This is a genomic window from Lentzea sp. NPDC054927 (assembly GCF_053610285.1).
This window is the reverse complement of the sequence record NZ_JBSGXZ010000008.1, coordinates 184,038-240,714: the sequence shown is the minus strand read 5'-3', so window position 1 is coordinate 240,714 and position 56,677 is coordinate 184,038. Positions and strand designations below refer to the sequence as shown.

Below are 56,677 nucleotides of genomic sequence, written 5' to 3'. Positions count from 1 at the left end.
AGCAGAAGAACCTGCAGGACTCGCTTGCTCCCGGCGACAAGGTGATGACCACGTCAGGCCTGTACGGCACCGTCGCCGACGCGAGCCACGACACCACCATCGACATCGAGATCTCCGAAGGTGTCGTCACGCGCTGGCTGCGCGCCGCCATCCGCGAGAAGGTCGCCGAGACCGACGAGGCCGTGGTCGAGAAGACCGACGACGACGTTGAGGAAGAGGTGCCCGCGGCCACCGCACAGGTCGCTGAGCCCCTGGACCACAGCGCCAAGAAGTAATTGCATACGCTCGCACTCCTGGAGTTGGCAACTGTGAACCCCGCCAACTCCAGGTAGTGACGCGCAGCTCACGCGGCGCGCGTTACGCTGCGCGCTCGGAAACCATAGCTACTAGGAGACGGACGGATCGTGGCACCTCCGGCCGGGCAAATTCGCCCTGCGAAGTATTTGGCGGGTTTTGTCCTCATCGTGGTCGCGCTCTACGCCCTGGTGTTTCTCACCGGGAACGGTTCGGCCAAACCCAAGCTCGGAATCGACCTCCAGGGCGGCACTCTCGTCACCCTGACCGCGCGTCAGGAAGACGGCGCCCAACCGAGCGAGGAAGCGCTGAACCGGGCACGTGACCTCATCGAGGTGCGCGTCAACGGTCTCGGTGTCTCCGGTGCCGAGGTCGTGCGAGACGGCAACAACCTGGTGATCACCGTGCCGGGCGCGGACAGCGAAGGCGCGAAGGGCCTCGGCCAGACCGCCCGCCTCGCGTTCCGCAAGGTCATCGGTCAGCCGGTCCCGGCGGGCACGCCGACCGCTCCGCAGACCTCGTCGAGCGGCACGCCGTCGAGCAGCGCGAGCACGCCGCCGTCGACTCCGCCGAGCCAGAGCGCGGGCACCCCCTCGTCGAGCAACGCTCCGCAGGGCCGCCCCGCGCCGAACCTCGCCGCGCAGCCGTCCAGCACGCCGCCGAGCAGCAGCACCGCTCCGTCGAGCACCGCGCCGAGCACGCCGCCGGCCCCCTCCAACGTCGACCCGAAGGTCGCGAAGGAGATCCAGGAGGCCAAGGCGCTGCGCCAGGCCACGGACCCGCAGATCCTGCAGCAGGCCGCGATCATGCTCGACTGCACGCAGCCCGACCCGCTGCGCGGCAACGACGACCTCGACAAGCCGCTCGTCACCTGTGACGAGAAGGGCGAGTTCAAGTACACGCTGGCTCCGGTCAACCCTCCCAAGGAGGACACCCAGACCAAGCCGGACGACTACACGAACTACACCCGCCTCACCGGTGAGGACATCAACAACGCCGCGGCCAACAACAACCCGAACGGCACCGGCTACGTCGTCAACCTGGACTTCAAGTCCGACGGCGGCTCGAAGTGGGCCAAGTTCACCTCGGCCAACGTCCAGCAGGCCGTCGCGGTCGTGCTCGACGGCGAGGTCATGTCCGCGCCGAACATCCAGTCGGCGATCGAGGGCGGCTCGACCGAGATCAGCGGCAAGTTCACGCTGAAGGAAGCCCAGAACCTCGCGAACACGCTGAAGTACGGCGCGCTGCCGCTGTCCTTCGACTCGTCCGAGGCGCAGACGATCTCCCCGACGCTCGGCCTGCAGTCGCTCAAGGCGGGTCTGATCGCCGGCGGCATCGGCCTCGCGCTGGTGTTCGTCTACTGCATGTTCTACTACCGCCTGCTCGGCATCCTGACGATCCTGTCGCTGGGTCTGTCCGGCCTCATCATCTACGCCGTGCTGGTCCTGCTGGGCCGCATGATCGGGTTCACCCTCGACCTCGCCGGCATCGCAGGCTTCATCGTCGCCATCGGTATCACAGCCGACTCGTTCATCGTCTTCTTCGAACGACTGAAGGACGAAGTGCGTGAAGGCCGCACGTTCCGCTCGGCCGTGCCGCGCGCGTGGGTTCGCTCCCGCCGCACGATCCTGAGCGCCGACGCGGTCAGCTTCATCGCCGCCGCCGTGCTGTACATCATCGCGGTCGGCCAGGTGAAGGGCTTCGCGTTCACCCTGGGCATGTCGACGGTCCTCGACCTCGTGGTCGTGTTCCTCGTGACGCACCCGCTGGTCGCGATGGCCTCGAAGTCCAAGTTCCTGTCCAACCCGAAACTGTCCGGACTGGGCGGCGCCCTGCGCGAGGGTGCGTCTCACCGCGCGGGCACGTCCGGCAAGACCGCTGCCGTGAAGGAGGCCTGACATGAGCAACGTGTTCACGCGCCTCTATGTCGGCAACGGCGCTTTCGACATCGTCGGCAAGCGCATCCGCTGGTACATCACCTCGAGCATCATCCTGCTGGTGTGCATCGGTTCGATGGTGTTCAACGGCTTCAACCTGGGCATCGACTTCAAGGGCGGCACGAAGATCTCGATGCCGTCGGTGTCGGAGTCGAGCCAGACCATCACGCCGGCCTCCGTCGAGGACGCGTACGCGAAGGCACTGCCCGGCAAGAAGCCGAACGCCGTGCAGGCCGTCGGCTCCGGTGCCAGCGCGACGATCCAGATCAAGTCGCCCGCGCTGAACATCGGCGAGGTCGCGACCCTCAAGACGGCTCTGGCGCAGGACACCAAGCCGCAGGGCGGTCAGGGCGCCATCTCCGACAGCGCCGTGTCCGCGTCCTGGGGCGGTGAGATCAGCGGCAAGGCCCTGTGGGCCCTGTTCTGGTTCTTCGTCGCGGTGACCGCGTTCCTGGCGTTCTACTTCGAGTGGCGGATGGCCGTCGGCGCGCTCGTCGCCGTGTTCCACGACGTCATCATCACCGCGGGCGTGTACTCGCTCATCGGGTTCGAGGTGACGCCGGCGACGGTGGTCGGTCTGCTCACCATCCTTGGTTTCTCCCTGTACGACACGGTCGTCGTGTTCGACAAGGTCAAGGAGAACACCCGGGGCCTGCTGGGCCTGACCCGCCGCACCTACGGCGAGGCCGCCAACCTGGCGCTGAACCAGACCCTGATGCGCTCGATCAACACCTCGCTGATCGCGTTGCTGCCGGTCATCGGCCTGCTGGTCGTCGGCGTCGGCATCCTGGGCGTCGGCACGCTCCAGGACCTGGCGCTCGTGCAGCTCGTCGGTATGTTCATCGGCGCCCTGTCGTCGATCTTCATCGCGACGCCGGTGCTGGTCGACCTCAAGATGCGCGACCCGAAGTACATCTCGCAGGCCAAGCGCGTGGCCGCCCGCCGCGCCAAGGCCGCGGGTCCCCAGGTCGCCGAGGGCATCGAGTCGGTGGACGACGAAGCGCTGTCCTCCGACCTGCGCAAGGAAGAGGCGATGGCCGCCGCCGCGTCGGTGCCTCACCGCACCGCCAAGGCCGCGGACTCGCGCCGCCGCCCGACCGGGAAGCGTCAGCGTTGAAGTTGGATCGTGCTCTGGGACTGATGCGTGAGGTCCCCGACTTCCCCAAGCCCGGGGTCGTCTTCAGGGACCTCACGCCCGTCCTGGCCGACCCGGACGCCTTGCGCGCCATGGTCGACGCACTTCAGGACAAGATCGACGACAGCACCCAGGTGATCGCCGCCATCGAGTCGCGCGGCTTCCTCCTGGGTGCTGCCCTGGGCTACGGCTGGCGCTACGGCGTCGTGCCGCTGCGCAAACCGGGCAAGCTGCCGGTGGTCGCCGACTCCGAGTCCTACGACCTGGAGTACGGCAAGGCCTCGCTGGAGCTGCCCGCGGACGCGATCCATCCGGGACAACGCGTCGTCGTGGTCGACGACGTGCTGGCCACCGGTGGCACCGCGGAGGCCGCCTGCAAGCTCGTGGAGCGGGCGGGCGGCATCGTGACGGGTGTGTCGGTGGTGCTGGAGATCGCGGCTCTGGGCGGTCGCTCACGGCTCGCGGGCCGCGAGGTCAGCGCGCTGCTCGCGGTCTAGCCCGGCGACGTGATCAAGCCGATCACGATCGCCACCGCGATGTAGATCGGCACCGTGAACGGGATCAGCGTCCACGCCTTGAGGCGCCTCCTCAGCAGGATCAGCCACGTCACGGTCGTGGTCACCGCGAACAGGATCCCGCCGTCGACCAGCGCGGGCACCACACCGTCCCAGCCGGTCCGCGTGTTCAGCGCGCCGACGATGGACCGGGCGACGATCACGAGGTACCAGATTCCGGCACCCGCTGCGACGTGCAGAAATGGCGTGCCTTCTCGCACGGGTCGCGTTGTTGAACGTGGTGGCGATGCGGACGGATTCGGCTGCATTTGGTCCCCCCAGACCTGTCGTCGACTCACGACGAGTCACCAAGCATGTCAGAGGGGTGGCGCGGCCGTCACGAACCTGGCTGCGACGACGACCGTCAGCGCCCACAGGAAGTAGAAGATCGGCAGGCCCAGCAGGATCAGCCGCCACGCCTTCATGCCGCCGTGCGCGACTCGTAGCAGCGCCACCGAGGTGCCCAGCCATGGCACAACGCCGAGCAGCAGGGTGCTGAGCACGTTGTCGCCCCACACGTTGAGCAGGACGATCGCGGCGTACCAGATGCTTGCGAACGCCAGGCATTGCCAGTACGGGCGGTGAACGTGCGTGTGCTGCTCCATCGCTGCCGATCCTCTCAGGCCGGCGGTGGTGCGACGAAGGCGGCGCCGATGGTCACGAACACCAGCGTCACGAGCGACGCGGGCGCGGTCACCACGGCGATCTCCCACAGCTGCGGCGCTTTGGCCCGGCGCAGCACCAGCCAGCTCAGCGCGGTCGCGACCAGCCAGCCCACGGACGAGCCGATGATCGACCTCGGATCGATGTAGTCCGGGTCGTCGAGGGCCAGGTACGCCATCGTGCCGAGCCACACGAGCGTCATCGCGGCGCACCAGAGCAGTGTCCTCATGGTCGTGATTCTCTCAAGTGGATTCAATGGCGTCTTCGCCGACCTGGGTTTGCGCGTGTGTGCATTTTTGCCGTGTAGGTAGTTGTGTCCGTTGTGCACGTCTAGAGAGGTGCGCGATAACGCATCGCACAGTGCTTGATCAAGTAGATTCACTCGAACGTGAACCCGCTGACGTGCGTTTACGTCGTGATCCTGCGGTAATCTCGAACGCATGAGCGAACCGGACTTCCGCCTCCTGTCTACCGACGAGCTGCTCGATGCAGTCGTCGGAGACGTGGTGGAAATTCGCGTTCTCGAGCACGCGATGATGCAGAAGATCGCCGAACTGGAAAGGCGTGGCGCTGCGGCCGATTTGGGATACAAGAATGTGTCTCAGATCTTGCGGCACGCGGTGCGGTGGGACCTGAAGACCGCGCGGCAGTGGGTCGCGCGGGCCGAGGTGCTCGCTCGTGACATCACGCCGACCGGGTCGGTGCTGGAGCCGGAGTTGCCCGTCACCGCCGGCGCGGTGGCGGAGGGCGTGCTGTCAGGCGAGCACATCTCGGCGGTCGCCGAGGTGATGAAGGACCTTCCGCCCGAGGCGGAAGAGCACGTGGTCGGGTTCGCGCGGGAGCACGAGCCGAGTGCGGTGCGCTCGTTCGGCAAGGAGCTGGCGTACCGGCTCCACCAGCAAGACCCGGAGCCGCGCGAGTCCGAACCCCAACCGCCGGTCAACCGCCTGCGGATGCAGTGGAAGGGCGACCAGCTGGAGATCTCCGCCAAGCTGGACAAGGTCACGGGTGCCAAGTTCGAGGCGATGATCGACCCGCTGGCCAAGCCCCGCCCGACCACGCCGGAGGAAGGCCCGGATCCGCGCTCGCGTGCCGAGCGCGAGGGTGATGCCTTCGCCGACCTCGTGGACCTGATGCTGCGCGCCGATCGGCTGCCGGAGCACGGCGGTGAGCCGGTCACGCTCACCCTCACGATGGCCTACCAGGACCTGGTGCAGCAGATCGGGTTCGCGACCCTGGACAACCGCGAACGCATCCCGGCCACGCTGGTCCGCCGCCTCGCCTGCAACGCGGGAGTCATCCCAGTGGTCCTGGGCGGCAGGTCCGAGCAGACGAACATCGGCCGCAAAGCCCGCACCTTCACCGCCGCGATCCGCCGCCTCCTCGTAGCCAGAGACCAGGGCTGCGCCTTCCCCGGCTGCGACCGGCCGCCCAAACACTGCGACGCCCACCACATCAGACACTGGTCCCAGGGCGGCGAGACCTCAGTCGACAACGCGGTGCTGCTGTGCCGCCACCACCACACCTTGATCCACCAAAGCGATTGGGAGGTGAAGTTGCTCCATGGGATCCCCACCTTCATCCCACCCTCATGGCTCGACCCTGCCCGCACCCCCAGAACCAACACCGCTCACCGCGACAGCTGGCACCTCGCCGGCTAGCGCCCCCGAGACCAGTACTGCGACCAGCCGTTTCCACCCAAAGGAGAGAGTTCGTGGAGCAGGGCCAATCCCTACGGTCGTTCGCATGACTGCGATCACCTCCACCGCCTACAGCCGCGACCTGGGCGACGAGTTGCGGCGCCTCCGCGAGAAGTTCACGACGTTGACCGGCGCCGCCTTCGCCGAGGAACTCGGCTGGGACCCGAGCAAGGTGTCGAACATCGAGAAGGGCAAGGCGCGTGCGAGCGAGATCGACCTGGTGCAGTACCTGATGACGTGCGGCCGCGACAGCAACTACTTCGAGGCGTTCCGCGACCGCTACCGCTACGCCTTCGACGCGTACGTCGCGCTTGTGCCGGACAACCTGCGCACGCTGGCCCTAGCGGAGGCGCAGGCGAAGAAGATCACTTGCTACGACGTGCTGTCGGTCCCCGGCCTCATCCAGATCCCTGAGTACGCGCGAGCCTTGCTCACCACTGGTCGCAACACGCCGGAACAGCTGGAGAGGGGCTTCAAGTCCCGCATGGAGCGGCAGGCCGTCATGCGGCGGCCGAATCGGCCAGAGTGCATGTTCTACGTGCACGAACTGGCCCTTCAGCTCCAGGTGGGCGATGAGCGCATCATGGAGGAGCAGTACCTCCGCATGCTTTTCCACACTCACGGCCTTCGGATTGTGCCGATGTCCGCTGGTCCAGCAGTGATCAGGATGTCCGCGCGAATGCTCTTCAGCTTCGAGAAGCTGGTGCCCGTCGCATACAGCGAGACCGACTTGGCCAGGGTCTTCGCGCACGACGGCGCCGCCATCGCGGAGAGCCGGGAGTTCTTCAAGTGGTTGGATACCGTCGCCTTGGATGAGGGACAATCGCGGAGCTTGCTGGCGAGCTACGTCAGCAGACTCCGAAAGGACTCCGATGAGCCACGAGCGGAGCTGGCGTAAGGCCTCCTACAGCAGCGGCCAGCACGACAGCGCGTGTGTGGAGGTGTCCCTCGAGCGCGACGCGCTTGTGCGTGACTCGAAGGCCACTCGGGGTGACGTGCTGGCCTTCTCGATTCAGGCCTGGCGGGCGTTCGTGGTGAGCGTCGCCTGATCGGCCCAGCAAAAGTTTGGTCGGCGTTCACCGTGTGAGCTGTGCCGCTCAGCGCGCCATCGGAAGTTTCGTCAGCGTAAACGCGTTATCCTCGGTACTCGCGAGACCCGAGGAGCGTGGGGTTGAGTCAAGACACCGAACCCGCTGCGACGGTTGTTCAACCGTCGGCGACCCGGCGTGTGCGCGCCCGCCTTGCGCGGCGTATCACCGCCCAACGTGCGGCCCCGGTGAAGCAGGTCCTCGAACCTCTCGCCGCCGCGCACTACGACCTCCATCCCAAGGCCGATCTGGCGCTTCTGCAGCACGCATATGACGTTGCCGAGGAGAAGCACCGCCCGCAGCGCCGCAAGTCCGGCGACCCGTACATCACCCACCCGCTCGCCGTGGCGACGATCCTCGCCGAGCTGGGCATGGACACCACGACGCTGGTGGCAGCGCTGCTGCACGACACCGTTGAAGACACCGATTACTCACTGGGGCAGCTGAAGGACGACTTCGGCGAGGAAGTCGCTCGTCTCGTCGACGGCGTCACGAAGCTCGACAAGGTCAAGCTGGGGGCAGCGGCCGAGGCCGAGACCATCCGCAAGATGGTCATCGCGATGGCGAAGGACCCGCGGGTTCTGGTCATCAAGCTCGCCGACCGGCTGCACAACATGCGCACCATGCGGTTCCTGCCGCCCGAGAAGCAGGCCCGCAAGGCGCGCGAGACGCTCGAAGTGCTCGCGCCGCTGGCCCACCGCCTGGGCATGGCGACCGTGAAGTGGGAGCTGGAGGACCTCGCGTTCGCGATCCTGCAGCCGAAGAAGTACGACGAGATCGTCCGCCTGGTCGCGAAGCGCGCGCCGAGTCGCGACACGTACCTGCGGACCGTCGTCGACGAGCTGAACGGTCAGCTGGAGGCCGCGCGGATCGTCGCGAAGGTCGAAGGGCGGCCGAAGCACTACTACTCGATCAACCAGAAGATGATCGTCCGCGGCCGCGACTTCGACGACATCCACGACCTCGTGGGTGTGCGGATCCTGGTCGACGAGGTGCGCGACTGCTACGCCGCGATGGGTGTCGTCCACGCCGCCTGGCAGCCGATGCCCGGGCGGTTCAAGGACTACATCGCGCAGCCGCGGTTCGGCGTGTACCAGTCGCTGCACACGACCGTGATCGGTCCCGACGGCAAGCCTCTCGAGGTGCAGATCCGCACCTCGGAGATGCACCAGCGGGCCGAGTACGGCATCGCGGCGCACTGGCGCTACAAGGAGACCAAGGGCACGCACAACGGCAAGTCCGTCGAGATCGACGAGATGGCGTGGATGCGTCAGCTCCTCGACTGGCAGCGGGAAGCCGCGGACCCCGGTGAGTTCCTGGAGGGCCTGCGCTGGGACCTCGCCGCGCGCGAGATCTTCGTGTTCACGCCCAAGGGTGACGTCGAGACGTTGCCGACGGGCTCCACGCCGGTCGACTTCGCCTATTCCGTCCACACCGAGGTCGGTCACCGGTGCATCGGTGCCCGCGTGAACGGTCGCCTGGTCGCTCTGGAGCGCAAGCTCGAGAACGGCGAGGTCGTCGAGATCTTCACCTCCAAGGCGGAGGGTGCCGGTCCGTCTCGTGACTGGCTGTCGTTCGTCGCTTCCCCGCGCGCCAAGGCGAAGATCAAGCAGTGGTTCGCCAAGGAGCGCAAGGAAGAGGCGATCGAGCAGGGCAAGGACGCGATCACCAAGGAGGTCCGCAGGGTCGGTCTGCCGATCCAGCGCCTCGTGTCGGTCGACTCCATGCAGGCCCTCGCGAAGGAACTGCACTACCCGGACATGAGCGCGCTGTACGCGGCGGTCGGCGAGGGTCACACCTCGGCCCGGCACGTCGTGCAACGCCTCGTGGCCCAGCTCGGCGGTGTGGACCACGCCGAGGAGGAGCTGGCCGACCGCGCCACCCCGTCCACGGTCACCCGGCGCCGCCCCACCGGCGACGCGGGCGTGATCGTCAAGGACGCGGGCGACGTGTGGGTGAAGCTCGCCCGTTGCTGCACTCCGGTGCCGGGCGACGACATCCTGGGCTTCGTGACGCGTGGTGGCGGCGTGTCCGTGCACCGCACCGACTGCACGAACGCGGACGAGCTGCTGAAGTCGCCGGAGCGGTTGCTGGACGTCGAGTGGGCCCCGTCGGCCTCCTCGGTGTTCCTGGTGGCCATCCAGGTGGAGGCGCTCGACCGGCACCGGCTGCTCTCGGACGTCACGAAGGTCCTGGCCGACGAGCGGGTGAACATCCTGTCGGCGTCGGTGACGACGTCGAGGGACCGTGTGGCCGTCTCGCGCTTCTCGTTCGAGATGGGTGATCCGAAGCACCTGGGACACGTTCTGAAGGCTGTGCGGAGCGTTGAGGGCGTCTACGACGTCTACCGCGTGACCTCAGCCTCGTAACCGGCAGACGGAACCAGCAGACGGAAAAGGCCCCCGGATCGCTCCGGGGGCCTTTTCTCGGTGTGCTGTGTTCGCGGGGCTAGCTCGCGGCCACTTAGTTGGCGACCGTGTTAGTTGGCCACTGCCGCCGACTTGATGTCGACCGGCGTCTTCGGCTTGCCGTCACCCTGACCCGGCTGCTGCGAGATCGTGCCGGTCTTCGCGACCTCGTCGATCTTCTTCAGCGACTCCTCGTCGACCGTGCCGAACACGGTGTACGCGGGCTTCAGGTTCGCGCCGTCGCCGTAGACGATGAAGAACTGCGAGCCGTTGGTGTCCGGGCCCGAGTTCGCCATGGCGAGCACGCCGCGGCCGTAGGTGAGCTCCGGGTAGACCTCGTCCTTGAACGAGTAGCCGGGGCCGCCCATGCCGTTGCCGCCGGGGTCGCCGCACTGCAGGACCTGGATGCCGGTCACCACGAGGCGGTGGCAGGTGGTGTTGTCGAAGTACTTCTGCTTCGCCAGGCTCACGAAGTTGTTCACCGTGCACGGCGCGAGCGCGCGGTCCAGGTTGAACTTCAGGTCACCGATGGAGGTGCCGAGCGTGAGCGCCACGGTTCCGGTGGCGGGCTGCTCGCCGTTCGCGGGCGGCGTGTTCTCCTTGGCCGCCGGCTCCTGGCCCTTCGTGTATTCACAGTTCACTTTTTCCGGCAGCGCGGTCGGGCGCTTCGGAATCTGGTGCAACGCGGTCGGAATGTTCTCCGCCTTGTCCACCGACTCCTGCTGGGGAGTCTCCGACGCGGCGGCGTCGCCGTTACCGAAGTCGTGGGTCGCGAGCCACCACACACCACTTCCGACGAGCGCAACAACGACGACCGTCGAGACGACGGCGATGATGCGACGCTTCTTGGCCCGCTCCTGGCGGTAGACCATCTGACGCTCAAGCTTGCGCTTGGCTGCCGCGCGTCGCTGCTCGTTGGTGGGCACGTGCTCCCTCCCCAGGGACTCATGCGAATAGGGCGGTCGGCTCGGCAGTCTAGGGCCTGGGCATATGAGCTTTGTGTGGTGGTTAGGCTGTGGTTGAACAGGGAGGTCATTTTCGTGCTCGTGATCGGGTTCCCCACTGGTGCGCTCCAGGCGAACTGCTTCGTCCTGGCGGCCGGTGAGGGCGAGCCCTGCGTGATCATCGACCCCGGTCAGGACGCGGTCGAGCCGATCGAACAGGCGCTGCGGGAGTACAAGCTCGCCCCTGTCGCCGTGCTGCTCACGCACGGGCACTTCGACCACACGTTCTCCGTCACCCCGGTCTGCGACGGCAACGACATCCCCGCCTACATCCACCCGGATGACGTAGCGATGCTCTCCGACCCCCTGAAGGGCGTCAGCCGCGAGTCGGCCGCGTTCTTCGGCGGCAACCTGGAGATGCGCGAGCCGTCCGAGGTCCGCGAGCTGACCGACGGGGTCGAGCTCGACCTCGCCGGGTTGCAGATCACCGTCGACCACACGCCGGGCCATACCGGCGGGTCGGTGATGTTCCGCTCCGGCGTGCAGGAAGGGGGTCGCCTGGTGATCTCGGGTGACACGCTCTTCGCCGGTTCCATCGGACGCACCGACCTGCCCGGCGGTGACCACTCGCGCATGTTGTCGTCTCTGCAGAGCAAGGTCTTGACCTTGCCCGACGACACGGTGGTGCTGCCCGGCCACGGACCTTCGACGACCATTGGCCGCGAACGTGGGACGAACCCCTACCTGCTCCAGCTGCAGGACGCTGTTCGCACCGAGGGCGCGGCCGCCCCGCACCGAGGACTTTGAGAGACGTGTTTTCCGCACCCAAAGGCGTTCCTGACTACATCCCGCCGACGTCCGCCGCTTTTGTGCACGTTCGGTCAACCCTGACCCGTGCCGCCGAGCTCGCGGGCTACGGCTACGTCGAGCTGCCGGTCTTCGAGGACACGGCGCTGTTCTCGCGCGGTGTCGGCGAGTCGACCGACGTCGTGACGAAGGAGATGTACACCTTCCTCGACCGCGGCGACCGGTCCATCACGCTGCGCCCCGAGGGCACCGCCGGCGTGATGCGGGCGGTGATCGAGCACAGCCTCGACCGCGGCTCGCTGCCGGTGAAGCTCTACTACGCGGGCCAGTTCTTCCGCGCCGAGGCCCCGCAGGCCGGCCGGTACCGGCAGTTCCACCAGGTCGGCATCGAGGCGATCGGCATCGACGACCCGGCGCTGGACGCCGAGGTCATCGCCGTCGGTGACGCCGGGTTCCGCGCGATCGGGCTGACCGGGTACCGGCTGGAACTCACCTCGCTGGGTGACGCCAACTGCCGTCCCGCGTACCGCGAGAAGCTGCAGGCGTTCCTGAGCGACCTGCCGCTGGACGAGGCGACTCGTCAGCGCGCCGAGCTGAACCCGCTGCGGGTGCTCGACGACAAGCGGCCGGAGGTGCGTGCGCTGGTCGCCGACGCGCCGCTGATGGTGGACAACCTGTGCGACGCCTGCCGTGAGCACTACGAGTCGGTCAAGGGCTACCTGACCGAGCTGGGCGTGAAGTTCGTCGAGAACCCGCGCATGGTCCGCGGCCTCGACTACTACACCAAGACGACGTTCGAGTTCGTCCACGACGGTCTGGGCGCGCAGTCGGGCATCGGCGGCGGCGGTCGCTACGACGGCCTGATGGCGCAGCTCGGCGGCCAGGAGCTGTCCGGCGTGGGCTTCGGCCTCGGCGTCGACCGCGCGTTGCTGGCTGCCGAGGCCGAGGGCGTGCTGCCGTCGTTCAGCCGGGTCGACGTGATCGGCGTGCCGCTGGGCGAGGCCGCTCGGGCCCGCCTGGTCGCGATCGCCGGTGAGCTGCGTGCCGCGGGCGTGCGGACGGACCTGGTCTACGGCGGCCGGTCGATGAAGGCGGGCTTCAAGGCCGCGGACAAGTCCGGTGCGCGGCTGGCGCTGGTGCTCGGTGAGCGCGACCTGGAGGCCGGGAACATCGGCATCAAGACGCTCGCCACGGGCGACCAGGTGACGGTGCCGCTGGCCGACGTGATCTCGTCGGTGCAGGACGCGTTGCGGCCTGGCGATCTCCTCGCCGGTGTGCCCGGCGGTGTCGAGGCGCTGGCGTCGGACGCGGGCGGCGCGGTGGCCGAGGCGGTGCGAGAGACCCCGTGAGCGACTCCGACGACAAGCTCGTTCTCGACCTGCTGGACAAGACGACGGTTCGCAAGCGCGCGCGGATGGTGGCGATCGGCGGCCTCATGGTCGCCCTCGCCTTCGGCGCGATCGTCGGGTTCATCGGTGGCCGCTGGTCCGGTGTGATCGCCGGGTTGATCGTGTCGGTGCCGGTGATCCTGCTGGCGATGTCCGAGGCGCGTCGCACGGTGTGGCTCGAGGGCACGACGGTGTACGTGCGGGCGTTCGGCACGCGCAAGGTCGACCTCGCGGTGGCCGATGCGCTGGACCTGCTCGTCACGGATCTGCGTGGGGCTCGGACGGTCGGGCTGTTCGTGCGGGGTGGCAAGAAGGCGATCAACATCGCCCTGTCGATGTACGCGGGCACCGGTGGGCGTGAGCTGGGGATTTACCAGCTGCGCCGGCTGGCCGACGCGCTGGCGGCCCGTGGGGACACGCCTGGGTTGGTGTTCTCGGAGCTGCTCGTCGCTCAGTTGCGGGCGGAGGCTCGCGGACTGGCTGCGGCTGACCGGCCGTTGTACCGGCTCGGGTCGCTGGCACCGGCTGGGCGGATGGCGCAGAAGCTCCATCCGGAGGCCGTGTCGAAGTTCGTGACCTCGCTGGACTGAGCTGGATCCCGCGTGGGTTCCAACCTGGACCCAGCTGGAACCAGTTGGGCTCAGGTGCCCCAGAGGCCCGAAGGCGGCGCGGGGGACAGGGTCGCGGTCGCATCGGTGGTGACTGGTGCGCCACCGATGAACTTCGTCAGGCCTGTGCCGTGTTCGACCCGGCCTGGGAACGGATCGCCGGCCGTCGCGCGCATCAGCTGTTGCATCGGCAGGCCGGTGTGCGAGGCGAAGATCACGAAGTTGCCGAACCTCCGGCCGCGGAACACGCCCGGTTCGGCCAGCACGCAGACGTGTTCGAACACCGCGCGCACGGTGGCGCATTGGGCGCGGGCGAACTGCAGGCCGTTGCCGTCGCCGATGTTCGCCGCGTAGACCCCGTCCTCGACGAGCGCCGCGGACGCCTGCCGCACGAACTCGACCGAGGTCAGGTGCGCGGGCGTGCGGGCTCCGGCGAAGCAGTCCGAGACCACCAGGTCGAACGAGCCGGGGCGGGTGCGGGCGAGCACGGCGCGCGCGTCGCCTGTGGTGATCTTCACTCGAGGGGGTGGCGGGAGCTCGCGGCGGATGAACGCGATCAGGCCCGCGTCGATCTCGGCGACCTGTTGAGACGCCCGTGGAAGCGATTCCGCGATGTACCGCGCTAGCGTGAGCGCGCCACCACCCAGGTGCAGAACACGCGAGGGCGCCGTGAAATCGACGATGTGACCCAGGCGGCGGACGTACTCGAACTCCAGGTACGTCGGATCGTCCTGGTCCACATGCGACTGTGGGGTTCCGTTGACCCGCAACGTCCACGAACGACGGCCACCGATGTCGGGAACCAGTTCGGCGACGCCGGAGTCGATCGACTCGGTGATCGCCTCTGTGCCGGGCCGCTGTCTTCCCACTGCTCTATTGTCTCATCGGGCGTATCAGTCCAGAGGAGGACCTTCACGTGCAGGTTGTTGCGAACGTACTGATCGCCCTGGTGGCGTTGATCCACATCTACATCGTGGTGCTGGAGATGTTCCTCTGGACGACACCGCGTGGCCAGAAGGCGTTCGGCATCACGCCGGAGTTCGCGCTGGCGTCCAAGGCGCTCGCCGCGAACCAGGGCCTCTACAACGGCTTCCTCGCCGCCGGCCTGATCTACGCGCTGATCCGGCAGGACTTCGGCGCGTCGGTGCTGTTCACGGTGTTCGTGATCGTCGCGGGCATCTACGGCACGTTCACGGCGAGCCGGAAGATCTTCTTCGTGCAGGTGGTGCCTGGCGTGCTGGCGCTGCTCTTCGTGCTGCTCGCGGGCTAGCACCCGGTCGCTCCCACGGCCCCTTGTCGGGGTCGTAGCCGATGTAGAGGTCGCCCTCGATCCGCTGCCGCCGCGGCGGTTCGGGCTTCGCGCGCTTCACGGTCTTGGTCTTGGGTTCCGGCTCCGAGTCACGCTCGGAGTCGGACTCGGCGTCGGGCTCAGGCTTGGGCTTGGACACGGCCGTGGGGGCGACCTCTTGGCGCACGGCGACCAGTGCGGCCAGTGCGGTGGTGACCGGGATGGCCGCCACCAGGCCGATGCTGCCGACGAGCGTGCGCACGATCTCCTGCGCGATCTGCTGCGCGGTCAGGATCTCGCCCATCGACCGTCCGGCCAGTGAGATCGCCAGCAGCAACGGCAGCGCGGCACCGGCATACGCCATCACGAGCGTGTTCACCACGGACGACATGTGGTCGCGGCCGATCCGCGACCCGGCCGCGAACAGTTCGCGCCACGTCAGCTTGTCGTTGGCCCGGCGCAGCTCCCACACCGCACTGGTCTGCGTGACCGTCACGTCGTCGAGCACGCCCAGCGCGCCGATCAACGTGCCCGCCAGCAGCAGTCCTCGGGTGTCGATGTCGGTGCCGAGCACGGTGACGAGGTTGATCGTGTCCTCGTCGAGCCCGGTCAGCGACGCCACCGCCGAGAACAACGCGCCCAGCACGCCGATCAGCGCGAGGCTGACCAGTGTTCCGAGCACGGCTGTCGATGTTCGGGCGCTGATGCCGTGGGTCAGGTAGAGCACCACGAACATGATCAGCCCGGCACCGACCACCGCCACCATCAGCGGGCTCTTGCCGGCCAGGATCGACGGCATCACGAACAGCACGAGCACCACGAAGCTCAGCAGCAACGCACCCAGCGCCGCGAGTCCCTGCCATCGTCCGAGCAACAGCACGGCCGCGGCGAAGAGCAGTGCCAGCACCACGAGCGACCAGCCGCGCTGGAAGTCCACGATCTGGTACGACTCGGCGGCCTGCGGCTGGCTGCCCGAATAGGACAGAACGACCTCGTCACCGACCTTGAAGCGCGGTGCTCCCGGGCCGTTCACGCTCGGGATCGTGATGCTCTGCCCGCTCGCGTCGCCGTCGGTCATCCGCACGGTGATCGCGATGCACTTCTCACCGCAGTTCGCCTGCTCGCCGGTGACGACCGCGTTGACGGGCTTCTGGTGCAGACCGATCTCCGCGCCGGTCTTCTGCTCGTGCCCGAACGGATAGAGCAGCGCCGCGCCGACGATCGTGGCCAGCGCCAACGGCACCAGGAGCCACATCAGCAACGTGCGTACGCGCTCCGACGCGGGTTCCTCGTCCTTCAGCGCATGGCTATGCCCGTGACCGTGACCCACGCGCGACATCCTGCCTCATGAGTTGTTCGACGGCCGTTACGGCGGTCGCGAACCTGTCCTCGGTCAGCTTGAGCCACGGCACCCCGCGCCGGGTCAGCTCCTGTTCGAACAGTCCGGTCATCCACTCCCGCATGTGCTCGCCGTCGCGCCAGCCGTCCTGTTCGAACGGAACGCCGGCGTGATCGGTCAGCAGGTAGAGGTCGGGTTCGGTGCCGAGGAAGATCTCCGGCCGGAAACCGAGGTAGCGCTCTCCCCAGACGGTGGCGGCGAACGCGTCGTTGTCCGCGATGACCAGCGGCGCGGTTTCGGCCTGGATGCGGCGTTCCTGTTCGCGTGCCACGTCTTCGAAATCGCCCAAGGTCCACACCAGACCGTCCACAGTGGTGTTCTCCGCAAACGCTCGCGCGGCGGCCAGTTTGTGCTCGGTGTGTTCGCGGCCGTACTCGGCGATCCACGGCGCCGCGAAGTGGTCCGTGAGCTGCCGCGACAGCGTCGTCGTGCCGGTGCTCTCGGCGCCGAGGACCACGACCTTCCGCCCCAGGCCACGTTGCGTGGCGGGCGCGAGGTGGTGCCAGTTCGCGATCGGATCATCGCGAACGGCCGTTCCGGAGATCTGATGCGTGAGGCGGTCCACGTCGACGAGGACGTGCTGCGCGCCGAGCCGCCTGGCCAGCTCGTCGCCGTACTTCTCGCTGGAGAACACGACGTCCACCGGCGCCTTCGACGGGTCGCCGTCCGCGATCGCACGCCGGGCCAGCACCGCGCGTGTCAGTTGGACGTGCAGGTCCCAGATCTCGTCGGCGTCGAAGTCCATCGGGTGGTCGTCGAGGTCGCCGATGATCCGCACACCCGGCGTCGCGCGGTGGGTGTCGGAAAGCCAGCGCACGCGGTGTTCGAGAGGGATGGTCTCTGCAGAGGCCGCGAGCACGGTGACCGTCGTGCGTGCGCTGCGGGAGGCCGCCGTCTCGATGAGGTGGTGGTGTCCGTTGTGCGGTGGGTAGAACTTGCCGAGCACCAACGCGTGTTCGAACTCCGTCACACCCGCACCTCGTCCTTGGTCCAGTTACGCAGCCCGATCACGCACAGCACCATGAACCCCACGTACAACACAGCCGTCAGGTACAGCTCCTTGTACGCGTAGAGCGGCACGTAGATCACGTCCGCGGCGATCCACAGCCACCAGCACTCGATCTTCTTGCGCGCCTGTCCCCAGGTCGCGAGCAGCGACAACACCGTCGTGATCGCGTCCCAGAACGGCACGGTCGACTCGGTGAACGTCACCAGCACCCAGTGCAGCAGCCCTGTCCCGAGCACGCCGGCGACCGCGATCCAGATCCACTGCTGCCGCGTGGTGCGGCTGACGTGCAGCGTCGTGTGCTGCTCGCCGCCGCGCAGCCACGCCCACCAGCCGTAGACCGCGAGCACGACGTAGACGACCTGCAACCCGGAGTCCGCATACAGTCCGCTGCCCCAGAACAGCACGAAGAACGCGATGTTGTTGGCGATGCCGATGGGCCAGTTCCAGGCGTTTTGCCTGGCCACAAGCCACACGCACAGGGCTCCGGTGACGAAGCCGGCGATCTCGACAACCTTTTCGGGTGACACGCGCTCTCCTTGACCGCTGTTCGAACATGTGTTCGAATCGAAGGTGTGCGATGGGACGGACAGAAACTCGAGGCAGAGCCGCAGCAGGCACTACCGGGGCTACCGGGACTGGTGCGCAGCGTACGAACTCCTGAGTTCGCGGACGTGGTGTTCCACGAGGTCCGCGCCAAATCCGTGCTCAACGGGGTACCGGGTTCGTCGCTGCCCTTCTCGTGGACCGTGAACCCGTATCGAGGCTGCTCACACGCCTGCACCTACTGCATGGCGGGCGACACCCCGATCCTCATGGGCGACGGCCGTACCAAGCCGTTGGCCGACCTCCGGGAGGGCGATGAGATCTACGGCACTGAGCTCGTCGGCAACTATCGGCGCTACAAGCTGACGACCGTTCGTGCGCACTGGGAGACGCGCAAGGTCGCGTACCGGCTGACGCTCGAGGACGGCACGTCGGTGGTGGCGTCCGGTGATCACCGCTTCCTGACCGACCGCGGCTGGAAGCACGTGACCGGCGAGACCGCGGGCACCGGCCGCCGTCCGCACCTCACGACCGGCAACAAGCTGATGGGCACGGGGGCGTTCGTCGAGCAGCCCTCCGTGACCGACGACTACCGCCGCGGCTACCTGCGCGGCATGGTGGACGACGAGCACGAGTTCAAGATCCCCCTGGCCGACATCGAGGCCATGGACCGCACCCAGGAGTATCTCGACTACTTCGGTGTGCGAGAAGGGAGGGGATTTCTGCACCAAGTGCGCGAGCTCGCGCACTGGCAGATAGCCCCGAACCCCGACTGGCTCAAGGGATTCCTGGCCGGTGCGTTCGACTACCTCGGGACCTGCTCGCGCAGCATCCTGCGCATGTCGACGCGCAACGCCACTGTTCTGGAAGCGATCTGCATCGCTCTGAAGCACTTCGACTTCGACTTCGCGATCGAGGAACTGCGCCGCCGTCGTGGCGTGCGCGTCGTGCGGCTGCGCGGCGGGTTGCGGGAGAATCTGCGGTTCTTCCACACCGTCGACCCGGCGATCACGCGCAAGCGGGACATCGACGGCGTGGCGATCAAGTCGCAGCAGCCGTTGGGCGTCGTGTCGGTGGAACCGCTGGGAGAGATGACGCTTTACGACATCTCGACCGGCACCGCTGACTTCATCGCCAACGGAGTGGTGTCGCACAACTGTTTCGCCCGCAAGACCCACACCTACCTGGATCTGGACTCCGGCAAGGACTTCGACAACCAGCTGATCGTCAAGGTCAACGCGGGGGAGGTGCTGTCGCGGCAACTGCGGTCCGCCAAATGGAAGCAGGAACACGTCGCGCTCGGCACCAACACCGATCCGTACCAGCGGGCGGAGGGGCGGTACGCCTTGATGCCAGGGATCATCGAGGCGTTGACCGCCTCTCGCACCCCCTTCTCGATCCTGACGAAGGGAACCTTGCTGGCGCGTGATCTGCCGTTGCTCTCCGCCGCGGCGGAGGTCGTGCCGGTGGGGATCGCTGTCTCGCTGGCGTTGATGGATCGGGATCTGCACAAGTCGCTGGAACCCGGTACTCCTACGCCGGCCGCGCGACTGGATCTGGTGCGGAAGGTGCGGGACGCGGGGTTGCCCTGCGGCGTGTTCGTGGCTCCGGTGTTACCTGAGCTGACGGATTCCGTTGAGCAGCTGGACTTCCTGCTGGAGCAGATCGCGGCTGCTGGGGCCACTGGTGTGACGGTGCTGCCGTTGCATCTGCGTCCTGGCGCGAAGGAGTGGTTCGCTGCCTGGCTTCGTCGTGAGCATCCGGATCTCGTCGAGACCTACCGGTACCTCTACGGAACCGGGTCCTATGTGGACAAGCGGTATCGCGCCCGGCTGGCTGCGCGCGTCGTGCCGTTGATCGAGAAGCACGGGCTGGCGCCACGGGGTCGTTCCACCGACGCCGTCACCGGTGTACCCGGTGACGACGACGGCGTATGGCCCGATGGCAGTCTGCCGGTGGGTGTTCCGGCTCCGCGCGTGGACCAGGAACAGCTCACCCTGCTGTGATCTGCCCGAGTTCCGGCTCGGAAAAGTGGAGGACTTCGTAGACACCCTCTTCCCCGGGGTGTTCCTCCCACAGTTCGAAGCGCACGACTTCCCACGTGCGCGGATCCACGCCGACGGCCGCTGAGTGCAGGCCGGGCGTCTTTTCGAGTTCTACCGCCTGGACGACGTCCATCGGGTTCGCCTCGGGTGCGAGCCTGGTGATGTGACGCGTCGCGAACTTCGCTGTGGCCGCGTCTCCGCGCAGGAACGCCACACCCGGCCAGTGCTGGACCACAGGTCGTCCGAAGTCGGCGAGAATGCCCTGGAAGCCGCCGCCGCGGTAGAGGAAGTTCGCCATGCCGGCCGAGGTGTTCCACACGTAGAACGGCGCGTATTGCGTGCCGCGCGTCAGGTACGCCTTGAAACCCAGGCCCTCGAAGTCGTCGAGGAAGTGGCCGCGGGTGCGGACCCGTTCACGGATGATCTCCATGTCGTAGTTCGACGGCAGGGTGATCTCGTACTGCATCGCGATCATGCTTCCGTTCTACGCCATCGGCCGCAGTTCAGCGTTCATGTGCTCCGATGTCGTACCCGTTGCCCTGCGGCCTGGACCGCCCTTCGAGGTCGAACGCCGGCGCGCCCTCCGCTGATCCCGCGTCAATCGCCCGCGGTCCCGGCTCTCCGACGAGGTTGTGGTCGCTGTTGAACGCCTCGTGGCTCGTCGGCCGCTCGAAGATGTTGTTGCGCAGGACGTTCGTGCCGGCGTACTTGTCGCCGTCGAAGGCGATCGAGCCCTTCTTGTTGCCGTAGAACGTGTTGTTGATGATCTGCACGTTGCTGACGACCCCGGTGGACTCCACCCAGATGCTCAGCCCGGCCTGCGCGTTGCCGTACGAGACGTTGTTGTAGATCTTGACGTGGTCCAGCACGCGGTTCTCGGCCCAGTCCTCGACCGCGAGCGCGATGCCCGCCTTGGTCTCGTTCTTCGTGCTGCTGCTGATGTTGTTGTAGACCTCGACGTGCGTGGCCGAGTCGACGTAGATGTTGGGGCCGCGGTTGTTGCGCACCACGTTGTCGTGGATCTTCACGCGGGCGTTCTCGGTGTACTTGACGTCGATGCCCTCTTCGCCGTTGTCGTGCACGTTGCAGTGCTTGAGCTCGACGTCGCGGGAGCCGTGGCCGATGCTCATGGCTTCGTGGTCGGCTTTGGTGCCGCGGGCGTTCGTGCCGCGGATCTCGCAGCCGTCGATCAGCACGTTCGACGTGTTCAGCAGCACCAGGCCGCCGTCCTGCGAGCCGTTGATGCCGAAGTCGCGGAACGTCAGGTTGCGCGCGCCGTCCGCGTGCGCGCCGAACCTGCTGGAGCCCTGGAAGGTCAGGTTCTCGAACGTCAGGTCGCTGTTGTTCTTGATGGTGAGCGCGGACTTGATGGTCACGTTGCCGGTGCCGCGGAACGTGATGCCGCCGCGTTTGACCGTCAGGCCGCCGGAGTAGGTGCCCTGGGCGATCTTGACGGTGTCGCCGGGGCGGGCCGCGTCGGCTGCTGCCTGCGGTGTCGCGTACTGGCCGCCTGGCCCGACCGTCAGCGTGGTGCCTTGAGGTGCCGGCAGGGTCGCGGCGACGAGGGCGAGGGTTACTGCGAACACGGGTCCTCCCTGGGTGTCGGCCTCGATCTTGAGGCCGGCACCCAGGGACCGGTCCCGCTAGGCCCAGCCGCCCTGGACCATCGTCTGGAACTTCCACTCGTCGCCGACCTTCACCAGCAGGTCGCCGTAGCGGACGGTCATCCCGTTGATCGTTCCGTCGGTGATGACGAAGACCAGGTTGTCGTTGATGAAGTGCGGCGTGCGCACCGACTCCATCTTCACCTCACCGCCTCCGCCCAGTTGTGCCCCCATCTCCGTCAGGAACCGCTCCCGGTCCCACGACGTCGCCGAGCCGTCGGTGACGGTGTTGATCGGGAACAGGGCCATGTCGGCCATCTTCTCGACCTCACCCGCGACCGCCAGCTCGTCCCAGCGCGCGAACCACTGCGTGACCTCGTCGTACGACATACCGTACATTGTACGCTACAAGACGGGAGTGCGGCCGACGACCGCGGTGGCGTCCTCTCCGGTGATCAGTTCGGCGTCGAGTCCGGCGGTGGTGAAGGCGTCCAGGGCTGCTGGTGCCTGGCGAGTGCTGGTCTCGCTCATCACGTGGCCCCCGGGGCGCAGCCAGGACTTCGCCTGTGCCGCCACCCGGCGCATGACCTCGAGTCCGTCCGTGCCGCCGTCGAGGGCGACGCGGGCCTCGTGCTCGCGTGCTTCGGGCGGCATGAACTGGATGTCGCCGGTCGGCACGTACGGCACGTTGGCGACCACGACGTCGATGTGTCCGCGCAGGTGTGAGGGCAGTGCGTCGAACAGGTCGCCCTCGAACACGTTGGTCAGGTTCTGGCGTGCGCACTCGACCGCCGCGGGGTCGATGTCGGCCGCGTACACCGTGGCGTTCGGCAGCCTGCGTTGCAGCACCGCGCCCACCGCGCCGGATCCGCAGCACAGGTCGACGATCAGGCCGGGCTTCAGGTCGGTGGCCAGGTCGACGAGCAGTTCGGTGCGGTGGCGGGGCACGAAGACGTTCTTGGTCACCACGATCCGTTGCCCGCAGAACTCGGCCCAGCCCACGACGTGTTCGAGGGGTAGCCCTCCGATCCGCTGGGCGACCAGTTGTTCGAGGTGCTCAGGGGAGGTGGCGGCTGCTTCGAGCAGGGCGGCTTCGTCCTCGGCGAACACACAGCCGGCGGCCCTGAGTTGATCAACGATGCTCATCGGTTTCGGACGCTAGCACCGGCGCCCGTTCGGAGCATTTACAAGCAGGCTTGACTGTTTGTTTGTGGGCCGGAACACTCGGGGCCGTGGAGACGAGGCAACGCCAGGCCGATCGCAGCCGCGGCACCAAGCGGAAGCTGATGGAGGCGACCGTCGAGTGCCTGGTGGAACGCGGCTGGTCAGGCACCACGACGACCGAGGTGGCCGAACGGGCCGGGGTGTCGCGTGGCGCGCAGCTGCACCACTTCCGGACGCGCGGCGAGCTGGTCGCGGCGGCCGTGGAGCACGTGGGCGCGGAGAGCGTCGAGGTGCTCAAGCGGCGGGCGCAGATCGCGGACAAGACCACGCACGCCGTGGTGGAGCTGATCGCGGACTTCCACGCCAGCGACCTGTTCACCGCGGCCCTGGAGCTCTGGGTGGCCGCGCGGACCGATCCGGAGCTGCGCGAGCAGGTGCTGGAGCTGCAGGCGCGGCTGGGGCGTGAGGTGTACGGGCTGGCGTTGGAGCTGCTCGACGTCGATGACACCAAACCGGGCGTGAAGGACGCCGTGCAGGCAACCCTGGATCTTGTGCGCGGGCTGGCTCTCGCGAACCAGCTCGCCGATGACGCCAAACGCCGTGCGCACGTCGTGCGCTACTGGGCGAGGATGCTGGAGGAGCAGCTGTGATCACGGAACTGCTGGCCGACCTCGACGCCGAGTCGCAGGCGCTGGACGACATCGTGGCCGGCGCGCAGGACTGGTCGGTGCCGACGCCCGCCGAGGGCTGGACGGTCGCGCACCAGATCGGCCATCTCATGTGGACGGACAGGGCGGCGATCCTCGCGATCACGGATCCCGAGGCCTTCCAGGCACAGCCGTTGACGGGGGACATCGTCGACCGGACCGCGGCCGAGGGCGCTGTGTTGCCGGACCTGTTGGAGCAGTGGCGTTCCGGCCGCGTCGCGCTGCGGGAGCACCTGGCCGCGGCGTCCGGGAAGATCCTGTGGTTCGGGCCGCCGATGAGCCCGGCGTCGATGGCGACCGCGCGGATCATGGAGACGTGGGCGCACGGGCAGGACGTCGCCGATGCGCTCGGGGTCGTGCGGGAACCGACTTCGCGTCTCAGGCACGTGTGTCACATCGGGGTGCGGACGATGGGGTTCGCGTTCCTGCTCAACGGGTTGGCGGCGCCGGAGGCCGAGGTGCGGGTCGAGCTGACCGGGCCGGGCGGGGAGCTCTGGACGTGGGGTCCTGAGGGTGCCGAGAACCGGGTTTCCGGGCCGGCGCTGGACTTCGCCTGGCTGGTGACGCAGCGGCGCAACCGCAAGGAGCTGGCGGTGGAGGCGGCCGGGCCGGTGGCCGAGGAGTGGCTGCCGATCGCGCAGGCCTTCGCGGGGCCGCCCGGAGGTGGCCGGTGATCAGGATCGGCAACGCGTCCGGGTTCTACGGGGATCGGTTGTCCGCCATGCGGGAGCAGCTGGAGGGCGGCCATCTCGACGTTCTGACCGGTGACTACCTGGCCGAGTTGACCATGCTGATTCTCGGCCGCGACCGGATGAAGGACTCGGGTCTCGGGTACGCCAAGACGTTCTTGCGGCAGATGGAGGACTGTCTGGTGCTGGCGCTGGACAAGGGCGTCAAGATCGTCGTGAACGCCGGCGGGCTCAACCCCGAGGGGCTGGCGCGCAAGCTCGACGCCAAGGTCGGGTACGTCACCGGGGACGATCTCAAGGCGCGGTTCCCGGAGGCGTTGACCGCCAACGCCTATCTGGGTGCGTGGGAGATCGCGGAGTGCCTGAACCAGGGTGCGCAGGTCGTGGTCACCGGGCGCGTCACGGATGCGAGCCTCGTGGTCGGGCCCGCCGCGGCGCACTTCGGGTGGGCGCGCGACGACTGGGACCGGCTGGCCGGCGCGACGGTCGCGGGGCACGTGCTGGAGTGCGGGACGCAGGCGACCGGTGGGAACTACTCGTTCTTCACCGAGATCGACGCGACCAGGCCCGGGTTTCCGATCGCGGAGATCGACGAGGACGGGTCGTGCCTGATCACCAAGCACGCCGGCACGGGTGGCGCGGTCACGGTCGACACCGTTACGGCGCAACTGCTCTACGAGATCGGGGCGCCGGAGTACCTGGGGCCGGACGTCACCACGCACTTCGACACGATCCGGCTCGCGTCGGACGAGCGCGGCGTGCGGATCAGCGGTACCAGGGGGAGTCCGCCACCGGACACGTTGAAGGTGTGCCTGAACACGCTGGGCGGCTTCCGGAACTCCACGACGTTCGTCCTCACCGGACTCGACGTCGACGCGAAGGCCGATCTGGTCAAGCGGCAGCTGCACGACGCCATCGGTGAGGACGACCTGACCTGGACGCTGGCGCGCACCGATCACTCCGACGCGGACACCGAGGAGCGGGCCAGCGCGTTGTTGCACGTGACGATCAAGACGGCGGATCCGAAGCGGGCCAAGGGGTTCAGCCGGGCCGCGATCGAGCTGGCGCTGGCGAGCTATCCCGGGTTCCACGTGACGGCGCCGCCCAGCGACGGGACGCCGTTCGGGGTCTACAAGGCGGCCTACGTCCACCGCGACGAGGTCAGTGCGAAGGCGGTGTTGTTGTGAGCGGGGCTGCGGTGAAGACGGCGCTGGGAACGATCGCCGGTGCGCGCAGCGGCGACAAGGGCGGCGACGCGAACCTCGGTGTGTGGGTTCGCTCGCAGGAAGCCTACGAGTGGCTCAACGGGTTTCTGACCACCGAGAAGCTCAAGGAACTGCTGCCGGAGGCCGGAGAGGTCAGCCGGTACGAGCTGCCCAATCTCAAGGCGCTCAACTTCGTGCTGCACGGGCTGCTCGGTGACGGCGTGGCCAGCAGCACGAGGTTCGATCCGCAGGCGAAGGCGCTGGGCGAGTGGTTGCGCAGCAGGGAAGTCGAGATCCCGGAGGAGCTGCTGTGATCACGAAGGCTGTGCTTACGAAGGACCTGTTCGAGCGGAAAGAGCTCAGGGAGCTCGTCCGCGACTTCACGCGCAAGGAGATCGCGCCGCACCTCGGCGAGTGGGAGAAGCAAGGCGAGGTTCCGCGTGAGCTGCACGAGAAGGCGGCGGAACTGGATCTGCTCGGCATCGGGTTCGAGCACGGCGACCTGCTCGACTCGGTCGCGCTGACCGAGGAGATCATCCAGAACGGCGGGTCGTCGGGGCTGATGGCGGCGTTGTTCACGCTCGGCATCGCGATCCCGCACATCTGGCAGACCGGGAACGACGACCTGATCGACCGGTTCGCGAAGCCCGCCATCCGGGGCGAGAAGATCGGCAGCCTGGCCGTCACCGAACCCGGCGCCGGATCCGACGTCGCGGCGATCAGGACCAGGGCGGTCAGGGACGGCGATCACTACGTCGTCAACGGCGAGAAGACGTTCATCACCTCGGGATGCCGGGCGGACTTCGTCACCACCGCGGTGCGGACCGGCGGCGAGGGCTACCAGGGCATCTCGCTGCTGGTGATCGAGGACGGGTTCACCCGGCGCAAGCTCGACAAGATGGGCTGGCACTGCAGCGACACCGCCGAACTGCACTTCGACGACGTGCGCGTGCCGGTGGAGAACCTGGTGGGCGAGGAGAACCAGGGCTTCGCGCTGATCATGCAGCAGTTCCAGGTAGAGCGCGTCACGATGGCCGTCGAGGCGTATGCGACGGCACAACGGGCGCTGGACCTGACCGTCGAGTGGACCCGCAACCGGGAGACGTTCGGCAAACCGCTGATCAAGAACCAGGTGGTGCGCCACAAGCTCGCCGGGATGGCGCAGAAGATCGACCTGGCGCGGACCTACACGCGGGAGGTCGCGGCGCGGATCAACCGCGGCGACGACTGCGTCACCGAGGTCTGCTTCGCGAAGAACGCGGCCGTTCAGGCGTGCGACGAGGTGGTCGACGCGGCGGTGCAGTTGCACGGCGGCATGGGATACATGCGGGAGTCCGAAGTGGAGCGTCACTACCGGGACGCCCGCATCCTCGGCATCGGGGGCGGGGCGAGTGAAGTGATGACCGAGCTCGCGGCACGACGATTGGGGTTCGCCTGATGGGCAACAGGGAGGCGCTGCTCGCGAAGATCGCGGGGCTGGACGCCGAGCACGCCAAGGCGCTCGCGGGAGGTGGGCCGAAGTACGTCGAACGGCACCACAAGCGCGGCAAGCTCCTCGCCCGCGAACGGGTGGAGCTGCTCATCGACGAGGACAGCCCGTTCCTGGAGCTGTCACCGCTGGCCGCGTGGGGCACGGACTTCCCCGTCGGCGCGTCGGTCGTCACGGGTATTGGACGGATCGAGGGCGTCGAGTGCGTGATCGTCGCGAACGACCCGACGGTGCGTGGCGGGTCGTCGAACCCGTACACGCTGCGGAAGTCCTTGCGGGCCAACGACATCGCGTTGCAGAACCGGTTGCCGCTGGTCAGCCTGGTCGAGTCCGGTGGCGCTGATCTGCCGACACAGAGCGAGATCTTCATCCCGGGCGGGCGGGCTTTCCGCGACCTGACCCGGCTGTCCGCGGCGGGCATTCCGACGATCACGGCGGTGTTCGGCAACGCCACGGCCGGTGGCGCGTACGTGCCGGGCATGTCGGACTACGTGATCATGATCAAGGACCGGTCGAAGGTGTTCCTGGGTGGTCCGCCGCTGGTGAAGATGGCGACCGGGGAGGACTCCGACGACGAGTCGCTGGGCGGCGCGTCCATGCACGGCGCCACGTCCGGGCTCGCGGACTTCGTGGCGGAGGACGAGACCGACGCGATCCGGTTGGCGCGCCGGGTGGTCGCCCGGTTGAACTGGCGGAAGCTCGGGCCGGAGCCGGCACCGGTGGAAGAGCCGCTGTTCGACGCCGAGAGCATCCTCGACGTCGTCTCCGAGGACCAGCGGGTGCCGTTCGACCCGCGGGACGTCATCGCGCGGCTGGTCGACGGGTCGCAGTTCGACGAGTTCAAGCCGTTGTACGGCAACAGTCTCGTCACCGGGTGGGCCAGGATCCACGGCTATCCGGTCGGCATCCTCGCCAACGCGCGCGGGGTGTTGTTCAGCGAGGAGTCGCAGAAGGCCACGCAGTTCATCCAGCTCGCGAACCAGAGCGACACCCCGCTGGTCTTCCTGCAGAACACCACGGGCTACATGGTCGGCGCCCAGTACGAGCAGGGCGGCATCGTCAAGCACGGTTCGATGATGATCAACGCGGTGTCCAACAGCCGGGTGCCGCACCTGACGATCACGATGGGTGCCTCGTACGGTGCCGGCAACTACGGCATGTGCGGCCGGGCGTACGACCCGCGGTTCCTGTTCACCTGGCCCAACGCCAAGTCCGCGGTGATGGGACCCGCGCAGCTCGCGGGTGTGCTGTCGATCGTCGGGCGGCAGGCCGCCATGGCGAAGGGGCAGGAGTACAACGAGGAGCACGACGCCGCCATGCGCAAGATGGTGGAGGCGCAGATCGAGGAGCAGTCGCTGGCGCCGTTCCTGTCCGGGAAGCTCTACGACGACGGCGTGATCGACCCTCGCGACACCAGGACCGTGCTCGCCCTCTGCCTCTCCGCTGTCCACAGCGGACCGATCAAGGGCGCCGACGGCTTCGGCGTCTTCCGGATGTGATGACCCCAGTGATCAAGGCCCGATTGATCAAGACGCTGCTGATCGCCAACCGCGGCGAGATCGCCCGCCGGATCATCCGCACGTGCCAGGCGAACGGAATCCGCACTGTCGCGGTGTTCTCCGACCCGGACGCCGATGCGCCGCACGTGCGGGAAGCCGACCTCGCGGTTCGGCTGCCCGGTGCGTCGCCGACCGAGACCTACCTGCGTGCCGACCTGCTCGTCGAAGCCGCTGTCAAAGCCGGAGCGGACGCCGTCCACCCCGGCTACGGGTTTCTCAGCGAGAACGCGGACTTCGCCCGTGCCGTGGGTGCCGCCGGGCTGATGTGGGTCGGTCCCGCGCCGGACGCCATCGAGGCGATGGGGTCCAAGGTCGCCGCGAAGAAGCGGATGGCGGCCGCGGGCGTGCCGACGCTGCCCGAGCTCGACCCGGAGACCGTCACCGAGTTCCCCGTGCTGATCAAGGCATCGGCGGGCGGCGGCGGGCGCGGCATGCGGATCGTCCGGGAGAAGGGCGAGTTCGCGGACGCGCTGGCCAGCGCACGGCGAGAAGCCGAGTCGGCGTTCGGTGACCCGACGGTGTTCTGCGAGCCGTTGCTGGAGCACGCGCGGCACGTCGAGGTGCAGATCCTCGCGGACATGCACGGCACGGTGTGGGCGTTGGGGGAGCGCGAGTGCTCGATCCAGCGCCGGCACCAGAAGATCGTCGAGGAGTCGCCCAGCCCGGCGGTCGACGACGACGTCCGCAAGCGTTTGTTCGCCGCCGCGGTGGCCGCCGCCGAGTCGATCAACTACGTCGGCGCGGGCACCGTCGAGTTCATGCTGAAGGGCGAGGACTTCCACTTCCTGGAGGTCAACACCCGGCTGCAGGTCGAGCACCCGGTGACCGAGCTGGTCCACGGCGTCGACCTGGTCGAGTGGCAGCTGCGGATCGCTGAGGGCGCCCGGCTTCCGGTGGAGGCGCCGGAACCACGCGGGCACGCCATCGAGGTCCGGCTCTACGCCGAGGATCCGGCGAACGACTGGCGCCCGGCGAGCGGCACGCTGCACCGGTTCCACGTTCCCGGTGACGTCAGGCTCGACAGCGGGGTGGAGGACGGCTCGGTAGTCTCCGTGCACTACGACCCGATGCTGGCCAAGGTGATCGCGTACGCACCGACGCGCAGGGCCGCCGCCCGCAAGCTCGCGACGGCGCTGGAAAGCGCGCGGATCCACGGCCTGATCACGAACCGCCAGTTGCTGGTGGACATCCTCGAACACGAGGCGTTTCTCAACGGCGACACGCACACCGGGTTCCTGGCCGAGCACGACTTCACCCGGACCGTGGACCCGCAACCGTTTGCGCTCGCCGCAGCCCTCGCGCAGGCGGCTGCTCGCAAGATCGGGCACCTGCCGCTGGGCTGGCGCAACGTGCGGTCGCAGCGGCCGAAGGCGAAGTTCCTGTTCGGCGAGGAGCTGGTGGAGGTCGAGTACGACCCCGCGATGGCCACTCCCGACGTGGTCACCCTGGACCTCGACGGCGTGCGCACGCCGTTCCACGTTGCCCGGTACGGAGATCTGGTCGAGGTCGACTCGCCGCGCGGCTCGGTGACGTTGAAGGTCGTGCCGCGCTTCCCCGAGCCGGAGACCAAACTCGCGCCAGGGGCGACCATCGCGCCGATGCCCGGCACGGTCGTCCGGGTCAGCGTTGGGCAGGGCGACCAGGTCGAGGCCGGCGCCGAACTGCTGGTGCTGGAAGCGATGAAGATGGAACACCGGGTGCTTGCCACCAGCGCGGGCACCGTCACCGAACTGCTCGTCGAGAAGGCCCAGCAGGTCAACGCGGGCGACGTCCTGGCCGTAGTGGCCGAGAAGAGTGGAGACGAACAGTGAGCTTCGTCGAGTCCGAAGAGCGGATCGCGCTGCGCAAGGCCGTCGCCGAGTTCGGTGCCAAGTACGGCCACGACTACTTCATCGCCAAGTCCAGGGCGGGCGAGAAGACCACCGAACTGTGGGAGGAGGCCGGCAAGCTCGGCTACCTCGGCGTTGCCGTGCCCGAGGAGTACGGCGGCGGTGGCGGCGGCATCGGTGACCTCGCGGCGGTGTGCGAGGAACTGGCGGCGGCGGGATGTCCGTTGCTGCTCATGGTGGTGTCGCCGGCGATCTGCGCGACGGTGATCGCCAGGTTCGGCACCGACGAGCAGAAGTCCAAGTGGCTGCCCGGATTCGCGGACGGCACGCTGAAGATGGCGTTCGCGATCACCGAACCGGACGCGGGCTCCAACTCGCACAAGCTGAAGACCAGCGTCCGGCGGGACGGCGACGACTGGGTCCTCAACGGCAGCAAGACCTACATCTCCGGCATCGACGAGGTCGACGCCGTGCTCGTGGTCGCGATCCAGAAGACCGGGCCGGTGCTCGTGGTCGTCCCGACGACCGCGGAGGGCTTCACCTGGCACGAGATCGAGATGGAGCTGGTGGCGCCGGAGAAGCAGTTCACGCTGTTCTTCGACGACGTGCGGCTCCCCGCCGACGCCGTGGTCGGCTCGCCGGACCAGGGGCTGCTGCAGGTGTTCGCGGGCCTCAACCCCGAACGGATCATGGGTGCGAGCATGGCGACCGGTTCGGCCCGGCTGGCGATCGGCAAGGCCGTCGCCTACGCCCAGCAGCGCACGGTCTGGGACAGCCCGATCGGCGCGCACCAGGGCCTCGCGCACCCGCTGGCGAAGATCCACGTCGAGATCGAACTCGCCAGGCTGATGACGCAGAAGGCGGCCGCGCTGTACGACTCGGGCCGGGACAAAGACGCTGGTGAGGCCGCGAACATGGCCAAGTATGCGGCGGGCGAGGCCATTGCCGCGGCTGTTGACCAGGCGATTCAGACCCACGGCGGCAACGGGCTGACCGTTGAGTTCGGACTGGCGTCGATGCTCGGCATGTCCCGTCTGTCCCGCATCGCGCCCGTCTCGCGGGAGATGGTGCTCAACTTCGTCGCGCAGAACAGCCTGAAACTGCCTCGCTCCTACTGACACCTGCGGGCACACTGCGGGGCATGGGGACCTTCAGAACTTCAGACGGCGTCAGCCTCGCCTACCACGGCCCGTCCGGCCCGGATCCGTTGATCTGCCTGCCGGGCGGGCCGATGCAGGCCTCGTCGTACATGGGCGGCCTGCCGCTCGAACACGTGCTCCGGCTCGATCTGCGCGGCACCGGTGACTCCGAGGGAGCACCGAAAGAGTCCTACCGGGCGGATCGTCAGGTCGACGACGTGGAAGCGCTCCGTCAGCATCTGGGCCTCGACCAGCTCAGGCTGCTGGGTCACTCGGCCGGTGGCACTCTCGCGATCCTCTACGCGGCGCGTTTTCCGCAGCACGTCAAGGAACTCGTGCTCGTCGCACCCAGCCCGCGCCCGGTCGGCATCGACGTCACCGACGAGGACCGCCGGGAGCTCGCGCTGCAACGCGACGGTGAACCCTGGTACGCCGAGGCCATCCAGGGGTTCGAGGAGATCTGGGCCGGCAACATGACGGCCGAGGCGTTCGCGAAGATCAGCCCGTTCTGGCACGGCCGCTGGGACGACGCGGCGCGGGCTCTCGACGATCATCCGCGCAACGGCGAGGCCGCCCAGGAGTACTACGCGGAGGGTGCGTTCGACCCGGAGCAGGTTCGGGCGGCGCTCAAGACCCTTGACGTGCCAACGCTTCTGCTCGCCGGCGAAGTCGATGTGGCGCTACCGCCCAAGCGCGCGCAGGAGTACGCGGACCTGTTCCCGCGCGCGCAGTTCGTCGTGCAGCCCGGCGCCGGTCACTTCCCCTGGGTCGACGACCCCGAGGCGTTCGCGGCCGCCGTCCAGCGCATTCCGTAAAGGCCCGGCCCGAAGTCGAGCGCGGCGGCGTGCGCGTAGCCCCACGAGTCCACCGGGGCAGGGCGGGCGCCGCCGAACATTTCCGTTCCCGCCGGACCGGACGCGAATTGCTCGCACGAAGCGGGCGGGGACTCGGCCGGGAATTTGATCTCCAGCACGTAGTCGTGCACGCGTTCGCCGAACCGCCGGAAATGCGTGTGCTCGACCGTCGGATGTGGATAGATCAATTCGTACTCGATCGCGATCGAGCCGCCGGGAGAGATCGGTTCGTCGAACAACAGCTCCGCGACGAGCACGCCGTTCGTGCGTTCCCTGGCGATCCGGCCGACCCGGCACGACCGCACGGCGGTCAGCGCGGGCTGCGCCGATCCCGTTTCCTGGCACAGGATCCAGCGGTCCACCCCGGCCGAGGTCGCCTGCATGACCTGGCGGGACCGGACACCGCGCACCCCACCGCAGGACGCGACGTCGACCCGGTCGTGCTGAGCGGTCAGGACCAGCCCGGAGCCGTCCCACGGCGCTCGTGCCGACAGCTCCCGCCTGCGGGAACGCCCACGCGGCCGAGGCGGGCCGAGCAGCCGCGACAGGGCGGTCTCCGGCAGTCCCAGCACGTCTTCGAGGTGGGCCAGCGCCATCAGCGACTCGGGTCTCTCCGGTCTGCGCCGGCCTGACTGCCAGTAACTCAGCGCGGTCACGCTGATGGGTGCGCCGCGCACCTTGAGACGGTGCTGCAGCCGTTCCAGGCTGAGCCCCCGCACCTGGATCGCGACCCGCAACGCGTCCGCGAACGGACCCGTCACCAAGAGGTCGGCGAGCTCCTCGCGCGGTGGGTAAATCGTCAGCATCCACCCCTCCGTTTCCCGGGGTCAAGCTGGGAAGGCTATCGGCAGCAAAGGGAACGCGGTACAGCCGATCGGCGGTTTCGGGCCGCTGGGAAACCCGGAAAGTTCAGATCTCGGGTCTATTACGCCGCCAATAGTCTCGATTGGGTTCCTGAGCATCCCTGCGACGAACAGGACTACACAATGCGCAAGACAGCGACCCTGCTGGGCTCGGCGGTCATGATCGCGGCCTTCGCGGCGCCCGCTCAGGCCGCGGTGGGGGAGATCCTCACCTTCCAGGGCGTCCAGAACATCCCCGGCAGCTTCGTCGTGAAGTTGAAGGACAACGGCGTCACCGCGAGTGCCGCGACTCTCGGTGCACGCTTCGGCGGTCAGATCGGGTACGTGTACGACGCCGCCTTCAAGGGCTTCTCGGTCAAGATGTCCGACGCCCAGGCACGCAGACTGGCAGCTGACCCCTCGGTCGAGTTCGTGGAACGCGACCAGGTGCTCAGCATCCAGGCCACCCAGGTCAACCCTCCGTCGTGGGGCCTGGACCGGATCGACCAGCGCAACCTGCCGCTCGACCAGCGCTACACCTACAACTCCACCGGCTCCGGCGTGAACGCCTACGTCATCGACACCGGCGTCCGGATCAGCCACCAGACGTTCGGCGGCCGCGCGAAGAACGGCCGCGACTTCGTCGACAACGACGCCGTCGCGCAGGACGGCAACGGCCACGGCACGCACGTCGCGGGAACCATCGCGGGCTCTCAGTACGGCGTGGCGAAGGCCGCGAACATCATCGCGGTGCGCGTGCTGAACAACTCCGGTTCCGGCACGCTCGCCGGTGTCAACGCGGGCATCAACTGGGTGGCCGCGAACCACGTCAAGCCCGCGGTGGCCAACATGTCGCTCGGTGGCGGCGCGAACGCCTCGCTCGACAGCGCGGTGCAGGGCGCGATCACGCGGGGCGTGACGTTCGCCGTGGCGGCCGGCAACGCGAACACCAACGCCGCCAACACCTCGCCCGCACGGGTGGCGGCGGCGATCACCGTGGGGTCGACCGACCGCACCGACGCGCGGTCGTCGTTCTCCAACTTCGGCCCGGTCGTCGACGTGTTCGCACCCGGCCGCGACATCACCTCCGCGTGGAACACCAGTGACACGGCCACGAACACCATCTCCGGCACCTCGATGGCGACGCCGCACGTCGCCGGCGTGGTGGCCCGGTACCTGCAGGGCAACTTCAACGTGACGCCCGCGCAGGTCTCGGCGGCGATCACCTCCAACGCCACCAACGGCAAGGTGACCAACCCCGGTGCCGGTACGACGACCAGGCTCCTGTACTGGCCGCCGACCAGCTGATCCCGGTGAGATGTGCGGCCCCGGCTCCCTGCGAGCCGGGGCCGTTTTCCCTGCAAACGAAAGGAAGTTCCCTGTGAGAGCCCTGCTGGGAGTCGCCGCCCTGGCGGCCGCGGTCGTGGTCGCTCCGGCGTCCGCGGCCACGTCTTCGTACATCGTCGTGCTTCGTGATGGAACCGTCTCCTCTTTCAGTGGCACGGTGGAGCACACGTACTCCAGTGTTTTCAACGGTTTCAGCGCTCGGATGACAGCCGCGCAGGTCCGTTCGCTCAAGGCCGATCCGAACGTGTCCTCTGTGGAGCGTGACGGGATCGTGCACGCGAACAGCGTTCAACTCAACCCGCCGTGGGGGCTGGACCGGATCGACCAGCGCGCGTTGCCGCTGGACCAGCGCTACGAGTACACGAGCACCGGCCGTGGCGTGAACATCTACGTGATCGACACAGGTTTGCGGGTGACGCACGCGGACTTCGGTGGCCGTGCTCGCAACGGGTGGGACACCGTCGACAACGACGCGATCGCGCAGGACGACAACGGTCACGGCACGCACGTCGCCGGCATCGCCGCGGGCACCAAGTACGGCGTGGCCAAGCAGGCGACGGTGTGGGGTGTGCGCGTGCTGAACGGCTCCGGTTCCGGCACGATCTCCGGTGTCATCGCGGGCGTGGACTGGGTGACGCGCAACGCGGTGAAGCCCGCGGTGGCCAACATGTCGTTGGGCGGCAGTGCTTCCCTGGCTCTGGACACGGCGGTCAAGAAGTCGATCGACTCGGGCGTCTCCTACACGGTCGCCGCCGGTGGCAGCAACACCGACCCGGGAAACTCGTCGCCACAACGGGTTTCACAGGCGATCTGCGTGGGTGGGTTGACGCAGACCGACACCAAGTCGTCGTCGTCGAACTACGGGCCGCTGGTGGACATCTGGGCGGCGGGCGTCAACATTCCCTCCGCCTGGAACACGAGCGACACCGCGACCGCGACGCTGAGCGGATCGTCCATGGCCGCACCGCACGCGGCCGGTGTCGCGGCCCGATACCTGCAGTTCAACCGTGCGGCCACGCCCGCGCAGGTGGAGCGCGCGCTGGTTACCACGGGCACTCCTGGCACACCACCCGTCACTCGTATCCTTTACTGGCCGCCTTCGCTGTGAAAGGTCAATTGTTCGATAATGCAGGCGCGTCTTAACCTTTAGGACACCCTTGGCAGGAACCGGATCACTCCATAGCGTCGAAAGCGTTCGTTCCCCTGCAAAGAACGGAATGCACATCATGACGCGAAAGATCCGGTTCCTGGCCGGTGCCGGCGTGGCGAGCCTCGCCCTGTCGGTTCTGATGGTCCCCTCTGCCTCCGCCGCGGAAGGCGAGGTGCTCTCCCTCGGCTCGCCCGAGAAGATCGCCGGCAGCTTCATCGTGAAGTTGAAGGAGGGCAAGGGCAACTCGCACGCCCTCGCTTCCCGGTTCGGCGCGAAGGTCGAGCGCGACTACACCAGCTTCGGCGGCTTCAACGTGAAGCTGACGGAGAAGCAGGCCAAGCGCCTCGCCGCCGACCCGTCGGTGGAGTTCGTCGAGGCCGACCAGGTCGTGCACACGCAGGCGACGCAGACGAACCCGCCGTCGTGGGGTCTCGACCGCATCGACCAGCGCAACCTGCCGCTCAACCAGTCGTACAGCTACACCTCGACCGGTTCGGGCGTGACCGCGTACGTCATCGACACCGGCGTGCGCATCAGCCACTCCACGTTCGGTGGTCGCGCTTCCAACGGCCGTGACTTCGTGGACAACGACAACGTTGCCCAGGACGGCAACGGCCACGGCACGCACGTCGCCGGCACCATCGCGGGCTCGCAGTACGGCGTCGCGAAGGCCGCGAAGGTCGTCGCCGTCCGCGTGCTCGACAACAACGGCTCCGGCACCCTCGCCGGTGTCGCCGCGGGCATCGACTGGGTGGGTGCCAACGCCGTCAAGCCGGCTGTCGCCAACCTGTCGCTCGGTGGTGGCGCCAACGCCACTCTCGACACGGCCGTGCGCAACGCGATCGCCAAGGGCGTGACCTTCGCGGTGGCGGCGGGCAACTCCAACGCCAACGCGAACACGTTCTCCCCGGCCCGCGTGACCGAGGCGATCACCGTCGGCGCCACCGAGCGCACCGACGCCCGTGCGTCGTACTCGAACTACGGTGCGGTGCTGGACATCTTCGCGCCGGGTTCGGCCATCACGTCGGCCTGGAACACCTCCGACTCGGCCACCAACAGCATCTCGGGCACGTCGATGGCCACCCCGCACGTCGCGGGTGCCATCGCTCGCTACCTCTCGACGAACAAGACGGCCACGCCGGCTCAGGTCGCCTCGTACCTGATCGCGCAGTCGACGCCGTCGAAGGTGACGAACCCGGGTTCCGGTTCGCCGAACCGCCTGCTGTACCTCGCGCCCACCGCGTGAGCTAGTTCCGTGTGAAGGGCCGCGACCCCGGTCGCGGCCTTTTCCTATCCTTGGGTCCATGGTGGAGGGTCTGAAGGGCATCGACTGGTACCGGTTGCGCAGCCACAACGGGTACGCCGACGACCTTCCCAGGTTGCTGAAGCAGGCCCGGACGTCCGTCGAGGCGCACGAGGAGCTGGTGCGCCACCTGTGCGGGAACGAGTTCGACGTCAGTGAGGCGACCGCCGCGGCCTGGCCGTTCCTGCTGGACCTGGTCGCCCACGACAGCACTCCCGACCGCCAGTGGCTCCTCGACCAGGTGTGCGGCAGCATCGCGGCAGCCGGTGGCAGCCGTTCCGACGGTGTCCACCCGAGCTGGCCACCCGCCTGGGAGGCCGCGAAGCCCGCCTTGCTGGCGCTGCTCGACCACGGCTCGGCGACGGTGCGGCGGGGCACGTTGTTCGTGCTCGGGGAGGGGCGCGGGGACAGCGCACCGGTGCTGCCCGCCCTGACGCGGCGGTGGGAGCTCGAAACCGATCCGGCCACGCGGTTGTGCATCGTGCTCGTCGCGACGGAGTTCGCCGGGCGGGGCGACGAGGCCGCGGTCTCGTGGCTGCGAGAGCTGGAGGTAGCGGACGACGAGCCGCAGGCGCGGATGCTCGTGTCCGCGGCGACGAGTCCGGACGCCGGCGTGATCCTGCGCGGGCTGACCGGGGACCTGGGGTTGTTCCTGGCGGCGGGGTCCTTCGAGATGGGCTACGACGAGGTGCTGGGGCACGTGCTCTGGCTGGTGAGGCCCAAGGAGTTCGAGGGCATGGACCTCGTGCTGGCGCTGGTGGACGTGCTGCCGTGGCGGACGGAGGCACTCGACCACCTGCGCAGGCTCTTCGAGCGCGACACCACGGACGTGGGTCTGGTCGTGCCGTTCGTGCCGGTGTGGGCGGCCGACCCGGACGTCCGGCTGCGCGCGTTCGCGGTGTGGCTGGTCGGCGTCGCGCGGGCCCGGGAGTACAAGGACCTCGTGGCCGAGGCGGTGCACGACCACGCTGTGACGTCGTTGGGGCAGCGGGTCTCCACACTGGCCACGTCGGTGCTGCGGGAGCTGGGATGAGGCCTGTGCTGGAGGGGTTGGACCAGGTCGAGTGGCACTCGATCGACCACGCCTACGGGCCCGCGCTGGACGCGCCGGGTCATGTCAGGGCGTTGCTGTCCGGCGATCCCGAGGTCGTCGCGCGGGCCATCACGGACCTGGACCGGACCGTGCGTGAGGAAGGCGGCTTCGTGTGCCCGGCCGCCACCGCCGTTCTGCCGTTCCTCGTCGAGGTCATGCCCTTGCTCGCTGCGGAGCACCGGGCACGACTGCTGGACATGATCGAACTGATCGTGGACGACGGCGAGAACGCCGAGCAGGTCGACCCCGGCTGGCACGCCGCGTGGGCGAAGGCGGGGCCCGCGATCCGCCCTGCCTGAAAATCTGTCGGTGGGCCCGGCTAGCCTTGACGGCAAAGCTGACTTCGTCTACAAGGAGCCACCACCGTGTTGCGCACGCACGAGGCCGGATCACTCCGGGCCGAGCACGCCGGGCAGTCCGTCACCCTCACCGGGTGGGTCGCTCGCCGGCGTGATCACGGCGGTGTCATCTTCATCGACCTCCGCGACGCCTCTGGTGTCGCCCAGGTCGTCTTCCGCGAGGGTGAGATGGCCGAGCGCGCGCACCGGTTGCGCAGCGAGTACGTCATCAAGGTCACCGGCGACGTGAGCAAGCGTCCGGAGGGCAGCGAGAACCCCGACCTCGCCACCGGCGCCATCGAGGTCTACGTGACCGACCTCGAGGTGCTCAACGAGGCGGCGCCGCTGCCGTTCCAGGTCGAGAGCGACGTGGAGCCCGGCGAGGACGCCCGCCTCAAGCACCGCTACCTCGACCTGCGTCGCAGCGGCCCGGCCAAGGCCATCCGGCTGCGCAGCGAGGTCAGCCGGATCGCGCGTGAGGTGCTGCACGGCGAGAAGTTCGTCGAGATCGAGACGCCGACGCTGACCCGCTCCACGCCCGAGGGCGCGCGTGACTTCCTGGTGCCGGCGCGACTGCGTCCCGGCTCCTGGTACGCGCTGCCGCAGTCGCCGCAGCTGTTCAAGCAGCTGCTGATGGTCGGTGGCCTGGAGCGCTACTACCAGATCGCGCGCTGCTACCGGGACGAGGACTTCCGCGCCGACCGCCAGCCGGAGTTCACCCAGCTCGACATCGAGATGAGCTTCGTCGAGCAGGACGACGTCATCGGCCTGACCGAGAAGCTGCTCGCCGCGATCTGGAAGGAGACGAAGGACGTCGAGCTGCCGCTGCCGTTCCGTCGCATCTCCTACGCCGACGCGATGGCGAAGTACGGCTCGGACAAGCCGGACCTGCGCTTCGAGCTGGAGCTCACCGAGCTCACCGAGTACTTCAAGGACACGACGTTCCGGGTGTTCCAGGCGCCGTACGTCGGTGCCGTGGTCATGCCGGGTGGTGCTTCCCAGCCGCGTCGCACGCTGGACGCGTGGCAGGAGTTCGCCAAGCAGCGCGGCCACAAGGGTCTCGCGTACGTGCTGGTCCAGGAGGACGGCACGCTGGGCGGCCCGGTCGCCAAGAACCTCACCGACACCGAGCGCGAGGGTCTCGCGAAGGCCGTCGGCGCCAACGCCGGCGACTGCATCTTCTTCGGTGCGGGCGAGGCCAGGGACGCGCGCGCTCTGCTGGGCGCGGCCCGTGTCGAGATCGCGCACCGCGTCGGCCTGATCGACGAGAACGCCTGGGCGTTCGCGTGGGTCGTCGACTTCCCGATGTTCGAGTCCGTCGACAAGCTCGAGGCCGGCGACGTCGCCGTCGGTGGCGGCAACTGGACGGCGCTGCACCACGCGTTCACCTCGCCGACCCCGGAGTGGATCGACAACTTCGAGACCGACCCGGGCAACGCGCTGGCCTACGCCTACGACGTGATCCTCAACGGCAACGAGCTCGGCGGTGGCTCGATTCGTATCCACCGCGCGGACGTGCAGCAGCGCGCGTTCGGCGTGATGGGCATCGGTGCCGAGGAGGCGCAGGAGAAGTTCGGCTTCCTGCTCGACGCGTTCAAGTTCGGCGCGCCGCCCCACGGCGGCATCGCGCTCGGCTGGGACCGCCTCTGCATGCTGCTCGCGGGTGCCGACTCGATCCGCGAGGTCATCGCGTTCCCGAAGAGCGGCGGCGGCTTCGACCCGCTGACCGCGGCTCCGGCGCCGATCACCGCGCTGCAGCGCAAGGAGGCCGGCGTCGACGCCAAGCCGCAGGAGAAGGCCGAGAAGGCGTAGTGCTCAGGCTGCGGGTGGTCTGCCCGGCAGACCAGACCGAGGCCGCACTGGAGATCCTCCACGACCACGCGGGAGCCACCCATCTGGTGGTCCTGCGTGGCGCGGCGGTCGCTCCCGAAGGCGACCTGATCACGGCGGACGTGGCGCGCGAGGCGGTCGACGAGATCGTCGTCGCGCTCTGCGACCTGCACATCGACCACACCGGCGGCGTGACGATCGAAACGATCGACACGTCGCTGTCCGACAGCGCCGACCGCGCCGAGGAGAACGCGCCGGGCGAGGGCTCGGACGTGATCGTGTGGGAGGAGCTGATCGCGAAGTCCGGCGAGGAGTCCCGGCCCAGCGTCACCTTCCAGGCGTTCCTCACCATCGCCTGCCTGCTGGCGGCGGTGGGCGTCGCGACGAACTCGCCGGTCACGATCGTCGGCGCGATGGTCGTCGGCCCGGAGTTCGGGCCGCTCGCCGCGATCGCCGTCGGCCTCGTCGCGAAGCGGTGGGACCTGGTCAAACGGGCGACGATCGCGCTGGGTGTCGGGTTCCCGCTGGCCATGGTGATCACGTCGGTGCTGACCTGGTTCGGCGAGCTCGGCGGACTGTTCGACAAGACGGCGCTGATCGACGGTCACCAGGTCGACTTCGTCTACCAGTTCGGGCCGTTCTCACTGATCGTGGCACTGCTGGCGGGCGCGGCGGGCATGCTCTCGATGACGTCGGCGAAGTCGGCGGCGTTGGTCGGCGTGTTCATCTCGGTCACCACGGTTCCGGCGGCCGGGTACGCCGCGCTGGCCGCGGTTCTCGGAGTGTGGGACAGAGTCGGGCCCGCAGTTGCCCAGCTGGGTATCAACTTGATCGGTATTGTCGCCGCCGCCGCGCTCGTGCTGTTGATCCGCAGGCGGCGGGCAACGGATGGTGTTTCCACACGTCCACTGTCCAAGGGGTGATCCGGAAACAGCGCGAGCCGTTATCAACGAGTAGTGGTGGTCGCAGCCTGGCCGGATTAGCGTCGGTCCGGCTCACGGACATGGGGAGTAGGGTCGGAGGGGATGAGCGTGGAGATCACCGCGGGCCCTCCCGACACGACTTCACCTGAGATCGCCGAAGCCGTCGAGGCAGCCGAGCGGGTACTGACCAAGCGTCTGGGCGCACAGGTGCGCCTCGCGGACCCCGAGGCTCTCGGGGGTACCGGGCGTTCCGTCGTCATTCGGGTGAGAGTGGCCGCCTCGCCGTTCTCGATGCCCCGCACGCTGGTGGTGAAGCGCTATCCGGCGGGGAGCGGCGACCGCGACCCGTGGGCGCACGAGGCCGTCAGCCACCAGTTGCTCACCGCGCTGCCGTCCGAAGAGCGCGCCACACCAGAGCTGTTCGCACACGACGCGGCAGCGCGTCTGGTCGTGCTGGAAGACCTGGGCCGTGCGCCGCGCCTGTCGGAGAAGCTGCACGCCACGGACGCGCGCGCTGCGGAACGCGGGCTGCTGTCGTGGGCACATGCCATGGGCCGTCTGCACGCCACCACCGCCGGTCGTGACGCCGACTTCGACGCGTTGATGCGCCGGGCCGGTGCGCAGTGCTGCCAGGACCCGATCGCGGTCGACGTGCACGCGGCGATCGTGGGCTTACCGGGGCTGCTCGAGTCCACGCTGGGCGTCGGGACGTCCTCGCAGGCCACCGAGTTCGCCGCCGACGCCGCACGGGCGTTCAGCACCTCACGGCGGCGTGCGTTCAGCCCGTCGACGTCCTGCCCGGACAACCACCTGGTCACCTCGAAGGGCGTCCGGTTCGTCGACTTCGAGGGCGGCTGCGTCCGCGACATCGTGTTCGACGCCGCCGCTCTGCGCGTGCCGTTCCCGTCCTGCTGGTGCGGATGGGGCCTGCCGCCGGGGATGTCCGAGGCCATGGTCGCCGCGTGGCGGGCGGAGGTCGGGTCGGTGTGGCCCGAGATGGACGACGACGCGGTGCTCCTGCCGCGGCTGCTGGAAGCCCAGCTGCTGTGGGTGTGGCTCGCGACGTGGCGGGCGCTGTCCAAGCCGATGCCGGTGCCGATCCCCCTGATGCCCAACGTTGTCAACGCGCCGCCGCGCAGCGTCGTGCTGGCCGGGCGGTGGGTCCGGTTGCGGTCCGACGCGCTGATCCTGGGCGAGAAGACGGTCGCGTCACACGCCGACGCGGTGATCGGCGCGCTGGCCGACCGCTACGGCGCTGAGGTGCTCGAACTCCCGCTTTACCCAGCATTTCGCTGAACCGTTCCCACACGGTCATTCCCGGATCACCAGGCCCGCTGATCCTGGCTCGTGTGCTGGTGTTACTCGGTGACTCGACCGCGGTCGGGATCGGCGACCTCGTTCCCGGCGGCTGGCGCGGGTTCGGCCCCATCCTCTCGTCCGCCTACCCGGACAACGGTTACCGCAACTACGCCGTCTCCGGCGCGCGGCTGGCCGACGTCAGACGCACCCAGCTGCCGCAGGCGTTGCGCGACAAGCCCACCGCCGCCGTCGTCATCGCCGGCGTCAACGACACGCTCCGCTCCGACTTCTCCGCGCGGCGGATGCACGAGGACCTCGACCACGTCTGCCGCGAGCTGACGGCCGCCGGGGTCTCCGTCGTCACCGTGCGGTTCCACGACCAGGGCCGCGTGTTCAAGCTGCCAGGCAAGCTGCGGCGGGTGCTGAAGGACCGCATCGACGAGTACAACCGCGTGATCGACGTCGTGGTCGCGCGGCACGGCGTCCGGTGCGTCGACCTGCACACCATGCCCGGGGCGTACGAGCTGGAGACGTGGGCGGTCGACCGGCTACACCCGTCCGAGCTCGGTCACCGGATGCTCGCCAAGGCGTTCGCGGGGGAGTTGCGCGCGGTCGGGCACGCGGTCGGCGAGGTCAGCCTGGAGTGCTCCGGCGGGCGCGAGCTCACGGTGTGGCATCACGTCGCGTGGCTGATGCTGAAAGGGATTCCGTGGCTGTGGAAGCGGGGCGCGGACCTGCTGCCGTTGCTGTGGATGGACGAGACACCGGCCGAGTGGTACCCGAACAGCGCGGGGCCGGTGCCGGGAGAGGTGCTTCCCGCCGACACCGGCCTCGCCTGAGCGCTGAGGATCAGGCAGCGGCGCTCAGGTCGTAGATCGTCTCGCCGCCCGCGGTGACGGCCTGGAAGTTCGCGGCCACCCACTCGCCGATGTCGCTGCTGCCGCCACCGGGTCCACCTCGTCCACCTGCGACGTAGTAGCGCACCTTGCCGTCGGCGACGAGCGCCTTGAACTCGTCGAGCGTGGGCGCGGGATCGCTGCCGTTCCAGCCGCCGATCGCGATGACGGGCCGTCCCGACGACAGCTGCAACGACGCCGCGCTCTGCGCGCCGACCGTCGCGGCCGCCCACTGGGTGTCCGTGCTCTTCAGCAACTGCACGACCTCCGTGGACGAGGTGCCCTCGCGCATCCCGCCGCCTTGCTGGGTGCGCGGCCCGGACAGGGGGATCGAGCCGCTGTGCGTGGTGGCGGCGGTCGCGAACGCGTAGCCGGAGGTGCCGAGCAACGCGGCCACGACCAGTGCGGCGGCGGTCCAGCGGCGGGCGTTCACGCCGAACACCAGCGCGAACACCACGAGCGCGGTGACGGCCAGCAGAACCCAGCGCAGCCAAGGCATCCAGGTCGGCGTGCGGTCGAGCAGGATGTAGCCCCAGACTCCGGTCGCCGCGACCATCGCGGTCAACGCCATCCGTGCCGGGAAATGCGCCCGGCCCCGCCAGAGTTCACGTCCGGAAACCCCCACCAGCGCGGCGATTCCCGGTGCCAGCGCGACGGTGTAGTAGGGGTGCGTGATGCCGCTCATGAAGCTGAACACCACACCGCTGACGAGCGTCCAGCCACCCCAGACCACCAGCGCCGCACGGGTGCGGTCGGTCCGTGGTGCCCGGCGGCTGAACCACAGCCCGGCGACGAGGCCGATCAACGCCGCGGGCAGCAGCCAGGAGATCTCCGGGCCCATGCTGGCGCCGAACAGCCGGCCGATGCCCGTCTCGCCGCCGAAACCGATGTTCCCGTTGCCGCCCATACCGCCGTTGCCGCCGCCAGGGCCGCCGCCCGAGTTGCCGAAGATGCGGCCGAGGCCGTTGTAGCCGATCGCCAGCTCCCACAACGAGTTGTTGGTCGACCCGCCGATGTACGGGCGGCTGTCGGCCGGCCACAGCTCGACCAGCGCGATGAACCACCCGGCCGACACGACCACCGCGACACCGGCGCCGAGCAGGTGCAGCAGCCTGCGCGGCACCGAGGCAGGCGCGGCGATCAGGTAGGCCAGCGCCAGTGCGGGCAGCACCAGGAACGCCTGCAGCATCTTGGTGAGGAACGCGAAACCGATCGCTGTGCCGGCGAGCGCCAGCCAGAGCGGGCTCGCCTTCTCCAGCGCCCGCATCGTGCAGTACGCGGCCGCGACCATCAGCAGCACCAGCAGCGCGTCCGGCAGGTTGAACCGGAACATCAGTGTGGCCACCGGCGTCAGCGCGAGGGCCGCACCGGCGAACAGCGCCGCTCCGGGGCCTGACGTGCGCTTCACCGTCGCGTACAGCAGCGCCACCGCCGCCACGCCTTCCAGCGCCTGCGGGGCGAGCACGGTCCAGCTGGAGAAGCCGAAAGCCTTGGCGAACAACCCGCTCACCCACAGGAACGCGGGCGGTTTGTCGACGGTGATCGTGTTGCCGGGGTCGAGCGACCCGAACAGCAACGCCTTCCAGCTCTGCGAAGCCGCCTGCGTCGCGGCGGCGTAGAACTCGTTGCCGTAACCGGATGCGGTGAGGTTCCACAGGTACAGCACGGCGGTGCCGGCCAGCAGGCCGAGGAAAGCGATGCGGTGCACCGTTTTCGGGTTCACCTTCCGGCGTTCGGCCGGTGCCGGCGCGGCGGCGGGCGCAGGTGCGAGTGCGGCGGTCATGCTGCGTCCAGTTCGTAGAGGGTGGAACCGGCGACGGTGGTCGCGGTGAAGTTCTCGGCGACCCACGCGGCGATGTCGTGGGCGGCGTCGCTGCCCGTCTCGCCCTGCATCATCCGGCCGGCGGCGACGTAGTAGTGGATCTGTCCACTTCGGACCATTTCCTGGAACTGCTCGAGCGTGGGCGCGGGATCGGTGCCGTTGAACCCGCCCATCGCCATCACCGGCTGCCCGCTGGCGAGCTGCAGCCCGGCCGCGTTGTTGGAGCCGATCGTCGCGGCGGCCCACCGGTACTCGCCCGCGTCGGCCTGCAACAGGGTCACGACCTCGGCGTCCGGTGTCGTCGCGTCGAGCAGCCCGCCGCCCATGCCGCCCATCCGCCCGTTCGACGGGCCCGCGACGGGCAGCGCGCCGGTGTGCGGGGTGGTGACGGTGGCGAAGGAGTACGTGGTGGGGCCGAGCAGCGCGGCGACGAGCGCGACCGGGATGGCCCAGCGCATCGACAGCACCAGACCGACCGCCGCGATCAGTCCCGTCATCAGCACCAGGATCGCGACGGGGGTGGAGAAGGCGTTGATCAGCACGTAGCACTGCAGCGCGCTCAGTGCGACCGAGCCGGAAAGCACCGCTGCCGCAACGGGTTCGCCGCGGCGTTCCCAGAGCTCGGTGGCCCCGATACCGACGATTGCGGCGATCGCGGGTGCCAGCGCCACGGTGTAGTAGGAGTGGATGATCCCGTTCATGAAGCTGAACACGCCGGCGGTGACGACGAGCCAGCCACCCCACAGCGCGAGCGCGGTGCGGGCGCGGCCCTTCGTCAGCCACAGCCCCGCGACCAGCAGCACCACCGCGGCCGGTAGCAGCCACGCGATCTGACTGCCCATCTCCGCGCCCAGCAGGCGGCTCCAGCCGGACGAGCCCCAGCCGCGGCCACCGCCGACGCTGCCGACCTCGTCACCGGTGATCCGGCCGAGACCGTTGTAGCCCAACGCCAGTTCCAGCACGCTGTTCGTCTGCGAGCCGCCGATGTAGGGCCGGTCCGGCGTGAGTTCGACGGCGGCGATCCACCAGCCGCCCGCGACGATCATCGCGCCGAGTGCGCCTGTGAGATGCAGGATCCGCTTGCCGATGGTCGTCGGTGCGGCGATCAGGTAGACCAGCGCGAAGGCGGGCAGCACGAGAAACGCCTGCAGCATCTTGGTGAGGAAGCCGAACCCGACGGCCGCGCCGGCGAGGGCGAGCCAGAACGGGCTGGCGTTCTCGACCGCCCTGGTCACGCAGTAGGCGCCGGCGATCAGCAGCAGGACCAGCAGCGCGTCCGGGTTGTTGAAGCGGAACATCAGGACCGCGACCGGGGTCAGTGCGAGCACGGCGCCCGAGATCAGCGCGGCGGCGGGGGAGAACCAGCGGCGCACCGTCGCGTGCAGCAGCCACACGCTGCCGACGCCCATCAACGCCTGCGGCACCAGGATGCTCCACGCGTTGACGCCGAACAGCCGGGCGGACAGGCCCATCACCCACACCGAGGCGGGGGTCTTGTCGACGGTGATCGCGTTGGAGGCGTCCGACGAGCCGAAGAACCACGCCTTCCAGCTCGTCGCACCGGCCTGGGCGGCGGCCGAGTAGTAGGCGTTGGCCCAGCCCGAGTCCCCCAGCCGCCACAGGTACAGCGCGCCGGTCGCGATCAGCAGGACCGCCAGCGCCAGGCGTTCTCGTCTCATGCGGACGAGAGTCGCGGCCTACCCTGGGTCGGTCGTGTGCTCTCGCTGTGAACGACCTGTGTCCAGTGATGTTTTCAGCGAGACCGTGAACGTGGTGTGGCCCGGCTTGCTGGCCACGGACACGTCACCGTTGTGCGCGCCGACGACGGCGGACACGATCGACAGGCCCAGCCCGGTGCTGCCGGCCGCGCGCGACCGCGAGCTGTCGCCGCGCGCGAACCGTTCGAACACTTCCAGGCCTTGGGGAATGCCCGGTCCGTCGTCGGTGACGGTCAGGTCGACGCGTCCGTTGTGGACGGACAGGCCGGTGGTCACGGTGGTGCCCGGCGGGGTGTGGGTGCGGGCGTTGGACAGCAGGTTGCCGAGCACCTGGTGCAGTCGTTGCACGTCACCGGGAACGACCACGGGGTCGCTCGGCAGCGTGAGTTTCCAGTTGTGGCCGGGGCCCGCGATCCGGGCGTCGCCGACCACGTCGAGCACCAGCCGGGAGAGGTCGACGTCCTTGCGCTCCAACGGACGGCCCGCGTCGAGGCGGGCCAGCAGCAGCAGGTCCTCGACCAGCGAGGTCATTCGCAGCGACTCGGACTCGACCCGGTTCATCGCGTGGGTGACCTCGGGCGGCAGTTCTGCGCCGGTCCGTCTGGTCAGCTCGGCGTACCCGCGGATCGCCGCGAGTGGGGTCCGCAGCTCGTGCGAGGCGTCGGCGACGAACTGCCGGACCCTCGTTTCGCTGTCGTGCCTGGCTTCCAGCGCCTCGCCGACGTGGCCGAGCAGCTTGTTCAGCGCGAGGCCGACCTTGCCGACCTCGGTCGCCGGATCGGTGTCCTCTTCCGGTACGCGTTCGGCGAGCGCGACCTCGCCCTCGTGCAGCGGGAGCTCGGAGACGCGTGTGGCGGTCTCCGCGACCCGGTCGAGCGGCACCAGCGCGCGCCGCACGATCACTCGGCCCGCCAGGGCGACCGCCGCCGCTCCCGCTACGATGAGCCCGGCGAGGATCCAGACCATCTGCCACACGATGTCCGTGACGGGCGCGAGCGGCAGGCCCTTGATCCCGAACCGGTCGGTGACCACGCGGAACTCGCCCGCCTCACCCAGATCGACCGTGTGCGGGCCCGACGGCGTCGCCGCCAGGAGCGCGATCTCGTCGTCGGTGAGCAGTCGTGGCGACTGCGAGCCGGGCAGTTCGATCGTGCCGCTGATGCTGCCGTTGCGCTGGATCTGCGCGTTGATGCCGGGAGGGCCGTAGGGCGAGCCGGGTGGACCTGGCCGCAGGGTCGTGACCTCGCGGTCGAGGTTGTCCATCAGGAACGCGTGCAGCGCGAGCACCGAGATGCCGCCGATCACCAGGCACAGCGCGGTGAGCAGGACGATCTGGCCGGAGACGAGCTTCGCCCGCAGGGTTCTAGGTCGCAGGCTTGAGGACATATCCGGCGCCTCGCATCGTGTGGATCATCGGGGTGCGCCCGGCGTCGATCTTCTTGCGGAGATAGGAGATGTAGAGCTCGACGATGTTCGCCTGGCCGCCGAAGTCGTAGCTCCACACCCGGTCCAGGATCTGCGCCTTGCTCAGCACCCGCCGCGGGTTGCTCATCAGGTAGCGCAGCAGTTCGAACTCCGTCGCCGTCAGGTCGATCGCCGCGCCGCCGCGGTTGACCTCGCGGGTCTCCTCGTTCAGCGACAGGTCGCCGACGACCAGGCGGGCGCCCGCGTCCGCGTCGGTCACGCCGGTGCGGCGCAACAGCGCGCGCAGCCGCAGGACGACCTCCTCCAGCGAGAACGGCTTGGTGACGTAGTCGTCGCCGCCCGCGGTCAGCCCGGCGATGCGGTCCTCCACCGCGTCCTTCGCCGTCAGGAACAGCACCGGCAGCGCGGGGAAGTCCGCGCGCATCTTGCGCAGCACCTCGAAACCGTTGAAGTCCGGCAGCATCACGTCGAGCACGACGACGTCCGGCCGGAACTCGCGCGCGGTCCGCACCGCCGTCTGCCCGTCGAGAGCCGTGCGGACGTCCCACTTCTCCATCCGCAGCGCCATCGACATCAGCTCGGCCAGAGTGGACTCGTCGTCCACCACGAGCACCCGCACGGGCTGCCCGTCAGGCCTGCGGAGTTCGGTCTTCATCGCGCGCATGGCTCCCATCGTGAACGCGGACCCTGTGTACCAGCTGTGAGCGAGTCGCACAGCTCAGGCCTACGCCAGGCACAGGTTCGGCACAGGCAGCGCCGACACGGTGGCTGTCATGACCGAACAACAGCCCCCGGAGTGGGGCGCACCAGCACCCGCACCCCAGCCGTCAGCCGAGCCCGGAGCGCAGCCCGCGGCGCGCCCGGCGTGGACCGCGAAGAAGACAGTCGCCACCGTGGCCATCGCCGTCGGCATCGCGGCGGCCGGTGGCGTGGCGATCTACGCGGCCAGCGGCACGAACCAGCAGACCGGGGCCATGGGCGGTCCCGGCGGCATGGGCGGCTACGGCATGCGGCAGGGCGGGCCCGGCTTCGGCATCGGGTCGGGGACCGCCACTCATGGCGAGTTCCAGACAGGTGAGGTGACCTCGATCAGCGACACGTCCGTGGAGGTGAAGTCGACCGACGGTTACACGAAGACTTACGTGATCGACGCCGACACGGTGGCCGAAGGTGTCGAGAAGGGTGACACCGTGACGGTGATCGCTACCACAGAGGACGGCAAGTCGGTCGCTTCGAGCGTCGTAGAGCCTGGTCAGCGCGGTCAACAGGGCCGGCAGGCCCCTCCGACGAGGTAGTTACGGGTCAAGTGTGAGTGGTTATGGTCGGGTACATGCCCGACCACAACCGGAGGTGAGCGGTCTGCGCACGTTCACACTGACCGTGTTGGGCACGACTGACCTGCACGGCAACCTCTTCAACTGGGACTACTACCGGGACCGGGAGTTCGACGACTTCGCGCACAACGACGTCGGGCTCGCGAAGATCTCGACGTTGGTCAACGAGGTGCGCACGGCCGTGGGGCGGCAACGGACGTTGCTGCTCGACGCCGGCGACACCATCCAGGGCACGCCGCTCGCGTACTACTACGCCAGGGTCGAGCCGATCACGCGCTCGCACGTGCATCCGATGGCGGCCGCGATGAACGCCATCGGGTACACGGCGGCGGCGCTGGGAAACCACGAGTTCAACTACGGCCTGGAAGTGCTGCGGACGTTCGAGCGGCAGCTGGACTTCCCCCTGTTGGCCGCCAACGCGCTGGACGCTCTCACGGGCCTGCCCGCGTTTCCGCCGTACGTGATCAAGACGGTGTGGCGGACGGACGGGCCACCGCTGCGGGTCGGGATCCTCGGGCTCACGAACCCCGGCATCGCGGTGTGGGACCGCGCCCACGTCGAGGGCGTGCTGACGTTCCCCGGGCTGGTCGAGCAGGCGCTGCACTGGGTTCCGGAGGTGCGGTCGAAGTCCGATCTGGTGATCGTGGCTGCGCATTCGGGTGCGGATCTCTCGTCGTCGCTGGGCGATCAGGTGCCGTTCCCGGAGAACTGCGCCGAACTCGTGGCCGAGACCGTGCCGGGCATCGACGCCGTGCTGGTCGGGCACGCGCACCTGGAGATCGCCGAGCGGTTCGTCACGAACAAGGTGACCGGGCGGCCGGTGCTGCTGACCGAGCCGTTGTACTCGGGCAAGCGGTTGTCGCTGATGGAGTTCGACCTGCGGTACACGAGTCGCTGGGAGCTGGTCGGGTCGCGGTCGTCCGTGCTGTCTTCCGCCACGGTGGAGGAGGATCCGCGGATCGTGCGGCTGTTGCGGCACGACCACGAGAAGGTCGTGTCGTACGTGAACGCGCACATCGGCACTTGTGCGTCCGCGATGTCGGCCTCCCGTTCGCGGTTCGAGGACACACCGGCGTTGCGGTTCATCAACCACGTGCAGGCGTTGGAGGTCTCGAAGTCCACGTCGTTGCCCGTGGTGTCGTTGTGCGCGCCGTTCAACCGCGCGGCGGCGATCCCGGCCGGGGAAGTGTCCATCCGGGACGTCGCCGGGCTCTACATCTTCGACAACACGCTGGTGGGCGTGCGGATGACCGGGTCGCAGCTGCGCGACTTCCTGGAGGAGTCCGCGCGGTACTTCCTCACGGTCGCCGGTCCGGGGCCGTTCTCGGCCGCCGAGGTGTCCGCCGACGTGCCGGACTACAACTTCGACATCGCCTACGGGTTGTCCGCGCCGCTGACCTACGACATCGACATCTCGCAGCCCGTGGGGTCGCGGATCGTGGGGCTGGCGTACGGCGGCGTGCCGGTCACGGACTCGTTCGAGTTCGCGGTGGCCGTGAACAACTACCGGCAGGCCGGTGGCGGCGACTTCCCGCACATCGCCTCCGCGCCGGTGCTGCACAACCAGCACCAGGAGATCCGCGAGCTGCTGATCGACTGGGTCAAGGCCGCCGGCGAGCTGGACCCCTCGGATTTCACCGGCTCCGACTGGCGCCTGGTGTCCGGCGGCGTGCCCGTCGTGGTGTCCACGAACGAGTGAATTCGGGCGTGTTGACCTCGGTGTTTCGCCGCGGGTGGTGGCACGGGATCGCCCGGATGAGATAGGTCAGGCGCGTGCAGTTGCTGCAGCGTGTCTTCGTCGGCGCCCTAGTCGTGCCTGCGTTGCTCGCCACCGCGGGTCTCGCGGCCCACCCCGCTCCGGACGTCGCACCCGGCCACCTGGTGCTCGCCGTGCGGTCGTCCGAGATCGTGCTGGCCGGCACCGCCGCGTCCGCCGCCGAGCGCCAGGAGGTCGTCGACGCCGTGCGCGCGCTGACCGCCGCCCACCGGATCACCGACATGATCACCCCCAACGCGGGCGAGCGCATGCCCGTCTCGTCCGCGGCGGCCGCGGGCCTGCTGGGCGCGGTGCTCGACCAGGGCGTCACCGACTTCACCGGTGTGGTCCACAAAGGACACCTCACCGCGTCGGCCCGCGTAGCCGACCCGGACCGCGCGGGCGCGCTGAGCGACGCCCTGCGCGCCGCGGTCCCCGGCCTGCGCGTCGACGAGGACTTCACTTCGGACTAGGAGCTGTTCGTTGTTCGGGTTCTTCTTCCAGATGTTCCTGCTGTGCGCGGGCGCCTTCCTCGCCGGTGTACTTCTGACCTGGCTCACCATGCGCTCGCGGGCCGTCGACGCCCCGGTGGAGACCCGCCTGTCGATCATGGAGGAGCCCGCGCCGGCCGCACCCGCGATCAAGGCGAACTCGCGGACGATGATGTTCCACACGCCCGAATCGCCTTACTACAAGCGCATGAAGGGTGACGCCTTCTTCCACTCACCCGAAGACGCCCGCCGTGCCGGCTACACGATGTGGACGCCCCGCCCACGCGTCCCGGCAACTGCTTCTTAAATGCTCGCTGGGCGGTCGTTTCTGATGCTTTGATCACCGCCATGTTCAACTCGCAGATGGTGGAAAGACCCTGGGGCGTGACCGTCTACGGCGCGGCCAACGTGAAGGCCATGCCGGACCTGGTCCGTGCCCGGTTCAAGGTGAGCCGGATCGAGCAGACTCCGTCGGAGTCGTTCGCCGCGGCCAGCGAGGCGGTCGCCGCGATCAGGCAGGCGCTGCGGTCGCACGGCGTGTCCGACGCGGCGGTCGAACGCTCCCAGCTGGGCCTGCGCAGCTCGTGGACGTACGGCTCGGAGCGCCAGTTCCTCGGCTACGAATGCGAAGCGGCGTTCGCCGTGGAGTCGGTCGACCTCGACGACGTCCAGTCGCTGCTCGTGGACCTGGTCGCGGCCGGAGCCAACCAGATCGACGCGGTGGACTTCGACGTGACCGGCAAGGGCGAACTGCGCGCCGAGGCCCGCCGGCAGGCCGTCGCCGCGGCCCGGCGGAAGGCCGAGCTCTACGCCGAGGCGGCCTCGGTGCGGCTGGGGGCCGTGCTGCACATCGAGGACGTCGATCCGGAGAAGGTCGGCAACGAGCGCTACCGCGGCCACGGATCCGGTGGCGACGCGTCCGCGCAGGACCTCGCGCCGGGCCACGTGGTGGTGTCGGCGGCCGTGATCCTCGGGTTCTCGATCAATCGCGAGTGACGGCTGTTCGGAGCCAGGCGTCCAGTGCGAGGTAGTCGGCGTCGGTCAGGCCGTGCCGCGGGTCGACGCGGTGGAGCAGGGCGCGGGGGTGGTGCTCGGCGACCCAGGCGTGGTCCTTCGCGGTGAGCTCGTCGTCCACCCAGGCGAACGGCCTGGCGCCGGCCAGCGCGACCAGGCCGCGGGTCTTCCAGTGCAGGCCGCGCCGGACGTCCGCGGCCTCGGTCGCCGGGTCGTCCGGCCAGGCCGCGACCGGCAGGGCCGGTAGGCCGAGCAGCGGGGCCAGGTGTTCGTTCGCGTCGTCCATCCACGTCGTGGCCCACATCAGCTCGCACGGCAGGGCGGCGAGCCACGGGCCGTGCATCGGGTCGAGGCGGGACAGGCCGGGAGTGCCGGCGACGCCCTCGCCGAACGGGAGGAGCGGGCCGTCGACGTCGAGGAAGAGGATCGGGAGCCCGGCCATGGCGGGCACGGTAGGCGGCGTCTCGTAGGCTCGGCGAGTGATTTCCGACGTGATCAAGCCCGGGTTGGACGTGCTCTTCTGCGGCATCAACCCCGGCCTCGTGTCGGAGGCGACCGGGCATCACTTCGCGCGGCCTGGAAACCGGTTCTGGCCCGCCCTGTATTTGTCCGGTTTCACGCCTCGGCTGTTCGTGCCCGCTGAGCAGGAGGAGCTGCTCGGGCTCGGGCTTGGCATCACGAACGTCGTTGCGCGGCCGAGTGCCAAGGCCGATGAATTAACAATTGACGAAATACGAGCCGGTGGGCTGGAGCTGACCGAAAAGGTCGAGCGGTATTCACCGAAGGTTCTCGCGGTACTGGGCGTGACGGTGTACCGGACGGCGTTCGGCCGCAAGAAAGCGCAGGTCGGGCCCCAGCCGGACCTCATCGGCGGGGTACGGGTGTGGGTTCTGCCCAATCCGAGCGGGCTGAACGCGCACTGGCAGCTGCCCGCGTTGGGCGAGGAGTTCGGCAGGCTGAAAGCAAGCTTGTGAAACGGAACAAAGGTTCACATTCATGCCCACTGAAAGTGGGCTGGACGGTGTGAACTCTGGTCTGGTTGCATCCAGATCTGCGTCCATTCGAGTGTCATCACCCAGAAGTGGAACCGGATAAGGCCGGGCTGCGTCAGAATTTGGCAATGCCGCGCAGAACTTGGTGAATCTTCAACACTGGTGGGGGCACAGTGGAGGTCAGGATTCTGGGGCCGGTCGAGCCGTCAGTGCCGCCGAAGCCCGCGCAGATCCTAGCTGTCTTGGCTGTCGAATGCGGGCGGATCGTGCCCGTCGAACGGCTCATCGATCTCATTTGGGGTGAGGAACCGCCACCGCAGGCGCGCAAGTCGCTGCAGGTGCACATCTCGAGCCTGCGGCGGGCCGGGTTGCCGGTCGAGCACCGGGCGGCGGGGTACGTGCTCAGCACCGAACCCGAGAACGTCGACCTGCACCTGTTCCGCAAGCTGGTCGCGGCGGCCGGCGACGAGGCCGACCTCAAGGTCAAGGCCGAGGGGCTCAACGCGGCGTTGCAGCTCTGGCGTGGCACGCCCGTGGTGTTCGCACAGACGCTCGACGTCCAACGGCTCGCTGCGGCGGAGGCGTTGGTCGACGTCGAACTCGCGCTGGGGCGGCACGCCGAGCTCATCGAGAAGCTGGGAATGTTCGTCGCCGAGTATCCGCTGGCGGAACGGCTCCGCGGGCAGCTCATGACCGCGCTCGCCAGGGCCGGGCGCCGGGCGGACGCCATGCGGGTGTTCCGGGAGACGCGCAAGGTGCTCGTCGACGAGCTGGGTGTCGAGCCGGGCGAGCAGCTCCAGCAGCTCTACCGCGACGTGCTGGAGGGCGCGCGGGACAGCCGGCGCAACTACCTGCCGCGTGACGCAGGGGACTTCACCGGCCGGGACCGCGAGCTGAGCCGGCTCCTGGACGGCGACGGCGGCGTCTGGTGGATCGAGGGGCCCGCCGGCGTGGGCAAGTCGGCGCTGGCCGTGCACGCGGCGCATCGGCTGGCGGACCGGTATCCGGACGGGCAGCTGTTCGTGGACCTGCACTCGCCGTCCGGGGCGCTGGACGCGTTGCTGCGGGCGATGGACGTGCCGAGCGAGCGGATCCCGGAGTCGGCCGAGGAACGCGCGGCGCTGTGGCGGGCGACGGTCAGCGGGCGGCGCGTGGTGATCGTGCTGGACGGCGTCACGAGCGTGTCGCAGGTCAGGCCGCTGCTGCCGGGGAGCCCGGGATGCCTGACGCTGATCACGAGCCGCAGCCGGTTGTGCGGGCTGGAAGGTGTGCGCCGCATCCCGCTGGACGTGCTCAGCAGCGACGAGGCCGTGACGCTGCTCAAGCGGATCCTCGGCGACGACCGGGTCGCGACCGAGCCCGATCAAGCCAGAGAAGTGGCGCGGCTGTGCGGGTACCTGCCGCTCGCGGTGCGGATCACCGGCGCGCGGCTGGCCGGGCGCTCGCACTGGCCGGTGTCCAAGCTGGTCAAAAGACTTTCCGACGAACGCAGCAGGCTGGACGAGCTGGTCGCGGACGACCTCGCCGTGCGGTCGAGCCTGGAGCTGACCTACCGCGCGCTCGACGAGAACGTCCGGGCCGCCTACCGGATCTTCGGGTTCCTGGGGCTGCCCGAGGTGCCGAGCTTCCTGTGGATGCACCTGCTCGACGAGGACGTGCTCGACCAGCTCGTCGACGCCCGCCTGCTCGACGTCATCGGCAGCGCGCGGTACCGGATGCACGAACTGGTGCGGCTGCACGCCCGTGAACTCGCCGAAGCCGAAGACGCGCAACAGGAACGCGAAGACGTGGTCAGAAGGGCCGTGGTCGCCGCCCTGTCCACTGTGGACGGGCTGACCGAACAGCTCTTCCTCGCCGTGCCGCGCATGCAGGACTCCCTCGGCGTGGTCACGACGGCCGCTCGCCCCGCGGACAAGGACGCCTGGTTCGCCCGCGAGGAGTCGCTGCTGACCAAGCTCGTCGAACGCGCGGCGGAACTCGGCCTCGCCGAGGTCGCGTCCCAGCTCGCCGAAGTGCTGGTGTTCGCCTGGTTCGGGCTCCGCAACCGGTACGAGGCCTGGGAACGAACACACACGGCGGCACTGGAAGCCGTGTGGCAGAACGGGAACGTGCGGCTCGAAGCCGTTCTGCGGTGCAGTCTCGGCCAGATGCACTACAAGCGCGACAACCTGGTCGAAGCGCGGTCGTGGTTCGAGACCGCGCAGACGTTGTTCGTGAACCTCGGCGACAAGCACGGCGAGGCGGTCGCGATGAACGGCATCGGCATGGTGTGCCGCGATCTCGGCGAGTACCCGTGCGCGCTGGAGGCGCTGGGCAGAGCCCGTGAGTTGCTGGAGTCGCAGGACCCGGAAGGCCTCGGCCACGCGCTCTACAGCATCGGTTCCATCAAACGGGAACTCGGCGACGACCAGGGTGCGTTCGACACCCTCAAGCACGCGGAATCCGTCTACCGCCAGGCGAACAGCCGCAGAGGCGAGGCGCTGGCCGCTCGCGGGATCGGGCTGGTGCACCGCGCCCGCGGGGAGCTGGACCTGGCCGAGGAACACATCGTGCGCGCGTACGAGATGGTCGCGGGCACCGGGGACGAACTGCTCGGCTGCTACACCGCCCAGGCGTGGGCGAAAGTGCTGCTGCGCAAGGGTTTGCTCGATCCGGCGGAGGAACTGCTGCACACCGCGCTGAACGGCTGCCGCGACGTCGGCGATCGGTTCGGTGAGGCGCTCGTCCGCCGCACGCTGGGCGAGTGGCGGCTCGCGGCCGGCGACCACGCCGGTGCGCGGATCGTGCTGACCGAGGTGCTGACCTCGTGGAACGACCTCGGCCTGCCGCTGTGGCGGGCCCGCACCCTGAGAGACCTCGGAGCGGTCCACGCCTGCCTGGGGGACTTGGCAGGCGCGGACCGCCTTTGGGACGAGGCCGCCGGGCTGTTCACGCGACTGGGCACCCGTGAAGTGGGGGAGGTGCGCCAGTGGCCAGCTCAATGGGGCCTCGCGATCAGCTGATGATCAGCCGGTGATCTTGTTGTACTTCCACGGCAGGTAGCCGCCGCTCTTCA

At 68.7% G+C, this 56,677-nt stretch carries 54 protein-coding genes and 2 pseudogenes (2 of these 56 only partly in view); 37 read left to right on the top strand and 19 right to left on the bottom strand.

The genetic code is table 11. The features are described from left to right. From yajC to ACWGE0_RS15825, 4 genes are all read left to right on the top strand, one after another. Positions 1–275: the 3' portion of a preprotein translocase subunit YajC gene (gene yajC, locus ACWGE0_RS15840; protein ID WP_452261613.1), read on the top strand. Its footprint begins 76 nt before the window's first position; only the last 275 of its 351 coding nucleotides appear in the window; its start codon lies off the left edge, out of view; it ends in the stop codon at positions 273–275. Positions 276–404: 129 nt separating this feature from the next. Next, a complete protein-coding gene (secD, locus tag ACWGE0_RS15835; protein WP_452261612.1) occupies positions 405–2,192 on the top strand; it encodes a protein translocase subunit SecD in 1,788 nt (595 codons plus the stop codon). A gap of 1 nt (position 2,193) precedes the next feature. Beyond that, positions 2,194–3,348, top strand: a complete 1,155-nt coding sequence (gene secF / locus ACWGE0_RS15830) for a protein translocase subunit SecF (protein WP_452261611.1) — start codon at positions 2,194–2,196, stop codon at positions 3,346–3,348. A gap of 23 nt (positions 3,349–3,371) precedes the next feature. Next, positions 3,372–3,863 carry an adenine phosphoribosyltransferase gene (locus ACWGE0_RS15825; protein ID WP_452261610.1) on the top strand — a complete coding sequence of 164 codons (492 nt, stop codon included), beginning with the start codon at positions 3,372–3,374 and terminating at the stop codon, positions 3,861–3,863. On the opposite strand, the gene ACWGE0_RS15820 is transcribed toward ACWGE0_RS15825, so the two are convergent. From ACWGE0_RS15820 to ACWGE0_RS15810, 3 genes are all read right to left on the bottom strand, one after another. Continuing rightward, a complete protein-coding gene (locus ACWGE0_RS15820; RefSeq protein ID WP_452261609.1) occupies positions 3,860–4,141 on the bottom strand; it encodes a hypothetical protein in 282 nt (93 codons plus the stop codon). The genes ACWGE0_RS15825 and ACWGE0_RS15820 overlap by 4 nt on opposite strands. 96 nt (positions 4,142–4,237) lie before the next feature. Beyond that, positions 4,238–4,525: a hypothetical protein gene (locus ACWGE0_RS15815; protein WP_452261608.1), complete on the bottom strand. Its 288-nt coding sequence runs from the start codon at positions 4,523–4,525 to the stop codon at positions 4,238–4,240. 14 nt (positions 4,526–4,539) lie between these two features. Then, complete coding sequence (locus ACWGE0_RS15810) at positions 4,540–4,812, bottom strand: hypothetical protein (protein ID WP_452261607.1); 273 nt, start codon at positions 4,810–4,812, stop codon at positions 4,540–4,542. A gap of 211 nt (positions 4,813–5,023) precedes the next feature. On the opposite strand from ACWGE0_RS15810, the gene ACWGE0_RS15805 reads away from it, so the two are divergent. The 4 genes from ACWGE0_RS15805 (at position 5,024) to ACWGE0_RS15790 (ending at position 9,740) form a co-directional block, all read left to right on the top strand. Further along, positions 5,024–6,244, top strand: coding sequence for a DUF222 domain-containing protein (locus ACWGE0_RS15805; RefSeq protein WP_452261606.1), 1,221 nt, complete (start codon positions 5,024–5,026; stop codon positions 6,242–6,244). Between the two features lie 85 nt (positions 6,245–6,329). Beyond that, complete coding sequence (locus ACWGE0_RS15800) at positions 6,330–7,181, top strand: helix-turn-helix domain-containing protein (RefSeq protein WP_452261605.1); 852 nt, start codon at positions 6,330–6,332, stop codon at positions 7,179–7,181. Then, entirely contained in the window at positions 7,156–7,332 is a 177-nt protein-coding gene (locus ACWGE0_RS15795; RefSeq protein WP_452261604.1) for a DUF397 domain-containing protein, read from the top strand. The genes ACWGE0_RS15800 and ACWGE0_RS15795 overlap by 26 nt, the downstream gene beginning before the upstream one ends. 122 nt (positions 7,333–7,454) lie before the next feature. Then, positions 7,455–9,740: a RelA/SpoT family protein gene (locus ACWGE0_RS15790; RefSeq protein WP_406601565.1), complete on the top strand. Its 2,286-nt coding sequence runs from the start codon at positions 7,455–7,457 to the stop codon at positions 9,738–9,740. A 110-nt stretch (positions 9,741–9,850) separates the two neighbouring features. Here the strand turns inward: ACWGE0_RS15790 and ACWGE0_RS15785 are convergent, their stop codons facing one another. Beyond that, complete coding sequence (locus ACWGE0_RS15785) at positions 9,851–10,705, bottom strand: peptidylprolyl isomerase (RefSeq protein WP_452261603.1); 855 nt, start codon at positions 10,703–10,705, stop codon at positions 9,851–9,853. A 114-nt stretch (positions 10,706–10,819) separates the two neighbouring features. Here ACWGE0_RS15785 and ACWGE0_RS15780 point away from each other — a divergent pair, with 114 nt between their 5' ends. The 3 genes and pseudogenes from ACWGE0_RS15780 (at position 10,820) to ACWGE0_RS15770 (ending at position 13,508) form a co-directional block, all read left to right on the top strand. Next, positions 10,820–11,530, top strand: coding sequence for an MBL fold metallo-hydrolase (locus ACWGE0_RS15780; RefSeq protein WP_452261602.1), 711 nt, complete (start codon positions 10,820–10,822; stop codon positions 11,528–11,530). A gap of 5 nt (positions 11,531–11,535) precedes the next feature. Next, positions 11,536–12,786 (top strand): annotated as a pseudogene (gene hisS, locus ACWGE0_RS15775) (histidine--tRNA ligase); the annotation flags it as partial. An 89-nt stretch (positions 12,787–12,875) separates the two neighbouring features. Further along, entirely contained in the window at positions 12,876–13,508 is a 633-nt protein-coding gene (locus ACWGE0_RS15770) for a hypothetical protein (RefSeq protein ID WP_452261601.1), read from the top strand. 50 nt (positions 13,509–13,558) lie between these two features. Here ACWGE0_RS15770 and ACWGE0_RS15765 read toward each other — a convergent pair whose 3' ends face one another. Next, positions 13,559–14,395 carry a spermidine synthase gene (locus ACWGE0_RS15765; RefSeq protein WP_452261600.1) on the bottom strand — a complete coding sequence of 279 codons (837 nt, stop codon included), beginning with the start codon at positions 14,393–14,395 and terminating at the stop codon, positions 13,559–13,561. 47 nt (positions 14,396–14,442) lie between these two features. Between ACWGE0_RS15765 and ACWGE0_RS15760 the strand changes: the two genes are divergently transcribed. Further along, positions 14,443–14,796, top strand: coding sequence for a DUF1304 domain-containing protein (locus tag ACWGE0_RS15760; RefSeq protein ID WP_452261599.1), 354 nt, complete (start codon positions 14,443–14,445; stop codon positions 14,794–14,796). Here ACWGE0_RS15760 and ACWGE0_RS15755 read toward each other — a convergent pair. Genes ACWGE0_RS15755 through pnuC form a run of 3 tightly spaced genes read right to left on the bottom strand, consistent with a single transcriptional unit; the run spans position 14,717 to position 17,749 of the window. Next, on the bottom strand, positions 14,717–16,144 hold the full coding sequence (locus ACWGE0_RS15755) for a YibE/F family protein (protein WP_452261598.1): 1,428 nt from the start codon (positions 16,142–16,144) through the stop codon (positions 14,717–14,719). The genes ACWGE0_RS15760 and ACWGE0_RS15755 overlap by 80 nt on opposite strands. Next, the gene (locus ACWGE0_RS15750; protein ID WP_452261597.1) at positions 16,122–17,183 is read right to left on the bottom strand and encodes an AAA family ATPase; all 1,062 of its coding nucleotides are present in this window, start codon (positions 17,181–17,183) and stop codon (positions 16,122–16,124) included. The genes ACWGE0_RS15755 and ACWGE0_RS15750 overlap by 23 nt, the downstream gene beginning before the upstream one ends. Beyond that, positions 17,180–17,749 (bottom strand): nicotinamide riboside transporter PnuC, encoded by a 570-nt coding sequence (gene pnuC / locus ACWGE0_RS15745; protein ID WP_452261596.1) that lies wholly within the window; start codon positions 17,747–17,749, stop codon positions 17,180–17,182. Before pnuC ends, ACWGE0_RS15750 begins: the two co-directional genes overlap by 4 nt. Before the next feature lie 45 nt (positions 17,750–17,794). Between pnuC and ACWGE0_RS15740 the strand changes: the two genes are divergently transcribed. Beyond that, complete coding sequence (locus tag ACWGE0_RS15740; RefSeq protein WP_452261595.1) at positions 17,795–19,771, top strand: intein-containing Rv2578c family radical SAM protein; 1,977 nt, start codon at positions 17,795–17,797, stop codon at positions 19,769–19,771. On the opposite strand, the gene ACWGE0_RS15735 is transcribed toward ACWGE0_RS15740, so the two are convergent. The 4 genes from ACWGE0_RS15735 to ACWGE0_RS15720 are packed head-to-tail and all read right to left on the bottom strand — an operon-like array spanning position 19,758 to position 22,560. Continuing rightward, on the bottom strand, positions 19,758–20,285 hold the full coding sequence (locus ACWGE0_RS15735) for a DUF4865 family protein (protein ID WP_452261594.1): 528 nt from the start codon (positions 20,283–20,285) through the stop codon (positions 19,758–19,760). The genes ACWGE0_RS15740 and ACWGE0_RS15735 overlap by 14 nt on opposite strands. A 28-nt stretch (positions 20,286–20,313) precedes the next feature. Continuing rightward, positions 20,314–21,396, bottom strand: a complete 1,083-nt coding sequence (locus ACWGE0_RS15730; RefSeq protein WP_452261593.1) for a right-handed parallel beta-helix repeat-containing protein — start codon at positions 21,394–21,396, stop codon at positions 20,314–20,316. A gap of 57 nt (positions 21,397–21,453) precedes the next feature. After that, positions 21,454–21,804 carry a nuclear transport factor 2 family protein gene (locus ACWGE0_RS15725; RefSeq protein WP_452261592.1) on the bottom strand — a complete coding sequence of 117 codons (351 nt, stop codon included), beginning with the start codon at positions 21,802–21,804 and terminating at the stop codon, positions 21,454–21,456. Positions 21,805–21,819: 15 nt separating this feature from the next. Next, positions 21,820–22,560: a putative protein N(5)-glutamine methyltransferase gene (locus ACWGE0_RS15720; protein WP_452261591.1), complete on the bottom strand. Its 741-nt coding sequence runs from the start codon at positions 22,558–22,560 to the stop codon at positions 21,820–21,822. 140 nt (positions 22,561–22,700) lie between these two features. On the opposite strand from ACWGE0_RS15720, the gene ACWGE0_RS15715 reads away from it, so the two are divergent. The 8 genes and pseudogenes from ACWGE0_RS15715 (at position 22,701) to ACWGE0_RS15680 (ending at position 32,010) form a co-directional block, all read left to right on the top strand. Then, the gene (locus ACWGE0_RS15715) at positions 22,701–23,228 is read left to right on the top strand and encodes a TetR/AcrR family transcriptional regulator (protein WP_452261668.1); all 528 of its coding nucleotides are present in this window, start codon (positions 22,701–22,703) and stop codon (positions 23,226–23,228) included. Continuing rightward, positions 23,225–23,959 carry a TIGR03084 family metal-binding protein gene (locus ACWGE0_RS15710; protein WP_452261590.1) on the top strand — a complete coding sequence of 245 codons (735 nt, stop codon included), beginning with the start codon at positions 23,225–23,227 and terminating at the stop codon, positions 23,957–23,959. The genes ACWGE0_RS15715 and ACWGE0_RS15710 overlap by 4 nt, the downstream gene beginning before the upstream one ends. A 47-nt stretch (positions 23,960–24,006) precedes the next feature. Continuing rightward, positions 24,007–25,493 (top strand): annotated as a pseudogene (locus tag ACWGE0_RS15705) (acyclic terpene utilization AtuA family protein). Further along, positions 25,490–26,617, top strand: a complete 1,128-nt coding sequence (locus tag ACWGE0_RS15700; RefSeq protein ID WP_452261589.1) for an acyl-CoA dehydrogenase family protein — start codon at positions 25,490–25,492, stop codon at positions 26,615–26,617. Before ACWGE0_RS15705 ends, ACWGE0_RS15700 begins: the two are co-directional and overlap by 4 nt. Beyond that, positions 26,617–28,167: an acyl-CoA carboxylase subunit beta gene (locus tag ACWGE0_RS15695; protein WP_452261588.1), complete on the top strand. Its 1,551-nt coding sequence runs from the start codon at positions 26,617–26,619 to the stop codon at positions 28,165–28,167. The genes ACWGE0_RS15700 and ACWGE0_RS15695 overlap by 1 nt, the downstream gene beginning before the upstream one ends. 23 nt (positions 28,168–28,190) lie before the next feature. Beyond that, positions 28,191–30,038: an ATP-binding protein gene (locus ACWGE0_RS15690; protein WP_452261667.1), complete on the top strand. Its 1,848-nt coding sequence runs from the start codon at positions 28,191–28,193 to the stop codon at positions 30,036–30,038. Then, a complete protein-coding gene (locus tag ACWGE0_RS15685; RefSeq protein WP_452261587.1) occupies positions 30,035–31,174 on the top strand; it encodes an acyl-CoA dehydrogenase family protein in 1,140 nt (379 codons plus the stop codon). The genes ACWGE0_RS15690 and ACWGE0_RS15685 overlap by 4 nt, the downstream gene beginning before the upstream one ends. A gap of 23 nt (positions 31,175–31,197) precedes the next feature. Further along, a complete protein-coding gene (locus ACWGE0_RS15680) occupies positions 31,198–32,010 on the top strand; it encodes an alpha/beta fold hydrolase (protein ID WP_452261586.1) in 813 nt (270 codons plus the stop codon). Here ACWGE0_RS15680 and ACWGE0_RS15675 read toward each other — a convergent pair. Then, complete coding sequence (locus tag ACWGE0_RS15675) at positions 31,950–32,855, bottom strand: hypothetical protein (RefSeq protein WP_452261585.1); 906 nt, start codon at positions 32,853–32,855, stop codon at positions 31,950–31,952. The genes ACWGE0_RS15680 and ACWGE0_RS15675 overlap by 61 nt on opposite strands. A 180-nt stretch (positions 32,856–33,035) precedes the next feature. On the opposite strand from ACWGE0_RS15675, the gene ACWGE0_RS15670 reads away from it, so the two are divergent. The 9 genes from ACWGE0_RS15670 (at position 33,036) to ACWGE0_RS15630 (ending at position 43,013) form a co-directional block, all read left to right on the top strand. Next, a complete protein-coding gene (locus ACWGE0_RS15670; RefSeq protein ID WP_452261584.1) occupies positions 33,036–34,199 on the top strand; it encodes a S8 family peptidase in 1,164 nt (387 codons plus the stop codon). A gap of 73 nt (positions 34,200–34,272) precedes the next feature. Further along, entirely contained in the window at positions 34,273–35,346 is a 1,074-nt protein-coding gene (locus tag ACWGE0_RS15665) for a S8 family peptidase (protein WP_452261583.1), read from the top strand. Between the two features lie 118 nt (positions 35,347–35,464). Further along, a complete protein-coding gene (locus tag ACWGE0_RS15660) occupies positions 35,465–36,634 on the top strand; it encodes a S8 family peptidase (protein WP_452261582.1) in 1,170 nt (389 codons plus the stop codon). Between the two features lie 58 nt (positions 36,635–36,692). After that, positions 36,693–37,724 carry a hypothetical protein gene (locus ACWGE0_RS15655; protein WP_452261581.1) on the top strand — a complete coding sequence of 344 codons (1,032 nt, stop codon included), beginning with the start codon at positions 36,693–36,695 and terminating at the stop codon, positions 37,722–37,724. Next, on the top strand, positions 37,721–38,083 hold the full coding sequence (locus ACWGE0_RS15650; protein WP_452261580.1) for a hypothetical protein: 363 nt from the start codon (positions 37,721–37,723) through the stop codon (positions 38,081–38,083). The genes ACWGE0_RS15655 and ACWGE0_RS15650 overlap by 4 nt, the downstream gene beginning before the upstream one ends. Before the next feature lie 66 nt (positions 38,084–38,149). After that, positions 38,150–39,934 carry an aspartate--tRNA ligase gene (aspS, locus tag ACWGE0_RS15645; RefSeq protein ID WP_452261579.1) on the top strand — a complete coding sequence of 595 codons (1,785 nt, stop codon included), beginning with the start codon at positions 38,150–38,152 and terminating at the stop codon, positions 39,932–39,934. Next, positions 39,934–40,875, top strand: coding sequence for a DUF389 domain-containing protein (locus ACWGE0_RS15640; protein ID WP_452261578.1), 942 nt, complete (start codon positions 39,934–39,936; stop codon positions 40,873–40,875). The genes aspS and ACWGE0_RS15640 overlap by 1 nt, the downstream gene beginning before the upstream one ends. Positions 40,876–40,977: 102 nt before the next feature. After that, complete coding sequence (locus ACWGE0_RS15635; RefSeq protein ID WP_452261577.1) at positions 40,978–42,171, top strand: hypothetical protein; 1,194 nt, start codon at positions 40,978–40,980, stop codon at positions 42,169–42,171. Positions 42,172–42,224: 53 nt separating this feature from the next. After that, the gene (locus tag ACWGE0_RS15630) at positions 42,225–43,013 is read left to right on the top strand and encodes an SGNH/GDSL hydrolase family protein (RefSeq protein ID WP_452261576.1); all 789 of its coding nucleotides are present in this window, start codon (positions 42,225–42,227) and stop codon (positions 43,011–43,013) included. Between the two features lie 10 nt (positions 43,014–43,023). Here ACWGE0_RS15630 and ACWGE0_RS15625 read toward each other — a convergent pair whose 3' ends face one another. The 4 genes from ACWGE0_RS15625 to ACWGE0_RS15610 are packed head-to-tail and all read right to left on the bottom strand — an operon-like array spanning position 43,024 to position 48,699. Beyond that, a complete protein-coding gene (locus ACWGE0_RS15625; protein ID WP_452261575.1) occupies positions 43,024–44,853 on the bottom strand; it encodes an ArnT family glycosyltransferase in 1,830 nt (609 codons plus the stop codon). Then, positions 44,850–46,571 carry an ArnT family glycosyltransferase gene (locus ACWGE0_RS15620; RefSeq protein WP_452261574.1) on the bottom strand — a complete coding sequence of 574 codons (1,722 nt, stop codon included), beginning with the start codon at positions 46,569–46,571 and terminating at the stop codon, positions 44,850–44,852. The genes ACWGE0_RS15625 and ACWGE0_RS15620 overlap by 4 nt, the downstream gene beginning before the upstream one ends. Before the next feature lie 18 nt (positions 46,572–46,589). Then, on the bottom strand, positions 46,590–47,996 hold the full coding sequence (locus tag ACWGE0_RS15615) for a sensor histidine kinase (RefSeq protein WP_452261573.1): 1,407 nt from the start codon (positions 47,994–47,996) through the stop codon (positions 46,590–46,592). Beyond that, the gene (locus ACWGE0_RS15610) at positions 47,974–48,699 is read right to left on the bottom strand and encodes a response regulator transcription factor (protein WP_452261572.1); all 726 of its coding nucleotides are present in this window, start codon (positions 48,697–48,699) and stop codon (positions 47,974–47,976) included. Before ACWGE0_RS15610 ends, ACWGE0_RS15615 begins: the two co-directional genes overlap by 23 nt. Before the next feature lie 109 nt (positions 48,700–48,808). Between ACWGE0_RS15610 and ACWGE0_RS15605 the strand changes: the two genes are divergently transcribed. The 5 genes from ACWGE0_RS15605 to ACWGE0_RS15585 all read left to right on the top strand — a co-directional run bounded on the left by ACWGE0_RS15605 (position 48,809) and on the right by ACWGE0_RS15585 (position 52,612). Then, complete coding sequence (locus ACWGE0_RS15605; RefSeq protein ID WP_452261571.1) at positions 48,809–49,330, top strand: hypothetical protein; 522 nt, start codon at positions 48,809–48,811, stop codon at positions 49,328–49,330. 85 nt (positions 49,331–49,415) lie between these two features. After that, complete coding sequence (locus tag ACWGE0_RS15600; RefSeq protein WP_452261570.1) at positions 49,416–51,068, top strand: bifunctional metallophosphatase/5'-nucleotidase; 1,653 nt, start codon at positions 49,416–49,418, stop codon at positions 51,066–51,068. A 74-nt stretch (positions 51,069–51,142) separates the two neighbouring features. Next, the gene (locus tag ACWGE0_RS15595; RefSeq protein ID WP_452261569.1) at positions 51,143–51,598 is read left to right on the top strand and encodes a hypothetical protein; all 456 of its coding nucleotides are present in this window, start codon (positions 51,143–51,145) and stop codon (positions 51,596–51,598) included. Positions 51,599–51,608: 10 nt separating this feature from the next. Continuing rightward, positions 51,609–51,923 carry a sunset domain-containing protein gene (locus tag ACWGE0_RS15590; RefSeq protein ID WP_452261568.1) on the top strand — a complete coding sequence of 105 codons (315 nt, stop codon included), beginning with the start codon at positions 51,609–51,611 and terminating at the stop codon, positions 51,921–51,923. A 41-nt stretch (positions 51,924–51,964) separates the two neighbouring features. Beyond that, positions 51,965–52,612, top strand: coding sequence for an SIMPL domain-containing protein (locus ACWGE0_RS15585; RefSeq protein ID WP_452261567.1), 648 nt, complete (start codon positions 51,965–51,967; stop codon positions 52,610–52,612). Here ACWGE0_RS15585 and ACWGE0_RS15580 read toward each other — a convergent pair. After that, positions 52,599–53,072, bottom strand: a complete 474-nt coding sequence (locus ACWGE0_RS15580; RefSeq protein ID WP_452261566.1) for an HAD domain-containing protein — start codon at positions 53,070–53,072, stop codon at positions 52,599–52,601. The genes ACWGE0_RS15585 and ACWGE0_RS15580 overlap by 14 nt on opposite strands. Before the next feature lie 37 nt (positions 53,073–53,109). Between ACWGE0_RS15580 and mug the strand changes: the two genes are divergently transcribed. Both mug and ACWGE0_RS15570 read left to right on the top strand, forming a co-directional pair. Next, positions 53,110–53,604, top strand: coding sequence for a G/U mismatch-specific DNA glycosylase (gene mug / locus ACWGE0_RS15575; protein ID WP_452261565.1), 495 nt, complete (start codon positions 53,110–53,112; stop codon positions 53,602–53,604). A 191-nt stretch (positions 53,605–53,795) separates the two neighbouring features. Then, positions 53,796–56,624, top strand: coding sequence for a BTAD domain-containing putative transcriptional regulator (locus ACWGE0_RS15570; protein WP_452261564.1), 2,829 nt, complete (start codon positions 53,796–53,798; stop codon positions 56,622–56,624). Positions 56,625–56,627: 3 nt separating this feature from the next. Here the strand turns inward: ACWGE0_RS15570 and ACWGE0_RS15565 are convergent, their stop codons facing one another. Further along, positions 56,628–56,677, bottom strand: the final stretch of a protein-coding gene (locus ACWGE0_RS15565) for a hypothetical protein (protein WP_452261563.1). Its footprint extends 502 nt past the window's final position; the window shows 50 of its 552 coding nt (coding positions 503–552); its start codon lies beyond the right edge, outside the window — the gene reads right to left on this strand; the stop codon is at positions 56,628–56,630.

Bases quoted from the DNA above. Each gene is read 5' to 3' on its own strand.
- secF (WP_452261611.1), top strand. From the start codon at position 2,194: ATGAGCAACGTGTTCACGCGCCTCTATGTCGGCAACGGCGCTTTCGAC.
- ACWGE0_RS15825 (WP_452261610.1), top strand. From the start codon at position 3,372: ATGCGTGAGGTCCCCGACTTCCCCAAGCCCGGGGTCGTCTTCAGGGAC.
- ACWGE0_RS15815 (WP_452261608.1), bottom strand. From the start codon at position 4,525: ATGGAGCAGCACACGCACGTTCACCGCCCGTACTGGCAATGCCTGGCG.
- ACWGE0_RS15810 (WP_452261607.1), bottom strand. From the start codon at position 4,812: ATGAGGACACTGCTCTGGTGCGCCGCGATGACGCTCGTGTGGCTCGGC.
- ACWGE0_RS15805 (WP_452261606.1), top strand. From the start codon at position 5,024: ATGAGCGAACCGGACTTCCGCCTCCTGTCTACCGACGAGCTGCTCGAT.
- ACWGE0_RS15800 (WP_452261605.1), top strand. From the start codon at position 6,330: ATGACTGCGATCACCTCCACCGCCTACAGCCGCGACCTGGGCGACGAG.
- ACWGE0_RS15795 (WP_452261604.1), top strand. From the start codon at position 7,156: ATGAGCCACGAGCGGAGCTGGCGTAAGGCCTCCTACAGCAGCGGCCAG.
- ACWGE0_RS15735 (WP_452261594.1), bottom strand. From the start codon at position 20,285: ATGATCGCGATGCAGTACGAGATCACCCTGCCGTCGAACTACGACATG.
- ACWGE0_RS15725 (WP_452261592.1), bottom strand. From the start codon at position 21,804: ATGTCGTACGACGAGGTCACGCAGTGGTTCGCGCGCTGGGACGAGCTG.
- ACWGE0_RS15720 (WP_452261591.1), bottom strand. From the start codon at position 22,560: ATGAGCATCGTTGATCAACTCAGGGCCGCCGGCTGTGTGTTCGCCGAG.
- ACWGE0_RS15715 (WP_452261668.1), top strand. From the start codon at position 22,701: ATGGAGGCGACCGTCGAGTGCCTGGTGGAACGCGGCTGGTCAGGCACC.
- ACWGE0_RS15695 (WP_452261588.1), top strand. From the start codon at position 26,617: ATGGGCAACAGGGAGGCGCTGCTCGCGAAGATCGCGGGGCTGGACGCC.
- ACWGE0_RS15680 (WP_452261586.1), top strand. From the start codon at position 31,198: ATGGGGACCTTCAGAACTTCAGACGGCGTCAGCCTCGCCTACCACGGC.
- ACWGE0_RS15675 (WP_452261585.1), bottom strand. From the start codon at position 32,855: ATGCTGACGATTTACCCACCGCGCGAGGAGCTCGCCGACCTCTTGGTG.
- ACWGE0_RS15670 (WP_452261584.1), top strand. From the start codon at position 33,036: ATGCGCAAGACAGCGACCCTGCTGGGCTCGGCGGTCATGATCGCGGCC.
- ACWGE0_RS15660 (WP_452261582.1), top strand. From the start codon at position 35,465: ATGACGCGAAAGATCCGGTTCCTGGCCGGTGCCGGCGTGGCGAGCCTC.
- ACWGE0_RS15655 (WP_452261581.1), top strand. From the start codon at position 36,693: ATGGTGGAGGGTCTGAAGGGCATCGACTGGTACCGGTTGCGCAGCCAC.
- ACWGE0_RS15650 (WP_452261580.1), top strand. From the start codon at position 37,721: ATGAGGCCTGTGCTGGAGGGGTTGGACCAGGTCGAGTGGCACTCGATC.
- ACWGE0_RS15635 (WP_452261577.1), top strand. From the start codon at position 40,978: ATGAGCGTGGAGATCACCGCGGGCCCTCCCGACACGACTTCACCTGAG.
- ACWGE0_RS15625 (WP_452261575.1), bottom strand. From the start codon at position 44,853: ATGACCGCCGCACTCGCACCTGCGCCCGCCGCCGCGCCGGCACCGGCC.
- ACWGE0_RS15620 (WP_452261574.1), bottom strand. From the start codon at position 46,571: ATGAGACGAGAACGCCTGGCGCTGGCGGTCCTGCTGATCGCGACCGGC.
- ACWGE0_RS15615 (WP_452261573.1), bottom strand. From the start codon at position 47,996: ATGTCCTCAAGCCTGCGACCTAGAACCCTGCGGGCGAAGCTCGTCTCC.
- ACWGE0_RS15610 (WP_452261572.1), bottom strand. From the start codon at position 48,699: ATGCGCGCGATGAAGACCGAACTCCGCAGGCCTGACGGGCAGCCCGTG.
- ACWGE0_RS15605 (WP_452261571.1), top strand. From the start codon at position 48,809: ATGACCGAACAACAGCCCCCGGAGTGGGGCGCACCAGCACCCGCACCC.
- ACWGE0_RS15585 (WP_452261567.1), top strand. From the start codon at position 51,965: ATGTTCAACTCGCAGATGGTGGAAAGACCCTGGGGCGTGACCGTCTAC.
- ACWGE0_RS15580 (WP_452261566.1), bottom strand. From the start codon at position 53,072: ATGGCCGGGCTCCCGATCCTCTTCCTCGACGTCGACGGCCCGCTCCTC.